Below are 57,671 nucleotides of genomic sequence, written 5' to 3'. Positions count from 1 at the left end.
GCGAGGTCCTCACCCCCGCCGGACGCGCACGCCTCGCCGGGTACGTCGGCGCGGGCGGCGGCTTCGTCGGCGTGCACGCCGCGGCCTGCACCGAGTACGACTGGCCGTACTACGGCGAACTCCTCGGCGCCCGCTTCGACCGCCACCCCGCGTACCAGCCCGGCAAGGCGGTCATCGAGGACCACGACCACCCCGCCACCCGGCATCTGCCCACGGTCTGGGACTTCACCGACGAGTGGTACGACTTCCGCGCCAACCCCCGCGGCCGGGTCCGCGTCCTCGCCGGCGCCGACGAATCCTCGTACGAGGGCGGCGGGATGGGCGCCGACCACCCCCTCGTGTGGTGCCGCGACGAAGGCGCGGGCCGTGTCTTCTACACCGCCCTCGGACACGCCTCCGAGGCCTACCGCGACCCCGACTTCCTGGCCCATCTGCGGGGCGGCATCGCCTGGGCGGCCCGGGTGGGCCGCGACGCCCAGTGACGTTTCTGCGGTGAACCGCCTCCGCCATCGGGGTGAGTGAACCCCGCGCCGGGACGCTCCGGCCCGACGCCCCCGAGATCCTCCTGTCCGGTGGAGGGGTGAAGGAACGGTCAGGAGGAGCCGGACGTTGACTTACGGGACCAAGCTGCGCGAGCGGATCGCCGTGAACTCGCCGCCCTCGGCGTGGACGTCGCCGTCTACAGCACCCCCTGCCTGTTCGCCGCCCACGAGGCCGTGCACTCCGCCCTCGCCGAACTCCGCCGCACGGACGGCCGACTGCCCGAGCCGAGAAGCGGCGCCCAGGGGGTGGGCGTCGGGACGGCGACCCGGCTGCTGGAACGCAACATCGCCCGCAGCCGCGGCACGCGGGCGGACACGCCCACTCCGGGGCCGCGCGCCGGGACTCGGGAACCGGCCGAACTGGACGCGTGACCGGCCGCCGGCCGCAGGGATGCACCGCCCCAGCGGTCCCACCGGTCGGCCCGGTCGGCCGGCGCCGACGACCTCGATCCCCCTCGGGGAACAGCCCGGCGCCCGCCTAGGCTGACGGCGTGGCTGAACAGTACCTCTCGGCATACGCCGTCGACGCCGACGGATTCCTCGGCATGGTCGGCTCCCACGACGACGCCCTGGTCCGCGCCGCTCTGGGCGGAATCCCTGAACTGGGCGCGTCCGGCGCGCTGTTGCGGGCCCGCCAGGCGGCCGAGGTGGAGCCGGCGCTGCGGGAGATCGTCACCGGCCGGCCCGACCCCTCCCGCCCCGGCGGATACGGGTGGCTGCTGGAACTCCTCGGCCCCACCGCCGGGCATCGGATCGGATCGATCGTCCCGCCGGGCCGCGACCGGCGCCGGCTCGAGGACACGTTCCGCGCCTGGGACCTCACCGTCCTGTCCGCCCTCTGGGGCCGGTGCTGGACCTTCCCCTGGCACGGGCCGGGTCCCGACCACGATCCCTTGCCCTTCCCCATGCTCGCTCCGAGGGCCGAACTCGCCCGCCTCCGCGCCGAACTCGCCGCCTTCGACAGTGAACGGATCGACGCCGACCACGACCTCCTCCCCAACGGCGACGACGACATCGAGGAGGTCGCCTGGCTGCTCGACGACATCCTCCCGTCCTGGACCGACGCCGCCCTCGCCGAAGACCGCGACCTGCTCCTCGTACGCGACGGCGGCCGGTGAGCGTCCCCGGCGCCGGACCCCGGTCTCAGCGCCTCGGCGCAGCCGTGCTCGCCCGTTCCACCAGGCGGGTCGACAACTCCGTCCGGGTGCCCTCCGGGCGCTCGCCGTCCATCATCCGCACCAGCAGCCGCAGAGCCGTCGCCGCCATCTCGGCCAGCGGCTGGCGGACGGTGGTCAGGGCGGGGGTCGTCCAGCGGGACTCCGGCAGATCGTCGAAACCGACCACGCTGATGTCGTACGGGATCCTCAACCCCCGTTCCAGCGCCGCCCGGTAGACGCCGAGGGCCATCGCGTCGGAGCAGACGAAGACCGCCGTCGGCGGCTCGGGAAGGTCGAGGAGCTCGCGCATCCGCCGGTGCGCGGTGGACTCGTCGAAACCGCCGTTGCGCACATACTCCGCGCGATGCGGCAGCCCCGCCGCCGCCAGCGCCGAACGGTACCCCGCCACCCGCGCGCTGCTGCACATCTTCCGGCGCGGTCCGGCGATCACGGCGATCCGCTCATGCCCGAGCGCCAGCAAATGCTCGGTCGCGGTCACCCCGCCCTGCCAGTTCGCCGCCCCCACCGACACCACGTCCGGCGGCGGCTCCACCGCCGGATCGATCATCACGAACGGCGTACGGTGCTGCTCCAGCCACGCGTACTGAGAGTCCGTCAACTCGGCCAGGTTGAACAGCACTCCGGCCGAACCGCGCACGGTCAGTTTGTCCAGCCAGCCCCGCTGCGGCCGGCCGGCCCGGGTCCGCGACAGCGCCGCCGAGACCACCACGTCCAGCCCCGCGTCGTGCGCCGCCTCCTCCACCCCGTGCAGCACCGCGCCCGACCAGGAACTCTCCAGCGAGTGCACGACCAGATCGACCAGCCGGGGCGGCTTCGAGGCGTCGAACCGCGGCCTGCGCACATAACCGAGCCGGTCCAGCGCCTCCGTGACCCGGCGTCTGGTCTCCGGCGCGACGTCCTCCCGTCCGTTGACCACCTTGGACGCGGTGGGTACGGACACCCCCGCCTCGCGGGCCACGACGGCCAGCGTCGGCCCGGCCGTCTCGCTCGCACTCGCCGTGCGCACCATGGGGAACCACCTCTCCGGCCCGCCCGAGGGCCAGCGAAAGCTCGACCAGCGCCCTTTCGGAGCCGATCCGAACAAGGCGGCTCGCAGAAAGCGCTTGCTATCCTAGGGGCGGGGCGGCGAGAGGTGAAGACGCCGGGGCCTCACGGCGTCTCGGGCCGCGGAACTTTCGAAACCCCGGGCTCAGTCGGCCGCCGTGCACGTCAACCGGAAGTCCCGGAAGTCCGCCGTGAACGCCGCGTCGACCAGATCCCGTACGTGCACACCGGCCAGCGTGCCCGTGAAGCGCAGCCGGCCGCCGTGGTCGTCGGACAGCCGGGCGCAGTCCAGCGGCGGGCCGACGGGGGTGCGCACCGCCTCCTGCCCCTCCCGCGCCTCCTGCCCCTCCCGCGCCTCCTGCCCCTCCCGCGCTTCCTGCCCCTCCCGCGCTTCCCGCGCATACCAGAAACGCGCCTCCGCCCCCTCCACGGTCACCCCCAGCGTGACCGGCCCGCTCGCGTCGATCTCCACGACCGCCGCCTGCCGCGTCCCCGTCCCGTCCCGCTCCACCAGGCTCAGCACGGTCCGGCCCCCGCCCTCCCACTGCTGCCCCCGCTGCGGCTCCCCTAGGGGCTCCGCCCACGTCAGGTCCAGTGAGAGGTACGCCTCCGCGTCGTACCGCAGGATCAGTCCCGCGGCCTGCGTGAAGGTCAACGGCCGTGCTTCGACCGTGACTTGGGCGGTCGCCCGGTGTTCCGTCAGACGCTGGGCGAGCAGACTCTGCGCCCAGCGGGACTCCGGCCCCTGCCGGCCACGAAGCCGGATCCAGCCCGGACGGGAGACGACGTCCGCCCAAGAGGGGTCCGGGGGTTCACGCAGGGTGCTCCAGGGCCAGCCCAACGGGGTGTCGGGGGAGGGGGGTTGGTCCGCCGTGGCGGAGGCGGCCGACTCGGGGCGGCTCAACGGCCCTTCGGGGGGCGGGTGGTGGCCCGATGGCCCGGAGTCCGGCTGTTCGTTCCCTCCTGTGGCTCGCGGGACCGCGACCTCGACCGCCGGGTGCCAACCACCCTGCCGCAGTCGGGGCCTTCCCTCGGCGTCCCAGATCACCGCCTGGATCGCGGTCTCCCGGCCCAGGGTGCAGCGGGGGCCGTCCGGGGTGTGCAGCGGACGGGCCGTGAGATGGCTCAGGAACCACTCGCCCTCCGGCGTCCGGACCAACTCGCCGTGCCCCGCCTTCTGCAACGGCAGCTTCGGGTCGTCGCGGGACGTCAGCATCGGGCGGTCGTCGAGTTCGTACGGGCCGGTGAGCCGGCGGCTGCGGGCGGTGCGGACACCGTGCTCGAAACCGGTGCCGCCCTCGGCCAGGAGCAGGTGGTACCAGCCGTCGTGCCGGAGCAGCTTCGGCCCCTCGATCAGCCGCTCGTGCTGGAGCAGCAGGTGCGTGCCGCCGAGCGGGGCGAGGGTGTCGCGGTCCAGCTCGGTCAGGACGATCCCGGCGAAGCGCTGTCCGCCGGGGCGGTGGTCGTTCTGCAGATTGAGCAGCCAGAGCCGGCCGTCCTCGTGGAAGAGGGCGGGGTCGAAACCGTGCCCCGGGACACGGCGCGGCGGCGCCCACGGCCCGCTCACCCCGGTCGCCGTGCTCACGTACGTATCCTGGTCGAAGTACGGCGTGCCGACCGACCGCACGACGGAGTAGACCACCCAGAAGCGCTCGCCGTCCCAGCTCAGCGACGGCGCCCAGATGCCACCCGAATCGGGGACACCGGCCAGCGACCCACCGGGAGCCGCGCCGTCGACATGGCCCGCGTACTCCCAGTGCGCCAGATCGCGGGACCGGTGGATCGGGATGGTCGGGAACCACTCGAAGGAACTGGTCGCCACGTAGTACCAGTCGCCGGCCCGGATCAGGGAGGGGTCGGGGGCGAAGCCGCGCAGGACGGGGTTGCGGGCGACGGTCGACTGTGTACGGTCGGCGGTGGCCGGTGTGTGGTGGGCGGTGTCCGATGTACGGTCGGCGGTCGACTGCATACCGTCTCCACCATTTCGCCCACGGTCCATCGCCGTCACTTCAGCGCCCCCAGAGTCACTCCGGTCCGCCAGTACCGCCGCATCGCCACCATCACGACGGCCATCGGCACGATCGACAGCAGGGCCCCGGTCAGCACCAGCCCCGTCAGATCGACACCGGACTCCATACGCTTGCCGCTCCAGTTGTACAGGCCCAGGTTCAGGGTCCAGTTCTCCTCGCCGCGCAGGACGGTCAGCGGGAGGAAGAAGGCGTTCCAGGTGTTCACGAAGGCCAGCAGGAACACCGTGGCGCCGCCCGTGGTCATCATCCGCATCACGATGCTGCAGAAGATGCGCAGTTCGCCGGCGCCGTCGAGCCGGGCCGCCTCCAGGAGCTCGTAGGGGATCGTCGCCTCGGTGTAGACCTTGGCGAGATAGACGCTGAACGGGTTGATCAGACAGGGGACCAGCATCGCCCACGGGGTGTCGACCATGCCGATCGCCGAGAACAGCAGATAGAGCGGCAGCGTGAGCAGCGCGAGCGGGATCAGGAAGGAACCCACCACACACGCGAAGACCAGGTTGCGGCCCGGGAAGTCGAAGCGGGCGAGGCCGTAGCCGGTGGCGAGCGCGATGACCGTGCCGCCGAGGGAGCCGACACCGGCGTAGAGCAGGGAGTTGGCGGTCCAGCGCAGGAAGATGCCGTCCTCGTACGTGAACAGCTGATGCAGGTTGTCCCACAGGTGCCAGCCGGAGAACCACAGGCCGTTGCTCTGGTAGAGCCCGATGCGGTCCTTCGTCGCGGCGATGATCAGCCAGTAGACGGGAAACAGGCTGTAGACACTGGCCAGCACCAGGCCGATCAGGACGAACCGCTGGCCGCCCCTGCCGCGGGAGGCCGGGTCGGGACGGGTGAACCTGCGCACGGTACGCGTCCTCGGACGGTCTTCGGTGAGCGTCATCAGTCGGCCTCCCTCGAAGTGAGCCGGTAGAAGAGGAAGGAGGCGACGCCCAGGATCAGGGCCAGCAGGACGGACAGGGCGGCGGCGTAGTGGTAGTTGCTCGCGTTGAACGCCTGGTTGTAGATGATCATGATGGGGGTGAAGCTGTCGTTCACCGTCTGCGGGGTCACGTTCCGGAACAGCGCGGGCTCGTTGAAGATCTGCAGCATCTGGATGATGGAGAGCAGACCGGTCAGGACCAACGCCCCGCGCACATACGGCACCTTGACGCTGCGCGCGATGCGGACCTCGCTCGCGCCGTCCAGCCGGGCGGCCTCGAACAGCTCGCGGGGCACGGCCTGCAACGCGGAGTAGATGATCACCATGTTGTAGCCGATGCCGTGCCAGGTCAGCAGATTGCCGATCGACGGCCACACCATCGACGGGGCGAAGAAGTTCCAGTCGAACCCGAGCGCCCTGCCCAGCGCGGTCAGCGGGCCGACCTCGGGGCTGTAGAGGTTGATCCACACGATCGCGGCGACCACGCCGGGGATCATGTAGGGAACCAGCAGCATGATCCGGAAGCGGCTCGCCGCACGGGACGCGAGTGTGTCGAGCAGCAGCGCCAGCACCAGACTGATCAGCAGCATCAGCGGGATCTGCACGCAGGCGAACAGCACCACCCGCAGGATCGAGCCGAGGAACGCCGCATCGGTCAGCCCCTGCCGGTAGTTCGCCAGGCCGGCGAACTCGTCCGTGGAGCCGCCGAGGCCGAGCCCGGACTGCTGGGTCCGGTACAGCGACTGGTACACGGCGTAGCCGATCGGGACCAGATACAGGAACACGAAGCCGAGCTGGAAGGGCACCGTGAACGCGGCACCCTTCCAGCGCAGTGAGCGAATCATCGGTCGGCGCCTCAGCCCTTGACGCTGATGCCGCGGGACTTCAGGTCGTCGACCGTCCACTCCTGCATGTGCGCGAGCAGATCGGTGACCTTCTGCTGCTTGGCGACCACCTTGCCCCACTGCGCCTGCAGCTCGGTGAACATCGCGGTCCAGTCGGGGCCGAAGGTCCAGTCGGTGGTGACGGTGCCCAGGCTGTCCGTGACGATCTTCTTGGCGGGCTCGTAGTTGTCTCCGAGCAGCTTCTCGGAGATCGCCTTGTCGACGTAGCCGGCGCTGTCGGTCAGGCCCGGCATCACACCGCTGCCGGTCTCCGGGTTCGCCATGCTGTCCACCGCCCCCTTGTTCGTGGACAGCCACAGCGCCGCCTCGGCGGCCTGCTTCTTGTACTTGCACTGCGAGGTGACCAGGTTGATGTTGGCACTCTGGTTGGTGCCCGCGGGCGTCTTGGCCGCCTCGCCCTTGTACGTCGGCCACGGCGACAGCGCCCACTGGCCGAAGGACTTGGTGAAGCTGTTCACCATGCCGCCCATCTGCCAGGTGGAGATCTGCCGGGTGACGGTGCCGGCGTCGTCGTAGTTGCGCTGCAGGGCGGCGTAGTCGGCGAACGACAGCTTCGAGTTGAGGTCGTTGTCGATGACCTGCTGGATCACGTCGGCGGCCTTCAGGCTGCCCGCGTCCTGGAAGTCCACCTTCCAGGAGGTGCCGTCGATGGCGTACCAGTGCGCGCCGGCCTGCATGGCGAGCACCTCCAGGGTGCTCGGGTCCTCACCGGCGTAGTTGGTGATGTGGATGCCGTGCTTCTTCAGCACCTTGCCCGCGGCGACGAAGTCGTCCCAGGTGGCCGGCGGCTCCAGACCGTACTTCTTGAAGATGTCGGTGCGGTAGATGGTGAAGGCCGGCGCCGCGCTGGTGGGCACGCCGTAGACCTTGCCCTGCACCTGGGCGCCCGCCCAGGCCCCGGGCAGGAACTCGTCCTTGCTGGAGCCGACGTACTCGCTGATGTCGGCCAGTGCCCCCTGGGAGACCCAACTCGTCACGTACTCGGCGGTGTTCTGCAGCAGACAGGGCGCGTTCTTCGCCTTGACGGCGTTCGCGAGCTGCTTCTGCATGGTCAGCTGGTCGGTGACCTTCGTGTACTTCAGCTGGATGTCCTTGTGGGACGCGTTGAACATCTTGACGATCGTCTCCTGGCCGTTCGCCCAGCCCCAGAAGGGGAGGGTGACCGGGCCGGACGCCGAGGAGTCCCCGTCGCCGGAACCGCCGCAGGCGGTGAGCAGACCTGTCAGCGCGAGACCCGCGACGGCGGCGTGGGCGAACCTTCTCCGGGGGCTGGTGGAGTTCATCTGACCGTGATCCTTCGGGAAGTAGGCGTCTCGGAAGAGCCGAGAACGGCGGCTCGGGCGGCTCGGTACCGGCCGGGAACGGCGGCCGGCACATGGGCTGCGGCAGCGGCTCGCGCTCGTGGGGGTTCGGCCGAAGCGGGAGGGCGAGGAACGTAGAAACCGGTTGCTGAGGACCGTAGGGGCTACGGTCCGGGCTTATCAAGAGGCGTGCGGGAAAAAGTTGTCGAAAGGGGGAACGGGTGTGGCATCTATGCAGGTCATAGGGGGGAAATCGTTTACGGCTTCGGAGGCGTTCGCTGAGTTCCGCGCGAGGTGCGCCCGGCCTTGCGGGCATGGTTTACGAGACTGTCCTGACCGGTGCTGAGGCGTGCGGCCGTGACGCCGGGGGCGGGCGCTCTCGGGTGCTCGCCGAGGGCACCCCGCGGCCGCCGACCAGCCTTTGGCGACTGCGGGCACGCCCGCCCGCCCGGGCCGCTGCCAGGGGGCGTGCGTGCGCGCTCCCGTGCGGGTGCCGGTGCCGGTGCCGGTGCCGGTCCGTGCCGGGGTGGGGTGGGGTGGGAACGGGGGTGGGGTGGGGCGGGAGTAGGCGCGGACAGAGGTGCGGGCCCGGGTCAGGCCACCCGGGTCAGGTCCGCGTGGCGTACCTCGTGGGCCAGTGGCAGGTCGCCGGCCAGGCGCTCCAACTCTTCCACCACGATGAGCCCGAGCCGCTCCAGCTCATTGCCGAGGGAGCCCGCGATGTGGGGGGTGAGGAAGACGTTGGGCAGGCGGTACAGGGGCGAGTCGGCGGGCAGCGGCTCGGGGTCGGTGACGTCCAGGACCGCGTGCAGCCGGCCGGAGACCAGTTCGTCGGTGAGCGCCGCGTGGTCGACGAGGGCGCCGCGGGAGGTGTTGATCAGCACGCCGCCGTCGCGGACCAGGGCGAGGCGTGAGCGGTCCAGCATGTGATGCGTCTCGGGGATGTCGGGTGCGTGCAGGCTGACGATGTCGCTGTGCCGCAGCAGGTCCTCCAGGGAGACGAGCCGGGCGCCGAGCTCGGCGGCCTCGGCCACGTCCACGTACGGGTCGTGCAGGAGGATCTCGAGGTCGTACGGGCGCAGCAGTTCGAGCAGTCTGCGGCCCACCCGGGAGGCGCCGATGACGCCGATCCGGCGGCCGAGGTTGCCGGTGGCGGCCGTCTCGGCGGGGGTGGGCTGGGCGTGGGTGCGGCGGTAGCGCTCACGGTGGACGAAGGCGTCCTTCCCCGCGAGCAGGATCATCGCGAGCGTGTATTCGGCGACCGGTACGGCGTTCCCGGTGACCGCGCTGGAGACCGTCACCCCGCGCTTCCACAGGGCCTCGCCGACCAGTGAGCGCACGGAGCCCGCGGCGTGCAGGACCGAGCGCAGCCGGGGCACCGCGGTGAGTGCCTCCGCGTCGAGGTGGGGGCAGCCCCAGCCGGTGATCAGCACATCGGCACCGGCCAGCGCCGACGCGGCGGCCGGGTCGGCGAAGTCCCGTACGACGAGGGCCGGGTCGATCTCGGCCGTCCGCTGCAGCCGGGCCAGGAGCGGGGCGGGGAACAGCAGGGGGAGATGCACCGGATCCATGGCGAACACGGCCCTGGGCAGCTGGGCGCTGGGCATGACTCTCCTGAGGTGCGTAGGAAACGTTTTCTGGAAGCGCTTCTACCGTAGGTCCGTCCTGGAGGCATGGTCAATCGGTCTGACTGATCACTCTGCCGGAAATCTTTCGGGCTGTTTCTGCAGTAAGGGGCGCTTTCGGAGCGGTTGTTGACGGTCGGGGAAGGACGTCTGCGCCGCTTGTGTGCGGGCGTGGAGAAGCTGTTTCCGGTGCTCGGCGGACCGGAGCTGAGGGGGTGCGGACGGCGGGGGGTGGTCGCCGGGGGGGTGAGCCGTGCGGCCGTGACCCGATCGCGGCGACACCTTCGAAAGTGGTGCCGGTCCGATACGGGCGTGGCGGGCCGGCTGAAGGGTGTCGGCCGAGGGTCTCGATCCGCCTCGATCTCCGAGTGTGCGCAGTTCAGGGGCTTGTGCGGTGAGGGGGCCGGGTGCATGAAGAGCAAGGTGGGGTCGTCGGCGCGCCGTGCACAGGGTTTTCGAAAGTCTGTGAGGACTCTTGACGCCTCTCGGAGAGCGGAACAAGCTCTGGCCATTCGCTCATGGCAACCGGTTGCCATCCGTTGTCCCTGTGCATCGTCCCAACGAGTGTCGGCGGTTCGGACGAGACCGTCGCCCCGACGTACGCCGTGCCGATCCCGCCGATCCTTCCCTTTGCCGGGTGGTCGACAACCCGGCTCCAGCAGCCCCTCTGCCCAACCGGGTAACCGTTTCCTGCCGTTCGTTCGGGACCAGCCCTCCCCCTGCCCCGCCGCAAGGAGTCACGCATGAACACGCCCCTGTCCCGCCGTACCGCCCTTCAGGCCGCCGGCGCCACCGCGCTCGCCGCCGGACTGTCCGGCGGCCTGACGGCCACGGCGGCGCACGCGGACGACGACCACTCCGCCCCGAAGCTGCTCACCTACCCCCGCCCCGCCGCCGTGCCCACCAACACCAGCTTCAAGGTCCGCGTCCGCACCGCTCCCGACGGCGCGTGGCAGACCCTCGACGTCTACCGGCCGCAGCTCGAGGAGATCAATCCGACCACCGGCTCGGGCAAGGTCTACACCTCCTCGATGGTGTACTTCGACTTCCAGGGCTCCGTGGAGATCGAGGTGACGTACCTCAAGGGCGGCACCACCAAGGCGCGGGTGAGACCGGACTCGTACGGCATCACGCCCGAACTCGGCGGCGACACCCTGGTGTTCACCCTCGACGAGCCGAAGGACCTGGTCGTCCAGATCAACGACGAGATCTTCGACTGTCTGCACCTCATCACCAACCACGTCGAACACCACCCGTGCGCCGCCGACGACCCGGACGTCATCTACTTCGGCCCCGGCGTGCAGACCGTCCCCGGCGGCACCCTCACCGTCCCCAGCGGCAAGACCGTCTATCTCGCCGGCGGCGCCGTCCTCAAGGCGACGGTCCTCTTCAAGGACGTGGAGAAGGCCGCGCTCAAGGGGCACGGCATGATCTGGGCGAGCCCCGGTCAGGGCGTGCTGTGCGAGGGCAGCCGCAACATCCGGGTCGAGGACGTCATCATCATGAACCCGGGCAACTACATCACCACCCTCGGCGAGGCCCGGAACGTCCGGATGAAGAAGGTCCGCGGCTTCAGTTCCAAGGGCAACGGCGACGGCATCGACATCTTCTCCTCCAGCGACGTCGTCCTCGACGGCTGCTTCCTGCGCAACTCCGACGACTGCATCGCCATCTACGGCCACCGCTGGGACTACTACGGCGACACCCGCGACATCACCGTCCAGAACTGCACCCTGTGGGCCGACGTCGCCCACCCGGTCAACATCGGCACCCACGGCAACACCGACGCCCCCGAGGTGATCGAGAACCTGCTCATCAAGAACATCGACATCCTCGACCACCGCGAACCCCAGATGAACTACCAGGGCTGCATCGCCCTCAACCCCGGCGACTCCAACCTGATCAGGAACGTCCGCATCGAGGACGTACGGATCGAGGACTTCCGCTGGGGCCAGGTCATCTACATGAAGGTCATGTACAACACGAAGTACAACACCTCGGTCGGCCGCGGTATCGAGGACGTCTACATCAAGAACCTCACCTACACCGGCACCCACGCCAACCCATCGCTCTTCCTCGGCTACGACGCCGACCACGCCATCAAGAACGTCACCTTCGAGAACCTGGTGATCAACGGCGTCGTCATCGCCGACTCGATGAGGAAACCCAGCTGGTACTACACCACCGACTCCATCCAGTGGTTCTCCAACGAGCATGTGACGAACCTGAGGTTCCTCACGACCGCCGAGGCCGAGGCGGCCGCACTGTGAGCCCGATCAGCCGTCGCGGCCTGCTGAAGTCCTCCACGGCGCTGCTGCTCGCCGGGGGCGCCGGCACCTTGTTCGTGCCCGCGGCCCGGGCGGCGGAGGACGGGACGGGGGAGGACGGGACGGGGGAGGGGGTGGGAGATGGGCTGGACGGTGGGGCGGCGTTCGCCTTCGCCCACCCTGGGCTGTTGCACAGTGCCGCCGATCTGGCGCGGATGAAGTCGGCGGTCGACGGTGGACAGTCGCCCGTCTACGACGGCTTCCTCGCGCTGACCGCACACAGTCGCTCGAAGACTGCATACACCATCCAGAACACCGGCCAGATCACCTCCTGGGGCCGCGGACCCGCCAACTACCAGAACCAGGCCGTCGCCGACTGTGCCGCCGCCTACCAGAACGCCCTCGTCTGGGCCCTCACCAGGGAACGCGCCCACGCCGACAAGGCCCGCGACATCCTCAACGCCTGGTCCGCCTCCCTCACCGTGGTCACCGGCGCCGACGGCCCGCTCGGCGCCGGCCTGCAGGCCTTCAAGCTCGCCAACGCCGCCGAACTCCTGCGTCACACCGGCTACGACGGCTGGAGCGACTCCGACATCGCCCGCTGCGTACGCTCCTTCCTCGACGTCTGGTATCCGGCGATCTCCGGCTACATGCTGTACGCCAACGGCAACTGGGACCTCACGGCCATCCAGTCCATCCTCGCCATCGCCGTCTTCTGCGAGGAACGCACCCTCTTCGAGGACGCCCTGCGCTACGCCGCCGCCGGCACCGGGAACGGCAGCGTCCTCCACCGCGTCGTCACCCCCGGCGGCCAGGGCCAGGAATCCGGCCGCGACCAGGGCCACGAACAACTCGCCGTCGGCCTCATGGGCGACGCCGCCCAGGTCGCCTGGAACCAGGGCGTCGACCTGTGGGGCTTCGACGGCAACCGCATCCTCGCGGGCGCGGAGTACGCAGCCCGCTACAACCTCGGCGGCGACGTCGGCTTCACCCCCGACCTGGACCGCACCGGCAAGTACATCAAGACCACCGTCTCCGCGACCGCCCGCGGCACCCTCCCCCCGATCTACGAGATGTACTACGCCCACTACGCCGGAGTCCGCGGCCTCGACACCCCGTACACCGAGGCCGCCGTCTTCCGTGGCACCGGCGGGACCCGAGTCATCGAGGGCAGCAACGACGACATGCCCGGCTTCGGCACCCTCACCTGCGCCGGGGCCACGGCCCCCGCGCCCACCGCCCCGACCGCGCCGGCGGGCGTGACCGCGGTGGGGGAGGGGAAAGCGGTTGCTGTGGCGTGGCTGCCGTCCGCCTGGGCCACCGCATACACCCTTCTGCGTTCCGACGACCCGGCCGGCCCCTACAAGGAACTCGCCACCGGGATCACGGATCCCGCATACACCGACACCCACGTCCGCGCGGGACGGACGTACCACTACACGGTCACTGCCTCCAACTCCCTTGGCCAGAGCGCGACGTCGGCGATCGCCTCGGCGGTCGCCGGGCTGCCCTCGCCCTGGGCGACCGCCGACACCGGCGCGGTGCGCATCCCCGGAGCGGCCGCTTTCGACGGCGAGCGGTTCGTGCTGGAGGCATCCGGTACGGCCGACACCTACCGCCTCGCCCACCTGCCCCTGCGCGGCGACGGCACGGTCACCGCCCGGATCGTCTGGCCGCTCGGCTCCCAGTACTCCAAAATCGGCGTCACCCTCCGCGCCTCCCTCGACGCCGACGCCCCCCACGCCTCGATGCTCATCCAGGGGCTGCCCCTGCACACCTGGAGCGGCGTGTGGACCGTACGCCCGTCGGCCGGCGCGCAGACCTCGGCCACCGGCAGCACACCCGTGCCCCCGTCCCAGCAGGAGGCGATCACCACCAGGGCCTCGTTCCCGATCTCGAATCTCGGCGCGCTGCCCGAGTCGGCGACACCGCTCGAAGCGCCGTACGTCGAGGGCGCCGGGGACGGGTACCGGCTGCGGGCCCCGTACTGGGTGCGGGTGACCCGGAAGGGGCGACGGTTCACCGGATCGATCTCGGCAGACGGTATACGGTGGACTGTCGTCGGTACGACCGAGGTCGACGGTATGCCGCACATCGCATACGCCGGTCTCGCCCTCACCTCCTCCCTCGGCATCGACCAGGACTACGCCGAGACCGGCACCGGCGCCTTCGACAACGTCAGCGTGACCGGCCCCGCCGGAGACATCTGGCGCACCCCTCGCCCCACCCGCACCGCCACCGACCTGCGCGCCGCACCCGACACCGACGGCGTCCGCCTGACCTGGACCGACCCCGACCTCTCCGCCCGCTACACCGTCCTGCGCGCCTCCCACCCCCACGGCCCGTACCGCACCCTCGCCACCGCCGTCGGCCCGGTCGGCTTCGGCACCCGCGTCCGGTACACCGACCCGACCGGCACACCCGGCACGACGTACCGCTACACCGTGGCCAAGACCAACTGCGGTGGGCGAGGGCCGTGTTCGGAAGCGGTGGAGGCCGTCGCCCCGACCGTGGCCGGCCCCTCGGACACGTCGACGGCCGACGAGAACCGCGCACACGCCCTCCCCGAGCCGTGGACGAACGGCGACCTCGGCGACCTCGTCCTCGACCGCCGCGACTACGGCACCCTCGGCGTCGTCGCCGTCCTCACCCCCGGCAGCGCCACCTACGACGACGGCACCTTCGTCGTCAACGGCGCGGGTGTCGACCTCAACGTCAACTCCCAAGGCATGACGGGCCAGTTCGTCCACCGGACCGTCACCGGCGACAGTGAGATCACCGCCCGGCTGCTCTCCCGTGAAGGCGCCAGCGCCGACCGGATCGGGCTGCTGATGACCAAGTCCCCGTCGCCGTTCGACCAGGCGGCCGGAGTGATCGTCACCGGCGGCGGCAGCGCGCAGCTCATGCTGCGGCCGACGGTGGCCGGCGCCTCGGTCTTCTCCGGGACGACCACCGTCCAACTCCCCCTCCTCCTGCGGCTGAAGCGCACCGGGACCGCCTTCGCCGCCTCCGTCTCCACCGACGACGGCGTCACCTGGACCCCCCTCGCCGAGGGAACGGTCCCCACCTTCGGTGACGCCCCCTACCACGTGGGCCTGGTGGTCTGCTCCCGCAACCAGACGGCCCTCGGCACCGCACGGTTCGGCGAGGTGATCGTCACCTCGCCCTAGAACGGGATCCCCCACGGATCCCCCCACGACGGGAGCCCACACCCATGAGCCGCACCTCCCCCCACCACCCGCACCACGATCCGGGCGATGTGAGCCGCCGCGGTCTGCTGAAGACCGCCGGCGGTCTCACCGCGGCCCTCGCCCTCGGCGCGGGGGCCGCCTCGGCGGCCGGCACCGCCGACGCCGCGCCGGCCGCCTTCACCCACCCGGGCATGCTGCACAACGCGGGCGACATCAACCGGGCCAAGGTCAGGGTCGCCGCCGGCACCGACCCCTGGCTGTCCGGCTGGAACAGACTGACCGCCAACTCCCACTCCCAGTCCACCTGGACGCCCCGCGCCACGGCCACCATCGTCCGCGGCGGCACCGGCGAGAACTACGGACTCCTCTACAACGACATCGCCGCCGCCCACCAGAACGCCCTGCGCTGGCGTGTCGGCGGCACCGAGGCCAACGCGCGCTGCGCCGCGAACATCCTCAACGCCTGGGCGACGACGCTGACTTCGGTCACCGGAAACGCCGACCGGTTCCTCGCCGCCGGCATCTACGGCTGGCAGTTCGCCAACGCCGCCGAACTCATGCGGGACTACGACGACTTCGACCTCGGCGCGTTCCAGAGCATGATGGAATCCGTCTTCTACCCGCTCAACACCAGCTTCCTGAACAACCACAACGACGCCTGCATCACCAACTACTGGGCCAACTGGGACCTGTGCAACACGGCCTCGATCCTGGCCATCGGCATCCTCAACGAGGACTCCGCCAAGTACGACCAGGCCGTCACCTACGTCAAGTCGGGCGCCGGCAACGGTTCGTTCGCGCACGCCGTGCCGTACCTGTACACCGACGACGCCGGCTACGCGCTCGGCCAGTGGCAGGAGTCCGGCCGCGACCAGGGACACACCGTCATGGGCATGGGGCAGATGGGCGCGATCTGCGAGATGGCCTGGAACCAGGGCGACGACCTGTACTCCTACGACAGCCGGCGCTTCATGAAGGCCGCCCAGTACGTCGCCAAGTACAACCTCGGCGGTGACGTACCCTTCACGACCTACACCTGGGGCAGCGGACAGAACTGCGCCCAGCAGTCCCAGACCGCGATCTCCGCCACCTCCCGAGGCCAGACCCGCCCCGTCTGGGCGATGCTCCACTACCACTACAACCGGCGCCTCCACCTGGACGACAAGTACATCTCCGAGATGTGCTTCTCCGTCGCCCCCGAGGGCGGCGGCGGGGACTACGGGTCCACCAGCGGTGGTTACGACCAGCTCGGTTTCGGCACCCTCATGTACGCCAAATAGCCCTGTCACAGGCTCGTGCACCGGAATACCCCGCACGGGTGTGGTGCTCTGGTACTACCGGTGCACGAGCGTGGCGAAGGGGCTGGTGGGCAGATGGCGGCAGACCGGACGAACCCCGCGGCCGAGGACCGGCAGGACCCCGACCCGGTCGTCGGAACCCCCTACGGGGCCGTCCGCGGACGCCGCGAGCAGGGCATCTCAGTGTTCCGGGGCATCCCCTACGCGGCACCCCCGTTCGGGCCCCGCCGCTTCCGGCCGCCCGAGCCGCCCGAGCCCTGGGACGGGATCCGCGACGCGGGCGCCTTCGGCCCGACACCGCCGAAACCGCCGTACTCGGAAGCCTTCGCGCAGTACCTGTCCGACCCGGTCGTGCCCGGCGACGACTGCCTCAACCTCAACGTCTGGACCCCCGACCCGGGCCCCGGCGCCCGCCTCCCCGTCCTGGTGTGGCTGCACGGCGGCGCGCTGACCAGGGGGTCCTCCGCCGTGCCGGTGTACGACGGGCAGCACTTCGCCCGCGACGGCATCGTCTTCGTCTCCATCAACTACCGGCTCGGCGTCGAGGGCTACGGACTGTTCCCGGACGCCCCCGCCAACCCCGGTCTGCGCGACCAGCTCGCCGCCCTGCAGTGGGTCCACCGGTCCATCAGGGCCTTCGGCGGCGACCCCGACAGGGTCACCCTGGCCGGACAGTCCGCCGGCGCCATCAGCATCGGCGCGCTCATCGCCACCCCGCAGGCCCGGGGACTGTTCCGGCGGGCCGTCCTGCAGAGCGGACCGCCGGAAGCCTCCGAACGCGACAAGGTACGCCGTATGGTGCGCCGGATGGCCACCCGGCTGAAGATCCCCGCCACCGCCGAGGCCTTCGCCGCCGTCGACCGCGACCTGCTGCTGCGCACCCAGGCCGACGTCGGCAAGCTCAGCAGCCCCGTCCTCGGCGGCCCCGCCTTCGGCATCGTCGTCGACGGTGACCTCGTCCCGCGCGACCCGCTCCAGGCCCTCGTCGACGGCGAAGCGGCCCCCGGAGCCGACCTCCTCCTCGGCTGGACCCGCGACGAGTACCGGCTCTGGCTCGTCCCCGGCGGCCTCCTGGAACGCGTCGACCGGCTCGGCGCCGTCGCCCTCGCCGGAGCCATGGCCCGCTGCCACTGCGGCCACGAGGTGCCGCGCGGCTACCGCACCCTGCACCCCGAGACCGGCACCGCCGAGATCGTCGGCCAGATGGTCACCGACCACCTGCTGCGCCGGCCCCTGCACCGCCTGGCCGACGCCCGCCCCGGAACGTCGTACGTCTACGAGTTCGCCTGGCCCTCCCTCCGCCCCGGCCTCGGCGCCTGCCACGCCCTCGAACTCGGCTTCGTCTTCGACACCGGCCACACACCCGAGTCCGCGAAACTCGCCGGGGAGGACGCCCCCCAGGAACTGGCCGACGCGATGCACTCGGCGTGGGTGCGGTTCGTGGCGACGGGCGATCCCGGGTGGGAGGCGTGGGACGAACGGCATCCGGTGCGGGTGTTCGGGGAGGGGGCGGGCGCGCGTGCGGGGGCGGCGTCGGGTGTGCTGTATCCGGGCGACCGCGTGCAGTGGACCCGCGACCGTGTGCAGCCGACAGGCGACGACATCTCGTATGCAGGCGACTGCGGATCGTATACCGCCTACGGTCTCCGGGACCGCGAGCTCGCTCTGTGGACCGCCCCCGCCGACCCCACCCCGCCCCAGCCCCCCACCCGCACCCCCACCCCCGCCACCCCCGCGACCACGCCCCCGGCCCCCCTCCCCGGCGGCCGGATCATCCGCGCCACGGAACTCAAGTCGGCCGTACGCCGACTGCGCCGGGCCGGCGGGGCCCAGCGCGACTGACCCCGCCGGGCGCGTCCCGTCCTCACCGCCGCGCGAGCGACCCCCTGCCCACTCCGGCCACCGAGTCCCGTACCACCACATGGGTCCCCAGCAGCAGGTGCTCGCCGGGTGCGTCGGGGGCGCGGCCCAGGACCGTGCGGACGGCGAGGCGGCCGAGTTCCTCGTAGGGGACGTGGACCGTGGTCAGCGCGGGGTGCAGGTCGCGGGCGAAGGGGATGTCGTCGTAGCCGGCCAGGGAGACGTCGCCGGGGACGTCGAGGCCGGCCTCGTGGAGGGCGGTCAGGGCGCCGGCCGCGACCATGTCGGTCGCCGCGACGACCGCCGTGAAGTCCAGCCGCCGGTCGAGGGCCTGGCGCAGCAGGCGGTGGCCGGTGTCGCGGGTGAAGTCGCCGTGCAGGATCAGCGCCGGGTCCACGTCGATGCCACGCGCCCGGTGGGCCTGGAGGTAGCCGCGTTCGCGGCCGAGTGCTGTGGTGTGGTCCGGTTTGCCGCCGAGGAACAGCACCCGGCGGTGGCCCCGCGTCAGGACGTGCGCGACCAGGGCGAAGGCGCCGCCCTCGTTGTCGTACTCGACGACCGTCACCGGTGCGCCCGGCCCCAGCGGCGGGCGCCCGCACAGCACGAGCCGGGATCCCGCCGACGCCAGCGAGTCGGCCATACGGCGGGTGCGTTCGCGGTACTCGGAGGTGTCGGCGGTGCCGCCGACGAGGATCACGGCGGTGGCCCGCTGGGCCCGCATCGTCTCGACGAAGTCGCGCTCATGGCGTACGTCGCCCTCCGTGCTGCACACCAGGCACAGATGGCCGAGCCGGTGCGCCTCGCGTTCCACGCCGTGCGCCATGTGCGCGAACGACGGCCCCGTGATGTCCTCCAGCACGAATGCCAGGGTGGGCGTCCCGGCGCCCGCGACGGCCTTGGCGCGCGCGTCGGCGACGTAGTCCAGTTCGCCGACGACCTGCAGCACCCGGGTGCGGGTCTCGGCGCTCACCGGGTAGACCCCGCCGAGCACCCGCGACACGGTCGACGCGGACACGCCCGCCCGGGCCGCCACGTCACGGATGGTGCTGCGTGCCGCGTCCGCATTTTTTCTCGTCATCGCGCCCCTCCCCTTCGGAAACACCGGCAGCAACCGGTTTCCACGAGCGGAGGCTAGCAGCGCCGGCCGACGCGGGCGGGAGAAACTACGCCGTTGCCAGGGTCCGCGCGATCGACGCCACCGCCTCGGGGCCGACCCGGCAGCAGCCGCCGATCAGCCGCGCGCCCGACTCCCGCCAGCCGAGCACCTGCTCGGGGGCGAAGGAGGAGCGGCCGTTCCAGGCACGGGCCTGCGCGTCCCACGCCTCTCCGCTGTTGGGGTAGACGACGACCGGCTTGCCCGTGACCCGGGCGGCCGTCGCCACGGCGGCGTCGACGTCCTCGGGGGCGCAGCAGTTCACGCCGACCGCGATCACCTCGTCGACCTCGGCGGCCAGGGCGAACGCCTCCTCCAGCGGCTGGTCGGCACGCGTCCGTACACCGTCGACGGTATACGAAAGCCAGGCCGGCACCCCCAGCCCCCGCACCGCCCGCAACAGCGCCTCGGCCTCGTCGGCGTCGGGAACGGTCTCCAGGGCCAGCACATCGGGCGCGGCGGCGGCGAGGACCTCCAGCCGGGGCCGGTGGAAACGTTCCAGCTCCGCCACGCTCAGCCCGTAGCGGCCCCGGTACTCGGAGCCGTCCGCGAGCATCGCGCCGTACGGCCCCACCGACGCGGCCACCCACAGCGGCTGGCCGATCCCCTTGTCCCGGGCCTGACGGGCGGCCTCCCGGGCCAGCTCCACGCTCAGTCCCAGCAGCCGGGCGGACTCCTCGTGCGAGATGCCGCGCTTGGCGAAGCCCTCGAACGTGGCCTGGTAGCTGGACGTGATCGCCACGTTCGCGCCCGCCTCGAAATAGGCGAGGTGCGCCTCGGTGATCGCCTCGGGCCGTTCGGCCAGCAGCCGCGCGGACCACAGCTCGTCGCTGAGGTCGTGTCCGGCGGACTCCAGCTGGTTGGACATGCCGCCGTCGAGGACGACGGTTCCTGCGGCGAGCGCGTCGGCGAGCGGAGCGCCGTACGGGGAAGGGGTGTCGCTGGTCATGACATGACGCTAGTCGAAGGCGCTGCGGAAAGCCCCTCCCGTCCACCTCGTGAACGGAACGCCCACCATGCGGGACGGTCCCCGCTAGCCTTGGCGGATGCCGTCCGACACCGACCTCGCCCACGCCGAAGCCGGGGAACTGCTCGGCGCCCCCGCCGGATCCGCCCGGCTCACCCCTCTCACGCACAACCCGGTCAACGGTGTCACCGGCGGCGTCTGGACCGTCTCGGCCGGGGAGCGTTCGGCCGTGCTCAAGGTGCTCACCCGCGCCCGGCGGACGGACGGGGCCTGGGCCGCCTCGGACGACCCCCGGCACTGGAACTACTGGCGCCGCGAGGCCGAGGTCTACACCTCCGGGCTCGCCGCGCACTGGCAGCCGTACGGCATCCGCGCCCCCCGGCTGCTGGCCTGCGTCGAGCGACCGGGCGGAGACCTGGCGCTGTGGCTGGAACACGTGCCGGGCGAACCCGCCACGGCCTGGCCCGTCGCCCGGCACCTCGAACACCTCCGCCGCCTGGGCCGGGCCCAGGGAGCGGCCCCGCCCGTCGACGAGCCCTGGCTGACCCGGCGCTTCCTGCGGCAGTACGTCGGGCACAACACCCTCGGCCAGGAACTCCTCGACGACGACGAGGCCTGGCGGCAGCCCCTGGTCCGCGACCGCTTCCCGCCCGGCCTGCGCGCGGACATGGTGCGGCTGCACCACGACCGGGACTGGTTCCTCGACATCATGGAGAGCCTCCCGCGCGCCTTCAGCCATCTCGACATGTGGCCGGCGAACGTCCGCTCGTCGGACGGGGCGGAAGCGTCGGGTGGACCGGATGCGTCTGGCGGGCCGGAAGCGTCGGGCGGGAGGCAGGCACCAGGCGGGAGGCAGGCACCAGGCGGGAGGCAGGCACCAGGCGAGAGGGAAGCGTCGTACGGGGCCGTGGCGTCGTACGGGACGGAGTCCGTGGTGTTCGACTGGGCGTTCGCGGGCGACGGCGCGCTCGGCGAGGACCTCGGCAACTACCTCCCGGACACCGTCTTCGACCTCTTCCTGCCGGCGGCCCGCCTCCCCGAGTACGCGGCGGCGGCCTACGACGCGTACCTGCACGGCCTGCGGGAGAGCGGCTGGCGCGGCGACGAGCGTCTCGTACGTCTCGCGGTGTGCGCGTCGGCCGTGAAGTACGACTGGCTCACGGCCCGCATGCTCGCCCGCGCCGGCGAGCAGCAGTGGGACTACGGCGGCGAACGCACCGTGTCGCCGGAACTCCGTTACCACGAGCGGGGGTTGACGCTCGCCTTCCTTGGGCGATGGGCGGCGGAGGCGCGGGCCCTCGCCCCGCAGCTCGGTTTCCCCGAGGCGCCCAGCGGACGTTAGCCGCGGCTGGGCGCCCCGGTGTGCCGCGTGTGCCGGTGCTCAGGGTGGGTCGGCACTCGCGGCACACGCCTTCTACGCGGCGTGCCGCCCGCCCTCGCGCCGGGGTCGGGCCCGCCTGCGCAGGGTCATCGGCATCCCGAGCCCCGCGAGCAGCCCCGCGCCCAGCACGTACGGCCACCATCCCATCCCGCCGCTCATCCCGGTGTCGGCGCTGCGGGTCTGCACCGCCACCCCGCTGGAGTGGGCCGACTTGCCGGCCGCCGAGGGGGAGGGGCTCGTGGTGTCGGCGGTGAGGACCACGTCGTTGCCGTCGCCGCCCCGATAGCCGATCCGGTAGACGGTGTCGCCGAGTCGCACCTCGGTGCCCTCCCGCAGCCCGTCGAAGGTGCCGGAGACCGGGCCGCGCCCGGTGTGGTCGAGGACGGTGATCTGCTCGGCCCTGCTCGCCCGCCCCGCCGCCCCGCTTCCCGCACCCGCCGCCTGCGAAAGATCGAGCCCCCCGCCCAGCCGCACCCGACCGCCCACCTTCAACGGCTTCGGCCCCAGCACGAGTTGACCCTCGGCGCCCTGGAGGTAGTCGCCGCTGACCGTCAACCCGCCTGCGACCACACCCTCGTTGGAGACGGACCCCTTCACCGTTCCCTTGCCGTCGAGGGTGCTCATCACCCGCAGTGCCGAGCCGCCCGTGTCCAGCCGGGAGCGGGCCGAAGTGAGGTGCACCGCACGGCTGTTGGCGAGGCTCGCCCCGTCCCGCAGGGCGAGGGTTCCGGTGCGGACCGTCGTCGTGCCGGTGTACGTCACGGAGGGCCCGGTGAGCGTCGTGGTCGCCGCCCCGGACTGGACGAGCGCGCCGCCGCCGCCGATCCTCGACAGGGAGACGGGGGTGGTGGTGTTCCGCACGACGAGCGTCCCGTCGTTCACGATCCGCCGCCGGGCCGTGCCGGTGAGCAGCGAACCGTCGCCGCCCGCCGTCCCCGAGCCCAGCCGCAGCACCGCCCCCTTCCGCACGGTCGTGGAGCCGTCGTAGTGCTGGGCGGCCGCGAAGGTGACGTCGTTGCCCCGGGTGCCGGCGATGACGACGTCCCCGGCGCCGGGCGCGGCGAGCGTGTCGTGGTACTGGCCGCCGCCGATCGGGGCGCCGAGCGTCACGGGCCCGTTGTAGTCGAACGTCAGCAGGGACCGCCGTCCGCTGCGCTCGTGCAGGTTGATGTAGACGGTGTCCTTGGTGCCCGGCATGAAGATCCGGTGTGTGGTGCCGTCGCCCCACTGGACGTCCGCGCCCTCGATGTTGGTGCCCCGCTTGTTCAACTGATGGGGTATCGAACGCCAGTTGAGGCCGGGGTCGCTCAACGACGGGTTCGTGTCCCCGCCGCGGTCGCTGTAGCTGTACTGCCCGGTGAGGACGACCTTGCTGCCGGGCCGGCTGTGGACGTTGACGTCACTGCCGTACTCCCGCTGGTAGAAGTCCTGGCGCAGGGTGATCGTCTGGTCCAGCGGGGTGTCGATGATCCAGGAACCCTGGTTGAGGATCGCGCGGGCGCCGGGCAGCGCCACGGGGTACTCGGGGCGGCCGACGGCCATGCCGGTGCCGTTGTCGATGACCCCGGAGAAGGGGTGGGTGCCGGCCAGGTCGAGGGTGCCCCACATGTTGCGGGGCTGGGTGACCAGGCCGGATCCGCTGATGGTGCCGATGTTGAAGGTGCGGGTGAGTGACAGGCGCAGGGTGCCGTCGACGCGGATGTTGAGCTGGTTGAGCCGATAGCCGGGGGTGTTGTACGGGAAGTGGCCGATCAGTCCGGTGCCGCCGCCGGTGCCGTACTGCAGGGTGGTGCCGCGGTCGACCGTGATCGCGGGCGGGTCGGGGCGGGTGACCGTCGTGTACGGGTGGTTGCCGCCCTGGGTGCGGACGATCTGCCGCTGCCGGGCCTTCGGCAGGGTGAAGTCGCTGTCCTTGGCGAGGACCAGCGTCCCGCCGCCGCGGACGGTGAGCGTTCCCTCGCCGCGCAGGACGCCGTCGTACGTCGTCGTCCCGGAGGGCACGCTGATCACCGTGTCGCCGGTGAGGGTGACGTCCCGGTTCGCGAGCACGTCGGCGGTGACGTCCCGGACGCCGGCGGCCACGGCCGGGGGAGCGGTGGCCAGGAGGGCGGCGACGGCGGCGAGGGCGCCGACGGCCGCGCTGGAGGGGTGGAGGGGGGTGCGCACGGGTCGGAGACGGTCCGGGGCCACCGCCGATAACAGAAATTCGCGGCCCCGCCGAAATCCTCCGGGTTCCGCCCGACCTCCTCCGGAAAAGGCTTTCTATCAAGTCCCGTCAGACCCGTTGACCTGCTGGTAACACACCCTTACCTTTTCGGCGTTCGTCATTCCACATGTTGTTCGCAGTCTCGAACGTTTCCGCAGCCCCGAACACACCTGTAGTCCCGTGAAGGTGGTCGTTCCCCGAGAGGTATCCCCATGAGACGTGTGTACGCCACCCTGCTCGCCCTCTGTCTGGCGCTGATCGGCGCCCTCGCCACCGCCGGTCCCGCCCAGGCCGCGGCCGTGACCGTCCCCAACGGCGTCCAGTTCACCGACACTTCCGGCGCCGTCGTGCACGCGCACGGCGGCGGAGTCATCAAGGTCGGCAGCTACTACTACTGGTTCGGTGAGGACCGCAACGCGGACAACACCTTCCGGTACGTGGACGCCTACCGTTCCACCGACCTGAAGAACTGGGAGTTCAGGAACCACGTCCTGACCCAGTCCAGCGCCTCCGAGCTCGGCACCGCCTACATCGAGCGGCCGAAGGTCGTCTACAACGCCTCCACCGGCAAGTTCGTGATGTGGATGCACAAGGAGAACGGCACCGACTACAGCGAGGCCCGTGCGGCCGTCGCCGTCTCCGACACCGTCGACGGCACCTACACCTACCAGGGCAGCTTCCGCCCCCTCGGCTCCTACATGTCCCGTGACATCACCACGTTCGTCGACACCGACGGCACCGGGTACATGATCTCCGCCGCCAACGAGAACTACGACCTGCACATCTACAAGCTCACCGCCGACTACACGGCCATCGACAGCCTGGTCGCCAACCCCTGGGCGGGCGGCCACCGTGAGGCGCCGGCCCTGTTCAAGCGGGGCGGCGTCTACTTCATGCTCACTTCGGGCGCGACCGGCTGGAACCCCAACCAGCAGCAGTACGCCACCGCGACCAGCCTGTCCGGCCCCTGGACGTCGATGACGAACGTCGGCGACTCCACCGCCTACGGCTCGCAGACCGCCTACGTCCTCCCGATCCAGGGCACTTCGGGGACGTCGTACCTCTACATGGGCGACCGCTGGGGCAACTCCTTCAGCGGCACCGTCAACGACTCCCGTTATGTGTGGCTGCCGTTGACCTTCCCGACCTCGACGACCCTGTCCATGTCCTGGTACCCGGAGGTCACCGTGGACACGTCCGCCGGGACGGTGACCGGCACCAGCGCCACCTACAACACCCTGATCGCCCGGCACTCCGCCAAGTGCGCCGACGTGACCAGCCAGTCGCTGTGGCAGGGCACCCAGATCAAGCAGTACACCTGCAACGGCGGCAACAACCAGAAGTACTGGTTCAAGTCGGTCGGCAGCGGCTACTACCAGCTGGTCGCCCGCCACAGCTCCCTGTGCGTGCAGGAGAACGCGAGCACCGTCAGCCAGGAGAACTGCGACTCCTCCGCCACCACCCAGCAGTGGTCCGTCACCGCCAGCGGCAGCTATGTGAACATCAAGTCCCGGGCGAGCGGCAAGTGCCTCGACGTGAGCGGCGCGTCCACCGCCAACTCGGCCGCCGTCATCACGTACACCTGCAACAGCGGCACGAACCAGCAGTGGACGCAGGGCTCATGACGTGACGTCAGGCGAGCAGGTCGATCGCGTCGATCGATGTGCCCGCGCTGAGGAACGACGTCGTCCCCGAACCGCTCGCCACGTAGATCTTCAGCTGGTTGTAGGCGCCGGTGTCCGTCAGCCAGGCGGACGCCGGCACGCTGTACGTGAAGGTGTAGTTGTTGCCCCGGTAGGAGCCCACGGTCAGCGACCGGGTGCTCGGCTGGGTGGGCGGGGAGGGGACGGCCGAGGTCCAGGTGTCGTTGACGACGATCTGGGGTCGGCCGTTGGCGTAGGCCGTCGTCACGCCGATGCGCAGGGTGTGCGCGGCGGCGGCCTGGGCGGCGGTCAGCCGGAAGTGGACGATGAGGCCGCTGTTGACGTCCTTCCACAGATAGCAGGGGAAGGCGGAGGTCTCGGTGCCGCTGCCGATGACGACGTTTCCGGTCCAGGAGGCGGCCCGTACGTCGGAGGGGTGCGCGTACGTCATCAGGTCGGCGTTCTTGAAGCCGCCGGGCGTGCCGTTCCAGTCGCCGATCCGCCAGATCGCGCTCGCGTTGCTCGGGTCGTTCGAGGACGGGATGGCGATGGTGTTGAGGGTGGTCGTCCCGCCGGCGGATACGGTCACCTGTGTACTGTATACAGCCAACTCGCCTTTGTAGACGGTCAGCGTGTACGTCCCCGGCAGCGCCCCGCCGATGGAGAAGTAGCCGTCCGAGGCCCGCGCCGACCCCCAGTACTGGGCGGCCGAGTTGGCGAGCCCGACCGTGTACGGATACGCCGTGTTCCTGCCGCTGATGCCGACGCCCGCCACCCGGCCCCGGCCGCTCGCGGAGACGTATCCGGAGATGCCGAGGGAGTCCGCCCAGGACGTGGTCAGGGTGCCCGGGTAGAGGGACGAGGAGGGGGCGCCGCCGTCCGTGAACGCGATGACGTACGGTCCCTGGAGGCCGAAGCGCTGGGCCTCGGTCTGGTTCTCGCCGTAGTAGAGGATCTCGTACAGGCCGCCGCCGTCCGCGCTCTGGTGGCGCAGCAGGGAGCGGTAGAACGGGCCGCCGGAGGCCTTCTCGTGGTTGCTGCGGACGATCCACAGTCCGACGGATCCTGTAGACCATCCGATGTAGCTGTAGTCGATCGCGCGCAGCTTGGAGTAGTGCTTGGAGCGGGTCTGGCCGTCGGACTTCGCGAACACGTCCGAGGCCTCGATGGTGGAGGACGTGTACGTGTAGGAGTCGGGCTCGTCGTTGAGGAACAGGCCCTTCTTCACACGCACGATGTAGCGGGTGGCCGAGACCGAGGTGTCGGCCTTGTTGGTCCAGAGGTAGACGTTGTTCTCGCCGCTGCGGGCCGCGTAGTAGTGCTTGAGCGTGCCGTAGGCGACCGAGACCAGGATCGTCGAGCCGGACTGGGCGATCGTCACCGTCGAGGTGCCGAGGCCGGATTCGATGTGCGAGTTCTTGCCGTCGTAGCCCTGGTACTCGGTGCCCTTGTAGACCAGCGAGGTCAGGTCGCCGTTGGTCTTGCTGACCTTGAAGACGAGGCTCGCGCCGGTGTCGACGACGTAGTTCGAGCCGTCGTCGCTCCAGCCGAACGCGGCCGCGGCGGCGGGGGAGGCGAGCGGGCCGGCGAGGGCGGCGGTACCGGCGGCGGCAGCGGCGGAGAGGACGAAGGTGCGGCGTCGGACCGGGTGGCTGTCGGATCCGGACATGGGGGGAGCCTCCTTCGGGAGGTGTGGGGTGTGCGGGTGTGGGAGAGAGTGACAGTTGAATCGATTTCGCGAAAGGGCTTTCACCGGTGGGAGGTTGGCAATCTCGTGAAATCGGTCCAAGGTCTAGAAAGCGCTTGCCAATGGCGGTACGGTCCAGCCGCCAGGACTGCCGCCGTGACGGAGGAGCCCCAGTGAGACGTTTCACCATCGCCGTGCCGACGGCACTGGCCCTGACCGCCGTCCTCACGGCCCTGCCCGCCACCGCGCAGGCGCACGAGCACCGCCCCGCGCCTCTCGGCATCGACCACTGCACCGCCGACGCCTGCCATTTCGACGTCCCGTCCGGCACCTACGACGTCCGGGTCGTCCTCGGCGGCGACGCCGACTCCAGCACCTCGGTCAGCGGGGAGACCCGGCGGGCGCTGCTCGCCGAGACCGCCGTCCCGGCCGGCGCACGCGTCGTCCGCAGCTTCACGGTGAACGTCCGTACGCCGGAGGGCGAACCGACCGGCGCCGAGGGAACTCCGGGGCTGGATCTGGCACTCGGCGGCACCGCACCCGCCCTCGCCGACATCCGGGTCACTCCCGCCCGGCACGCCCGGCAGATCTTCCTCGTCGGCGACTCCACCGTCTGCGACCAGCCCGGCGACCCCTACACCGGCTGGGGCCAGGAGCTGCCGCAGTATCTGCGCCGGGGCGTCTCGGTCGCCAACTACGCGGACTCCGGCGAGAGCACGGTCACCTACCTGCAGAACCCCCAGCTGTGGGGCACCGTCCAGCCCCTGATCCGCCCCGGCGACCTGGTCCTGATCCAGCTCGCGCACAACGACAAGACGACCGACGAGGTGACGTACCGCGCCAATCTGGAGACACTGGTGGCGGGTGTGCGGGAGAAGGGCGGCAGGCCGGTTCTCGTCACCCCCATCGTGCGCCGCTGGTTCAACGCCGACGGCACACTGAACAACGGAACGGCCCTGCTGGTCAACGGACTCGGCGTCGACCACCCGGCGGTGATCCGCTCGGTCGCCGCCGACCGGGACGTACCGCTGATCGACCTCACCGCCCGGACCAAGGCGCTGGTGGAGTCCCTCGGCGTCGAGGGCTCCAAGGCGCTCTACCTGTACAACGAGAAACGCGACAACACGCACACCTCCGTGCACGGAGCCACGGTCTACGCGGGCCTGGTCCGCGACGAACTCGTCGCCCAGCACCTGGTGCCCCGGGGCACCGTACGGGTGGGATGAACTCCTGGGGGCGCCCCGACCGGAACCGGGACGCCCCCAGGGCCTGACCCCCACGGGACCAGAAACCGCACCGCTCCGGACCGGCCCGGACCAGGACCCGCCCACCCCCGACCCACCGCGCGCCGAGAGAGAAACCGCCGATGCACCTGCCGCCGCCCGACCCCGCCCTGAGCCCCCGCACCGGTTACGGCCGCGCCCACTGGGAGGCCGCCGCCGACGCCCTGCTGGCCGCGGTGGAGCCGTACGCCACCGAGGACCGGGCCCTCTACCACTTCCCCGGCGACCGGCAGAGCTGGTCGGGCCGCCTCTCCGACGGACTGGAGGGCTACGCCCGCACCCTGCTCCTCGCCGCGTTCCGCCGCGACGAGACGGCCCTGCAGCGGTACGCGGACGGACTCGCGGCCGGCGTCTCGGGCGTCTGGCCCCGCATCGAGGACCGCAGCCAGCCGCTCGTCGAGGCCGCGTCGATCGCCCTCGCGCTGCGGCTGACCCGCCCCCTCCTGTGGGACCGCCTGGACGACGCCGTACGGCAGCGGGCCGCGGACTGGCTCGGCGACGCGCTGACCGCCGAACCCTGGCCCTGCAACTGGGAGTTGTTCCCCGTCACGGTCGGCGGCTTCCTCCAGGAGATCGGCCACGAGGCCGAGGCGTCCGGCAAGGCGGTCGACCGCGGTCTGGAGCGGATCGAGCAGTGGTACGTCGGCGGCGGCTGGTACACGGACGGCGACGGCCGGAAGTACGACTACTACAACGGCTGGGCGATGCACCTGTATCCGGTGCTGCACGCATGGCTCGCGGACGACAGTCGACTGCTGACTGTATACGGCGGCCGGTTGGCCACCCACCTCACCGACTACGCCCGCCTCTTCGGCGGCGACGGCGCCCCGATGCACCAGGGCCGCTCCCTCACCTACCGCTTCGCGACCACCGCCCCCCTGTGGCTGGGAGCCCTCACCGGCCACACCCCGCTGTCGCCCGGCGAGACCCGCCGACTGGCCTCGGGCGCGCTGAAGTACTTCCTGGAGCGGGACGCCGTGGACGAAAGCGGGCTGCTCACCCTCGGCTGGCACGGCCCCGACCCCGCCGTCCTCCAGGGCTACTCGGGCCCCGCCTCCCCCTACTGGGCGAGCAAGGGGTTCCTCGGCCTGCTGCTGCCCCCGGACCACGAGGTGTGGACGGCCGCCGAGGAGCCGGGCCCCGCGGAACGCGAGGACGCGGTGACAGCGGTCGCCGCGCCCAACTGGCTGGTGCAGTCGACGTCCGCGGACGGTGTGGTCCGGCTGCACAATCACGGCAGTGAGGACGTCCGCTACGACCCGTACTACACCCGGCTGGCGTACTCGACGGTGACGGCGCCCTCGCCCGCCTCCGACCACTCGTCGGCGTACGACAACAGTGTGATCGTCGGGGGAGACCCGAGTCGTACGGGTATCGAGCCGCTGGGCGCCGGGGACGGCTGGGTGGCCTCGCGGCACACCGTGGGGGGTGGGGTACGGGTGACCAGCGTCGTGCTCGCGCACGGGGCGACGGAGGTGCGGGCCCATCTGGTGACGGGGGCGGAGCCGGGCACGCCGGTGCGGGTCACGGGATGGACTGCCGGGGACGGGCTACGGGCGGAACTCGTCCCGGTCCACGGCCTGGAGGTCCCCGCCGGGGAGGCCTCCACCGGCACCCCCGCCGACTCCCTCGCAGGTACTACGGGTACGACGGGAGACGGCGCCACCCTCTTCGTCGCGCTGGCCCGGCTCACCGCCGCGCCGGACACCGTCCCCCTGGAGGAGACGGTGTCCGTGCGGGCGGAGGAGCCGGACGGGATCCGGGTGCGCTGGAGCGGTGGCCCGGAGGTCCGGGTGACCCTGTCGGGGGACGCCGTACGGGTCAGGGCTTGAGGCGGGCGATCCGCAGGGTCGTCGTGGTCGGCGAAGCCCCCGTGAGCGGCTTGGCGTAGGTCGGGGTCACCGGGGCGTACGCCCAGGTCAGCGTCCCGTCCTTGAGGACCGCGAGGTCGCCGCTGATCCGGGTGCTCACCACCTTGTCCGCGCTCTGGAACTTGCCGTTCCAGTCGATGAGACGCAGATGGGTGCCGGTGAACGTGCCCGTGCAGGTGCCCGAGGCGCACTTGGCGTTCTTCAGGGACTCCCAGGACACCAGGAGCCGGTCCTTGCCGTACGGGGCGACGTGGACGTTGACGTTCTCGGTGCCGGCCGCGCTGGTGAGGTAGACCGCCTTGCCGGGGCCGGAGTTGCGGTTCTTCATGAAGGCGACGGCGACCTGGTGGGTGCTGGTCTTCGGCTTGACCGTCCAGCCGCGCCCGCTGGAGTCGTCCGGGTTCTTCTTCGCGGAGGCGGCCCCGCGGGAGGCGAACGCGGTGGCGTACCGGCCGGTGGAGGACTTCACGAGGTCACCCGTACGGCTTGGGAACGTGCCGCCGCAGTAGCCGGCCCAGCACTGCTCGCGCTGCACGACCGGAGCGACGTCCGGAGCGCCGATCTTCGTGGAGACGAACAGCCCTGAACGCCAGTCGTCGAAGCACAAAGACGTGAACGCGCCGGTGGTCTCGGCGTGCAGCGCGATGCCTTCGTTGTGGCTGCAGCCCCAGCCCCAGCCGCCGCTGAGCTTGGCGCCCTTGGCGCTGACGTACTGCAGCTTGTCGCCGAAGTGCCCGTCGGCGAAGCCGCCCGCGCCGTGCACGACGAAGTAGGCGCCGTACTTGGTGCCGTTCCAGGTCAGCTGGCCGTCGAGCCCCGGGGACGTGTCGTTCGACGCGGTGCCGGTGAGCTTGGTGCGGAAGGTCTGCTTGCCGTTCGTGTACCGGATGATCGCGGCCGCCGTCTCCTTCCACTTGTTGCTGTCGGAGACCCGGGTGAGCAGCGCGAAGCCGTTGTTGTGCGCGACCAGGCCGCCGACCTCCTTGGCCCCCTTGACGACCGTGTCCGCGCCCGAGCGCTTCCCTGCGGCGGTCAGCGGGGTGACGTGGATGCCGTCGGCGGCGGGCCAGGCGACCCGCAGCGTGCCGTTCGGGGCCACCGCGGTCGTCGTCCGCGTCCACTCGCGCGTGTTGTTGTACCCGGCCGACAGGTAGGGGAACTTGGCGGTGAGGGCCACGGCGGTGGTGGTGGGGGTGAGGTTCGGGGCGGTGGTCGTGGCGGCCCCGGCGGTGGCGTACCACGCGCCGGCGAGCACCCCGGCGGCCGCCAGCGCGCCGATCGCGGGCTTGCGGGCCGCGCGGATGCGGCGATGGCGCGTTGTGCGTCGAGCAGATGTCATGGCCTGTTGTTGCCACCGGGGCGGGAAAGGGTTGCCGGGGCGGAAGAGGATTCCTGCGTCTGCCGCGGACGACTTTGTAGGGGGCTGATTTTGCGTTGCCGCGGGTCACGGCGTGCACCACAATCCCCGCATGACTTCCGCCATCCGCCATGTGACGATCGACTGTTCCGACGCCTACGCCGTCGCCGTGTTCTGGTCCGAGGTGCTCGGTCTGCCCCTCCACGAGGACGACAAGCCCGGCGACGAGGAGGTGTTGATCGAGGGCGCGGGCCTGCTCTTCGTCACCGTGCCCGAGGCCAAGACGATCAAGAATCGCGTTCACCTCGACATCGAGCCGCAGGACCGCACCCGGGAGGAGGAGGTCGAGCGGCTGCTCACCCTCGGCGCCACACTGGTCGCCGACCGGCGCAGGCCCGACGGCACCGGGTGGGCCCTTCTCGCGGATCCGGAGGGCAACGAGTTCTGCGTGGAGCGCAGCACGGCGGAGCGGGCGGCCGCCGCGGCGGGCTGACCGGCGGTCTCCGTATCGGGCCACCGACGGCCACGCTTCGGCCGGCGCCGAAGAATCGGGTCCCTAGCCTGCCCGTATGACCCCCTTCGCCGCACTCCATCACGCCGGCCCCCCGCTCCTGCTGCCCAACGCCTGGGACCACGCCTCCGCGCTGGCCCTGGCCGGACTGGGTTTCCCGGCGATCGGAACGACGAGTCTGGCCGTCGCCGCGGCCGCCGGTCTGCCCGACGGGGAGTCGGCGACCCGTGACGAGACCCTCCGCCTCGCCCTCGTCCTCGGCTCGCAGCCGTTCCTTCTCTCCGTGGACGCGGAGGACGGATTCAGCGAAGACCCGGACGAGGTGGGGGAGTTCGCGCGGCGGCTCGCCGCCGTGGGAGCGGTCGGCGTCAACCTGGAGGACGCGCTCGGGCCCGCCGACCGGCACGCCGCGAAGATCTCCGCCGTGAAGCGGGCCGCACCCGGCCTTTTCGTGAACGCCCGTACGGACACGTACTGGTTGGGCCGGAAAGCGGACGAAGGTGAGAGGTGGCGCGAGACCCTCACCCGCCTCGACGTCTACCAACAGGCGGGCGCGGACGGTGTGTTCGTCCCGGGGCTGACCGATCCGGCGCGGATCGCCGACCTCGCAGCCCGCCTCGACGCGCCCCTGAACGTCCTCTTCTCACCGGCCGGCCCGACCGTCCCGCGACTCGCCGGGCTCGGGGTGCGCCGGGTCAGTCTGGGCTCGCTGCTGTACCGGCGGGCGCTCGGCGCCGCGCTGGAGGCGGTGACCGAGATCCGCGCCGGCCGCGCGCCCGAGGGGAGGACACCGTCGTACGGCGAGGTCCAGACCCTCGGCACCCCCGACCCGCCGGAGTGACTCCCCGGCGCTCAGGCCTCCCCGGCGGCCTCCCTCGGCCAGTGCGTCAGGGCCGTGTGCAGCGCCTCGATCGCCTTCTCCCACGACCGCTGTACGTCCCGGGGCGCGCCGAACGATCCACCGGCCTCCAGCGCGCAGTAGCCGTGGAAGGTGCTGCGCAGCAGCCGGACGGCGTCGGTGAGGTCGGGTTCGGTGAGGCCGTAGGCGCGGAGCATGCCGTGGGTGATCTCGGCGGTGCGGCGCATCGCGGCGGAGTCGACGGCGACGTCCTGGTCGATACGGATCTGCGCGGCCGCGTACCGCCCGGGGTGCTGGAGGGCGTACTCGCGGTAGGCCCCGGCGAACGCGGCGAGCGCGTCCTTGCCGGCGAGCCCGGCGACGGCCGGCGCGATCCGGTCGATCATCTCGCCGCCGACGAACAGGGCGAGCCGGGTCCGCAGGTCCTTGAGGTTCCTGACGTGGGAGTACAGGCTCGCGTCCTTGACGCCGAAGCGCCGGGCCAGCGCCGAGAGGGTGACGGCGTCGGAGCCGGCCTCGTCGGCCAGTTCGGCGGCGGCCGCGACCAGACGGTCGGCGGTGAGGCCGGCTCGGGGCATGGGGTCCGCCTTGGGTGCTCGGGCCTGGACAGGTCGGGAGCGATCCTAGAGGAGGCCGGTCCCCGTCACCCGAAGGCCGACGGCCGACCGCTCAAGCTCCTTTTCCCGTGGGCGAGTTGACTCCCGGGCATTGTGAGACGACACTCTCACGTCATGGATGCGGGCAACCGTCTGGGCGATGTCGAGGTCACCGATCCCAAGGCCATGCGGGCGCTCGCGCACCCGGTGCGGCTGGCCGTCCTGGAGCGGCTGCAGCGGCACGGGCCCGCCACGGCCACCCAGCTCTCCCCGCACGTCGGCGCGACCCCCTCCGTGACCAGCTGGCATCTGCGCCACCTCGCCGGCTTCGGGCTGGTCCGGGACGCCGAGGCCGGGACGGACCGGCGGGAGCGGCGCTGGGAGTCGGTGGGCCCGGGCTTCCGGTTCCGGGCGCCCGAGGACGAGGAGGGCCGCTCGGCCGCACGGGTCCTGGCCGCGGAGATGTTCGCGCGGACCGCCGAACTCCCGCTGCGCTGGCTCACCGGGACAGAACCGGACCTGGAGCCGGAATGGGCGGCCTTGGCGGGCGGGCTGAACAGCCGGATCGTCGTCACCGCCGAGGAACTGGCCGGGCTGCAGGAAGCCGTCGAGGAACTCCTCGCGCCGTACGTCGCCCGCAAGGGGGAGCGGTGGCCGCCCGGGAGCCGGGGCGTGCGGGTCATCACGTACACACTCCCCGAGGGCGCCGCGGAGTGAGGGCGGGCCGGGGCTCGTTGTGGCGTGACCGCCGGTTCCTGCGGTTCTGGGCCGGTCAGACCGTCTCCCAGTGCGGCGACCGGGTCTCCGACCTGGCGCTGCCGCTGATCGCGGTGGGCGCGCTGCACGCCTCCGCCGCCGAGGTGGCCTGGCTGACGGCGCTCGTCTGGGTGCCGAACCTGTTCGGGCTGTTCCTGGGCGCCTGGGTCGACCGGCGTCCCGGCAAACGCCGGCTCATGATCGGCACCGATCTGGTGCGCGCCGCGCTGCTGCTCACCCTGCCGGTCGCGGCGCTCCTGGACGTGCTCACCCTGGGCCACCTGTACGCGGTGGCGGCACTGAGCGGGGCCGCGGCGGTGGTGTTCGGGGCGGCGTACCAGAGCTTCTTCGCCCACCTCGTGCCGCAGACCTCGTACCTCGACGCCAACAGCAAGCTCGCCGCGAGCCGTTCGGTGTCCTTCGTGGCCGGTCCCGCCCTGGGCGGCGGCCTCGTCCAGCTGCTGACCGCGCCCGTCGCCGTCGCGGCCGACTGTCTGTCCTTCCTGGCGTCGGCGCTGCTGCTGCGGCCGGTCCGCGTCGACGAACCGGCGCCCGCCGACCCCGACGGGCCGTCCCTGCCGCGGCTCGCCCGGGAGGGGTTCGCCTTCGTCCTGCGTCAGCCGGTGCTGCGGGCGAGCCTCGGCTGTTCGGCGACCGTCAACTTCTTCACCTTCCTGACCGGCACCGGCCTGCTGGTGCTGTTCGCCGACCGTGAGCTGGGGCTGTCGCCGGCCGCGACCGGACTGGCCTTCGGGGCGGGGGCGCTCGGGGCGCTCCTCGGGGCGGTGACCGCGCCCGCGCTGTCCCGGCGGATCGGCCTAGGCCGCAGCATCGCGGTGGGCGCCGTCCTGTTCCCGGCGCCCCTCGCGCTGCTCTGGGCCGCCCAGGGGCCGCTCCTCGCCCGCGCCGCGGTGCTGGCGGCCTCCTGGTTCCTCGCCTCGTTCGGCGTCATGATCTTCGACGTCAACCTCAACTCGCTGGACACGGCGGTGACTCCGGACGGCCTCAGGGGCCGGGTCATCGGCGCGTACAGCACGGTCAACTACGGGGTGCGGCCCGTGGGCGCCCTGGTCGGCGGCGGACTCGCCACCGCCGTGGGCCTGCGGGCGGCCTTCACCGTGGCCGCCGTCGGCGGCGCGCTGTCGGTGCTGTGGCTCCTGCGCTCACCGATCCCGGGCATCCGCGACCTGGACGACCTCCCGCAGCCCGAGCGGGCGGCCGGTGTCACCCTGCCGGAGCCCGCGCCGGTCACGCGTTCGGATTGAGACCGTTCGACAGCCCCGTGTACGCCGGCTTCGCCGCGTAGCTCTCGTTGTACGGCAGGGCCGCCCCGTATCCGCTGAACGTGCCCGGCACCCACGAGTACTTGTCGGTGACGCCCCACAGCGTGACCCCGGCGCACCGCGCCACACCGAGGCAGTTCTCGCTCGCCGTCTTGTAGTCGGTGGACTGCTGGGCGAGTTCGGCGGAGGAGGCGGGCAGCGGGATACGGATGTCGAGTTCGGTGACCGACACTTCCAGGCCGAGGTCGGAGAACCGCTTCAGGTTCGCCTTCATCGACGACGGCAGCTTGCCCACCTCGAAGTGCGACTGGAAACCGACGCCGTGCAACGGCACGCCCTGCGCGAGGAGTTGCTTCGCCAGCGCGTACAGGGCGTCGCTCTTGGCGTTGTCCGCCTCGATGTTGTAGTCGTTGATGTACAGCTTCGCGGCGGGATCGGCGGCGTGCGCCCACTTCAGCGCGTTGGCGATGTAACCGGTGCCGAGCTTGTCCTGCCACAGCGAACCACGCATCGAACCGTCCTCGTTGAACGCCTCGTTGACCACGTCCCAGGCGTACACCTTGCCCTTGTAGCGGCCGGCCTCGGTGTCGATGTGGCTCTTGAGGATGGAGTTCAGCTCGGTCGCGGAGAAGTTGCCGTTCTTCAGCCAGGACGGCAACTGCGCGTACCAGACGAGTGTGTGGCCCCGTACGCCCTGGTTGTGCGCGGCGGCGTGCGCCACCAGCCGGTCGGCGGCGGCCCAGTTGAAGCTGCCCCGGCTCGGCTCGACCGCGTCCCACTTCATCGCGTTCTCCGCCGTCACCGAGTTGAACTCCCGGTCCAGGACGGCGGTGTACGACGCGTCGGACGTCAGCGGCGTGTCCCCGACCGCCGCGCCGATCCTCACGCCGCGCCCGTCGGCGTACCCGCGCAGGGTGGTGGCGGCCGAGGCCTCGGGCGTCAGATGCGGCAGCGCGACGGCCGCGGCGGCGACGAGCGCGCCCGCGACGGTGAGCGGGACGGGACGCAGGATGCGGCGCCGGCGGCGGTGGTTCACCGGGGTGTGGGGCACGGTGCCTCCTCGGGGTGGGGGGAGCGGCGATGGGGGTGCTTCCCCTCCTGGTCGCCGCCGACGGCCGTAAGGTTGCCGGGGAACCGGCGGGCGGAGGGGGACGGGTGGCGTACCGGGCGCGCAGCGGCCGCACACGGCGGACCGCTCCGAACGGTGGCGAGCGACCCCTGTGGCGGCAGCGCGACTTCGGGATCTTCTGGGCCGCGCAGACCCTGTCCTTCCTCGGGGACTCCTTCGCGCTGGTCGCCCTGCCCCTGCTGGTCCTGCAGGCCACCGGCTCGCTCGCCCGGATGGGCCTGCTCACGGCGGTCGGCGGCGCCGCCTCGGTCCTCGCGGCCGTGTTCGCGGGCACGGTCGTGGACCGGGTCGACCGGCGGCGTCTGCTCATCGTCTGCGACCTGGTCCGGATGGTGCTCTACGGGCTGATCCCGCTGGTGTGGCTCGCCGGACCGCGGATCTGGCTGCTGTACACCGTGCTGCCCGTGTGCGAGGCCGTGGGCATGCTGTTCGCGGTCGGCTATGTCACGGTGGTCCGCGGTCTGGTCGGCACCGCGCAGCTCACCGAGGCCAACGGCCGCCTGAACGCGACCGCCGCCACGGCCGGCATCCTCGGGCCCCTGTGCGCCGGTCTGCTCGCCGGCCGGGCCGGGCCGGCCGCCGCGGTCGGCGTGGACGCGGCCAGCTTCGGCGTCTCGGCCGCCTGCCTGGCCGCCGTACGGATCCGGCGGCGGCCCGCGGACGAGGAGCCGGCGGAACGGGCCGGGCTGTGGCGGGATCTGCGGGCCGGGGTGGCGTTCCTGTACGGCCATCCGGTGCTGCGGGCGCTGACCGGCCTCCTCTTCGTCTTCAGCTTCCTCACCCTCGGCCTCAACGACCTGGTCGTCTACCACCTCAAGTACGACCTCGGCCACGACGACGGCACGGTCGGCACCGTCATGGCGGTCGGCGCTCTCGGCACCGTCGCGGGGTCCCTGCTCGTCGCCCGGGTCCGCCGCAGGCTGGGCTTCGGACCGACCTGGACGGCGGCGGTCGCCGTGAGCGGCCTCGCCGTCGCGGGCCTCGGCCGGGCCCGGGACGTGCCCGTCGTCGGCGCCCTCGCCGCCGTCTTCCTGGCCTGCGTGGCCGTGGCCGGCACCTGCTCGTTGTCGCTGCGCCAGGAGGTCACCCCCGAACCCCTGCTGGGCCGGGTCACCTCCGCGTTCTGGACCCTCCAGTACGCGGCGGCGCCCGTCGGCGCGGCCGTGCTGACCTGGACGGCGGAACACCACGGCACGGCCCCCGTGGCCCTGGCGGCGGGCGCGGCCTGCGTCCTGCTCGCCGGGGTCGCCCTGCTGACGCCGGTGCGCCGGGCCGGGCGGCGGTGACCGGTCACCGCCGCGCCGGGACCGTTCACCCCGTCCGTCTCCGCGCGGGCAGCCCCGTCGCGGGGAGAAGCGCCAGCGCGAGCAGGGCGGCGGCCACCAGACAGGCGGTGCGGAAACCCGCCGGATCCAGGCCCGCCGAGCCCAGGACCACGGACACGAGGGCCGTGCCGGCCGACGCGCTCACCTGCGCGTTGATGCTCAGCGCCGTGGACGCCGCGGCCAGCCGCTCCTTCGGCAGGTCGCGGCTCGCCGTCGTCATCGTCGGCATCAGCACCATCCCGGCGCCCACCCCCAGCATCACCGTGGCGGCGACCGGCCGCCAGGCGGGCACGTCCTCCAGTCCGAACTGCAGGCCCGTCAGCGCCATCCCGAGGGCGCCCACGGCGATCCCGGCCCGGATCAGCCGCCGCGGCGACACCTTGTCGACGCTCCGCGCCGCGACCTGCATGGTCGTACCGACCGCGAGCCCGACCGGCACCCCCAGCAGCCCCGTCCCCGTCGGGCTCCAGCCGCGCACCTGCTGCCAGTACACCGGCCCGAGCAGCATCGACCCGAAGTAGCCGCAGCTGAACAGCGCCAGGACGGCGACACTCACGCCGAACGTGCGGTCGGCCAGCAGCCGCAGATCCAGCAGCGGGTGCCGTACCGACAGCGCCCGCCCCGTGAAACCGGTGATCAGGGCCGCTCCCGCCACCGCGGGCACCAGGGCGGCCGGTGCGGTGAAGTCGCCCCGCTCACCGCCGTGCGCCAGCCCGAACAGCAGCAGCGCGAGGCCCGGGGAGAGCATCAGCAGACCGGGCACGTCGAGCCGGGGCGCGGGCGCGGCGCCACGGGGCGGGTCCGGGCGCAGCAGCTTCGCCGCGAGCACCGACGCCACCGCTCCGACGGGCAGGTTGACCAGGAAGATCCAGCGCCAGGACAGCGCGTCGAGCAGCCAGCCGCCGAGCACCGGGCCGGCCACCGGGCCGACCAGGACCGGCAGCCCGAGCAGGGCCATCGTGCGGCCGTAGCGCTCCCGGTCGGCGACCCCCATCGCCATCGCCATGCCGACGGGCATCAACAGGCCGCCGCCGAGCCCCTGCACGGCCCGGAACACGATCAGGCTCACCATGTCCCAGGCGCAGGCGGCGAGCAGCGACCCGAGGGTGAACAGAACGAGCGCGAGGAGATACGTGCGTCTCGCGCCGAGGCGTGCCATCGCCCAGGCGGCGGTCGGAACGACGGCGGCCAGCGCCAGCGTGTACGCCGTGACCGTCCACTGGGTCGTCTCCAGCGGGGCGTGGAACGCCTCCGACAGGCTGCGCAGCGCGACGTTGACGATCGTGGTGTCGAGCACCGACATCACCGAGCCGATCACGACGACGAGGAGCGTGCGGTTCAGGACGGCTGCGGAATCGGTTCCCGGTGCGGTGTCCACGGCCCGTGCCGTTGTCATGCCGTCCGCCCCTCAGCCCTGGTAGGGATGGACTCGTCGGGCCGCCCGCAAAGCCCGGCCCCACCAGGTGAGTTGGCCGAGCATGCCCTTGGCCGCGCCCTCGCAGACGGCGGCGTCCCGGGGGCGGCCGTCCTCGCCGAGCCCGGACCACGGACCGTGCAGACTGACCGCGTCGCGTACGGTCGTGGCGTGCAACTCGGCGAAGACCAGCCGGAGTTGCTCCACCGCCCGCACTCCGCCGGCGAGTCCGCCGTACGAGACGAAACCGACCGGCTTGGCCTGCCACTGTGCGTGGTGCCAGTCGATGAAGTTCTTCAGCGCGGCCGGGAAGCTGTGGTTGTACTCGGGTGTGACGATCACGAAGGCGTCGGCGGCCGTCAGCCGCGGTGACACGTCCGCGAGCGCGGCCGCGGCCCCGGGGCTCGGCGCCGCGCCCCAGCCCGGCATGACCAGGGGCAGGTCGACGTCCGCGAGGTCGATGACGTCGAGGTCCAGGCCGTCGTGGGCGGCCGCGGCGCCGAGGAACCACTCGGCCACCCCACGGCCCTGACGGCCCTCGCGGACACTGCCGACGACGACGGCGACCCGTAAGGGGGTCTCGTCCTGGGTGGCGGCACTGGCGGCGGTGTTGACGGGCATACGTGTCCCCCTTGTTCTCCCGGTGACCCCTCAGGGGGCGGGACGGCCGTTCCGTACGGCCTCACGTCCTGAAAACTACAACGAGCGTTGTAGAAATTACAACGCTCGTTGTTATTCGCCGCCGGGTGCGTGAGGATGGGGGGCAGGTGAGGACGGGAGGAGACGCGGTGGGCGGCACCAACGACGCGTGGATGGACGCGGCGCGACGGGACTACTCGCCCCGGAAACTGGAGAAGTGGGTCGCGATGGCGGGCGCGGCCTGCACGGTCTTCGGGCGGGAGGGGTACGCGCGTGCCTCGGTCGACGCGCTCGCCGCCGAGGCCGGAGTCTCGACGCGCACCCTCTACAACCACTTCCCCGGCGGCAAGGCGCAACTGTTCCGCACGGTCGTCACCTGGACGTCCGGCGAGGTCAAGGACGCCCAGATCGCCCGGCTGCACGCCGTACTCGCCCCCGGGCGACCGCCCCGCCCCGAGGACCTGGAACGCGATCTCGTCGCCCTCGCCCGGAGTTTCGTCGACCTCATGGAGGACTACCCGAACCACTTCGCGCTGGTCCGGCACATCCACGCCGAGGCCGACCATGTGCCGCCGGAAGTGCTCGAGGCCTGGCGGGACGCCGGCCCGGGCCCGGCCGGCCAGGCCCTCGCCGAGGCGCTGGCGGGCCTGGCCGAGGCCGGGCTGCTCGACCTGCGCGGCGACGCCCCCCTCGCCGCCGCGCACTTCATGGCCCTGGTCTCGCACACCCTCACCCAACGGTCCCACTACGGGGTGCTGCCGCTGCCCAAGGAGGAGACGGAACGCCTGGTCACCGGGGGTGTCGCGGCGTTCGTCCGGGCCTATCGGATGCCGTGGGGCCCTCCGTCAGCCGTTCACCCCGGTGTACTTCCCGAGGCTCCACCGCCACAGCAGCCGTGAGCCCAGATACGCCAGGACGCCCAGCAGGGGGGAGGCCGCGGCCAGCCAGTAGGGGACGCCGGTGTCGTGGCCGTGGCCGGTGAGGACGGCGGCCGGGAAGTAGGCGACGAACGCGAGCGGAAGGCCGTAGGTCAGCAGACCGCCGACCGCCCGCGGCAGCACGTTCAGCGGGTAGCTGCCGAAGGTGCCGAGGAGTTCCTCCAGCCAGCCGCTCCAGTAGTCGGCGGCCGGGAAGCGCAGCGCGGCGCAGGCCACCGCCGTGAACAGCGCCGCCTCCAGCAGCATGCCGCCCACCACCGCCGCGACCAGATACGAGATCCGGCCCGCCGACCAGTCCAGATGACTGCGGCTGAGCGCACCCGCCATCAGGCCCGTGGCCACGGTCAGATCCCCGATGGCGTTGGTCGGGAAGTAGGCGAGCTGGACCTGCCGGTGCACCGGCATGGGGCGCAGCAGATAGATGTCGATCTTCCCTTCCTGGATCTGCCGGCCGATGAAGTGCACCCGCCCCAGCAGCAGCACCATCAGACCGTGCGCGACCATCCGGATTGCCGGGATCAGCAGCACCTCCGAGCTGTCCCAGCCGCCCATCCCGGTGAACCGGGACAGCAGCACGGTCGCGAACACGATCACCGACACCTGCCAGATCGCGCCGATCGCGATGTTCAGCAGGAACTCGGTGCGGTACTCCATCGAGGAACGGATGTTGAGCAGCGTGATGCGCCACACGATGCGCAGGGCCTTCACCGACACCTCAGCCTCCCTGCGAGATCACACGCCGCGCGGCCTGCCGCCACACCCACCGGGTGAACAGCGCCAGCACGACCACCCAGCCGGCCTGCAGGGCCAACTGGGCCGGGGCATCGGACAGTTCGATCCGTCCGATGTAGATCGACAGCGGCACGCTCAGCGTCGCCTGGAACGGCAGGAAGCCGCTCAGCCTGATGAACCAGTCCGGGAAGAACCACAGCGGCGCGTACACCCCGGACAACAGGTTCTGCGCGAAGATCAGGATCAGCATCGCGGAGTTGTTGCGGATGGTGAAGAAGCACAGCTGGTCCAGGATCAGCATCACGTAGTACAGCACCAGCTGGCCGAGCAGCAGACTGACCGCGAACACCCCCGCCACGGCCGCCGACCCGGGCGGGTCGATCACCCCGGCCGCCAGACACACCGCGTATCCGGCGAGCGCCCACGCGAAGCCGTACAACTGCTCGCCGAACGCGCGCAGCGCGTAGTACCGCTGGGGCGGCAGCGGGCGCAGATACCAGTAGACGATGGTGCCGTAGTGCATGTGCTGGATCACGCTGTCCCGGCCGGCGAACTGGTCCAACTGCCGGATACGGGAGGCGAGTACGGCCAGGACGGCGTACGTGACCGCCTGCCCCTCGTCGAGTCCGGCGGTGGTGCCGCTGCGGGAGTACAGGCCGTGCCACAGGGAGGCCACCAGCACCACCTGCACGGTCAGCCGGAGCAGGACGGCCGTCATCCGGGGCGGGGCGTACAGCTCTCCCAGCGGGGTGACGCGCGCCGTGCGCCAGGCGGGCACGGCCGCCATCACACCGCCTCCGCATGACTGTAGGCGGCCCGCATCACGTCCTCCAGATCGGCCTCGTCCAGCGCGATGTCGGTCACCTCGTACCGCTCGATGACCGCCTTCAGCGCCTGGTGCACGGTCGGCGCGGCGGACCCGTCCGGCCCGAACACCACCCGCGCGCCCTCGCGCCGGACCACCGCGATCCCCGGCAGCGCCCCGACCTGGGCCTGCGGGTCGGTGAGCGTGGCCCGCACCTGCCAGGTGGAGCCGAACGTACGGCGGATCTCGTCGAGGGTGCCGTCCAGCACCAGCCGGCCGTGGTTGACCAGCACCACCCGCTCCGCGAGCCGCTCGACCTCCGTCATGTCGTGCGTGGTCAACAGGACGGTACGGCCCCGCTGTTCGACCTGGTACCGCAGGAACTCACGGACCTGCTCCTTGACCACCACGTCCATGCCGATGGTGGGTTCGTCGAGGAACACGACCGGCGGATCGTGCAGCAGCGCCGCCGCCAGATCGCAGCGCACCCGCTGACCGAGGGAGAGATGCCGGACCCGGGTGTCCCAGAAGGAGGACAGCGCGAGGAGGTCGTCGAACTCCGCGAGCCGCGCGCTGTGTTCGGCCTTCGGCACCTCGTAGATGTCCCGGAGGATCGTGAACGACTCACGGACCGGCAGGTCCCACCACAGCTGGGTGCGCTGCCCGAACACCGCCCCGATGTTGCGGGCGTTGCGCTCCCGGTCCTCGTACGGCACCACCCCCGCGACCCGGGCCTCGCCGGAACTGGGGGTGAGGATGCCGGTGAGCATCTTGATGGTGGTCGACTTGCCGGCGCCGTTCGGGCCGAGCAGGGCGAGGAGTTCGCCCGAGTCCACGTCGAAGGTGATGTCGCTGACCGCGTGTTTGGCCACCCGTTCCGGGTCGACCAGGGACCGCAGGGCTCCGGCGAAGCCCGGGCGGCGGACGGTGGTGTGGAAGGTGCGGGACAGACCGCGCACCTGGATGGTGCCGCTCACTTGTTCAACCTCCAGTGAAGCGCGGCCGGCCGACGGGAGGCCGGCACGGCCGCGGGAGAGGTCCTCACATTCTCGGAATGTCGATCAAATGGTCAATCGATTAATCGATCGCGGACTGTCGATCGCGGACTGTCGACCGCAGACCGTCGACCGCGGACTGTCGACCGACGGTCACCCGGTGGTCGTGAACACGAACGAGAACTCGGCCGGCGCCGCGTTCAGGAAGTACTGCGGCAGGGGGCCAGGTCCGCACGACTGGGAGCCGAGACCGTGCTGGCCGTGGTCGAGGTTGACCCAGACGGTGTCGCCCGGCGTGAGATCGGTGCGGTGCCGGGCGGCGTCCAGTTGTTCGCTCGTCCAGCGGCGGGCGGTGAACCAGAACTCCGGCGCGCCCTCGATGCGCAGCCCGCCGAGCTCCGCCCAGCGGACGTCGGCGCGGGCGCCGTTCTCCTGCGGACGGACGTAGGGGGTCTGCATACGATCCACCGTCGACTGCCAACGGCCTACCGTCGACGCCATCCTGCTGTCCGGATACGCCTCACCGGGACCGCCGCCGTACCAGGTCACGGCGTCCGCCTCGGCCAGTCCGAAGCGCACGCCGAGCCGGGGCAGGGGCACGGTCCAGTCGCCCTCGGGGGTGACGGCGACGGTCAGCTGTAGGCGGTCGCCGTCCGACTGCCAGGTGTATACCGTCGACAGCCCCACCTCGCGGGCCGCCGGCGCCACCCGCGTCCGCACCCTCAGCGTGTCCTCGCCGATCTCCACCGCGTCCAGCCGGTGCCGCATCCGGTGCAGCCCCAGCTCGCGCCAGAGCGTGCTGAAGCGGACCTTGGACTGCCAGTCCGTGCCGTCGTCGTTGTCGGTGGTCGCCCGCCACACGTCCAGGCGCAGACCGGTCACCGCCACCGGGCCGATGGCGCGCAGGTCGCCCGTGCGGGCGTCGAAGACGGCCGGGCCCAGGGTGACGGTCCGTCCCTCCATCACCGGGCCGACGGTCGCGGCGACGGACGGCGCGAGACGGGCCGCGACGGGCAGCCGGCCCCGGGCCACCTCATGGCCGGCGGCCGCCCAGGTGCTGTCCTCGGCCAGTACGGCAAGGACCGTCCAGCCGGTCTCCGCGTCGGCCGGGACGCCCGCCGGGGGCTGCGGCAGCTTCATGTCCGCCGACTCGCCCGCCGCGAGCGCGGGCACCGCCAGCGTCCCCGACGCGACGGTCTCGCCCTCGGCCTCGAAGGACCAGGTGAAGGCCAGCGCCGACAGATCGGCGAAGTCCTGCTTGTTGGTCACGCGGACCGTGCCGTCGCCGGAGCCCTCGATGCCGACCGGCTCGATCACCTTCTTGAACTCGGCGAGGCCGGGGGAGGGGGTCCGGTCGGGCAGGACCAGGCCGTCGCAGACGAAGTTCCCGTCGTGCAGTTCCTCGCCGAAGTCGCCGCCGTAGGCGTAGCCGAGTGCGGGGTGCTCGATGCCGTGGTCGATCCACTCCCAGACGAAGCCGCCCTGGACCCGGTCGTGCGCCTCGAAGATCCGCTGGTAGTCGGCGAGTCCGCCCGGCCCGTTGCCCATGGCGTGGGCGTACTCGCACAGGATGAAGGGCAGGCCGCGCCGTTTGAGGGTGCCGCCGTCCCGTTCGCGGCCGATGCGCTCGACCTCCTCGTGGGAGGCGTACATCCGGGAGTACATGTCGGTGTCGCGGCAGTTCCAGTCGCCCTCGTAGTGCACGAGACGGGAGGTGTCGCGGGCGTGGATCCACTCGGCCATCGCGGTCAGTCCGCGGCCGGTGCCGGCCTCGTTGCCGAGGGACCAGATCACCACCGACGGATGGTTCTTGTCGCGTTCGACCATACGGGCGGCGCGGTCCAGGAGGGCCGGGGTCCAGCGGTCGTCGTCGACGGGGTTGTCCCGCCAGTCCTGCTCGACGAAGCCGTGGGTCTCCAGATCGCACTCGTCGATCACCCACAGCCCGTACTCGTCGCACAGGTCGAGGAAGGCGGGATGGGGCGGGTAGTGGGAGGTGCGGACGGCGTTGACGTTGTGCCGCTTCATCAGCAGCACGTCCTCGCGCATGGTCCGAAGGTCCAGGGCGCGGCCCCGCCGCGGGTGCCACTCGTGCCGGTTGACGCCCTTGAAGAGGACGGGCCTGCCGTTGACCTTGATCAGTCCGTCGGCCAGTTCCACCGTGCGGAAGCCGATCCGCAGCGGCACCCGCTCGCCCTCGGTCGTGAGGACGCCGTCGTACAGCCGGGGCGTCTCCGCCGTCCAGGGCCGGACCGGGACGGTGACCGGCTCTCCGGTCGCGACATCGATGTCGAGGGCGGGCACGGTCACCCGCCCGTCGACGTCGGAGTCGACGCGCAGGGTGCCCTCGCCCGTGACATGGTCGTAGGAGGCGTGCACGAAGAAGTCGCGCGCGGCGCCCGCCGGCCGGTGCAGCAGGGTCACGTCACGGAAGATGCCCGGGAGCCACCACTGGTCCTGGTCCTCCAGGTAGGAGCCAGACGACCACTGGTGGACGCGCACCGCCAGTACATTGCCGACAGTCTTCAGCAGACGGCCGACCGCGAACTCGTGCGCCAGCCGCGACCCCTTGAACTCGCCGAGCTCGGTCCCGTTCAGCCACACCCGGGCGCAGGACTCGACCCCGTCGAACCGGAGGACCGCGTCGCCCTCCGACAGTCCGGGCCAGTCCGCCGGCAGGTCGAAGACCCGCAGATGGTCGCCGGTCGGGTTCTCGGTCGGCACCCGGGGCGGGTCGACCGGGAACGGGTAGAGGTGGTTGGTGTAGATCGGCGAACCGAAGGCGCCCTCACCCTGAAGGACCCAGTGGCCGGGGACCGTGACCTCGGCCCAGTCCCCGGCGTCGTACCCCTCCTCGGCGAACGCGTCGTCCTCGGCGTCCGCCGTCGGCGACAGACGGAAGCGCCAACTTCCGTTGAGGGAGAGGGACTTCGCGTCCGAGGACGTGTACCAGGCGCGGGGCGCGAGCGCCCCGCTGCCCGGCGACACGTCCTCGACGTAGTCGACGGCCGTCGCACTGCCGGTAGTACCGGTAGTACCGGTGGTGCTGGTGGTGCCGGTGGTGCGGAAGGACATCTGTCTCCTAGATCAGCCCTTGATGCCGGTCTGTGCGATCCCCTGCACCAGCCAGCGCTGGAGGAAGAGGAACACGAGCAGCAGGGGCAGGATGGAAATGGCGGTGGCCATGAAGATCAGGTGGTAGTTGACGGTCTGGTTCGTCATGTACGACGACAGCGCGACCTGCACCGTCCACGCGCTCGGGTCCTGGCCGATCACCAGGGGCCACAGGAAGGAGTTCCATCCGTTGATGAAGGTGATCGTCGCGATCGCGGCGAAGAAGTTCAGCGAGTTCGGTACGACGACGCGCCAGTACGCGCCCCAGTAACCGAGCCCGTCCACCCGTGCCGCCTCCTCCAGCTCCTTGGGGAACCCCAGGAAGTACTGCCGGAAGAGGAAGCAGGTGAAACCACTGAAGAGGCCCGGGACGATGAGACCTTGGTAACTGTCCACCCAGCCGAGGGACGACACCAGCACGAAGTTCGGCACGAAGGTCACGGCCGTCGGCACCATCAGGGTGACCAGCACGGCGTAGAAGACCTTGTTGGCGTGCCGGTACGGGATGCGGGCGAGCCCGTAGCCGGCGAGCGAGCACACCAGGAGGATGCCCGAGGTGTGCAGGACGGCGACGACCACGGAGTTCCACATGGCGTGGGCGAAGTCCACCGTGGCGTCGTCGAACGGCTCGGTGATGTTGCCCCACTGGATGTCGGTGGGGAGCCACTTCCAGTTCTCGCCCGTGATCTCCTGGTCCGTCATCAGCGCGTTGCGGGTGATCAGATAGAAGGGGATCAGGAAGAGCAGCGCGGCGATGCCGGTCGCGACGTACAGGCCGGTGTTGCCGATGACCCCGCCGCCACGCCTGGCCTTGGCCGGTGTGGTGGCGGCCTTCTTGATGTCGGGTGCTGTGGTGGTCACTTGGACTCCTCACCCCTTCCGAAGCCCATGATCTTGCCTTGCAGCAGCGTGACGAGGCAGATGAGCAGGGTCAGCACGACCGCGCCCGCGCTGCCCGCGCCGTAGTTCTGGTTCTCGCCCAGCGCCATCTTGTACAGCTCGACCAGCGGCGGCTGGCCCCAGGTGGTCTTGGAGAGCAGGTTGTAGAACTCGTCGAAGGCCTGGTAGGCGGCGACGAGCAGCAGCAGGATCACCGCGGTGGAGGTGGCCCGCAGCTGGGGCAGCGTGATGTACCGGAAGGTCTGCCAGCCCGGCTTGGCGCCGTCGATGGCGGCGGCCTCGTACAGCTCCTGCGGGATGTTCTGCAGCGCCGCCAGGAACAGGATCATGTAGAAGCCGGACTGGAGCCACAGCCGGACGGTCACGATGACCAGCCAGTACCAGGGCGGATCGGGGTTGGCCAGCCAGGCGATGTTCTCGACGCCGAACCAGCCGAGGATGGTGTTGGCCAGGCCGAAGCGGACGCCGTTGAAGATCGACATCTTCCAGATCAGCGCGGCGGCGACATAGCTGCACGCGGTCGGCAGGAAGAACACCGACCGGAAGAACGCCCGCATGAACCGCAGCCGGTTCACCAGCAGCGCCAGGCCCAGCGAGAGGGCCCAGGTGGCGGGGACGATGAACGCGGCGAACACGGTGAAGGTGACGAGGGAGTTGCGGAAGTCCGTGTCCGTGAGGATCTGCTTGTAGTTGGCGAAGCCGACGAACTCGCTCGGCGTGACCGTGAAGCGTGCCTCGAAGAAGCTGAGGTACATGCTCCAGACGATCGGCACGAAGACGAAGATCACCAGGCCGATCAGGAACGGCCCGGTGAAGAGCCAGAAGTTGAAGGTGCTGCTCGCCCGCAGGCCCCGCCGGGGCCGGGTCGTTGCGACCTCGGCCGGGGCGGGCTGGGCGACCTTGCGTGGGGTGGCGGTCGACATGGCGTGATCCGTCCGGCGGCTTAACCGAACAGCTTCTTGAGCTCGGCGTCGACCTTCTTCTCGGCGGCGGCGAGCTGGGCCTTCGGGTCGCCGTCCTTACGGACGGAGTTGGCCATCACGTCGTTGATCGAGGAGATCATGGCCTGGGTCCAGCCGATGTTGTCGAAGTGGCCGAACTCGTTGAAGAGCTTCACGCCCTCGGCCGGCAGGCCGGACTTCAGCTTGGTCGCGGACTGGGCGATCGAGGTGCGCGGCGGGATGTGGAAGCCGTAGGAGGTGGCGAAGTCCTCCTGGTACTGCTTCTGCTCGATCCACAGCCACTTGACGTACTCCTTGGCCGCCTCGACGTTGTCGCCCTTGGCGTTGACGAACATCGACCAACCGCCGTTGGTGACCGACTGCTTGCCGGCGGAACCGACCTTCGGGAAGGGGAAGATGCCGATGTCGTCGCCGAGCGCCTGCTGCATGGTCGGCATGGCCCACATGCCGCACCACTGGATCGCGGTCAGGCCCTGGGTGAAGGCCGACGGGTCCCACCAGTCGGCGGGGGCGTCGAGGAGCAGGTTGCCGCTGGTGAACAGGGACCGCAGCTGCTTGAGACCCTCCGCGACCGCGTCGGTGTTGAAGGCGACCTTGTTGTCGTCGGTGAGGGTGTCCGCGCCGGCCGACCAGATCAGCGGGCTCTGCACCGGCGTGATGTCGTTGCCGAGGAAGGCGCCCTTGACCTTGCTGGTCTTGAGCTTGGCGGCGGCCTCGATCAGCTCCTCCAGGGTCTGCGGCACCTCGATCTTCGCCTTCTCGAACAGCGAGGGCCGGTAGAAGAAGAACTGCGGGTCGTCGATCATCCGGACGCCGTAGATCTTCCCGTCGACCGTGTGCGACTTGATGTCGGCCGGGTTGAAGTCGTCCTTGACCGGCTCGATGATGTCGGTCAGGTCCGCCACCTGACCGCTCTTGACGAGCTGGATCTGCGGGTGGAACTCGAAGACGTCCGGCGCGTTCTTGGTGAGCAGCGCGGGGAAGAGCTTCTGCTCGAACTGGGAACCGGTGATCCACTGGGTGGTCACGTTGGCGCCCTTGTAGGCCTTGGCGTACCGCTTGACGGCCTGCTCGACGCCCGCCTCGCCGTACGCGTGGAAGTACTGCACGAGGTTCTTGCCCGAGCCGCTGCTCCCGCCGCGACCGTTGTTGCCGCCGCAGGCGGCCAGCGTGCCGGCGGCGGCCATGCCCGCGGCGGCCCGGAAGAGAGAACGACGGGACCAGTTGTTGCTCATTGCCGACATGCTGACGTCCTTGTCTCGAAGTACGGCTACGGCTCGGTGGATCGGCGTCAGGTGGCTCAATTCCTGTCGCGGAGCGGGACGTTAACCTTCGGCTAAGGCTTCGGCAAGGGGTTGGACGAAGTCTGTTCGAAGCGTTGTGATCGGTTCGGGATGGCGAACGGGCAGCGTCCCGGGCGGGCCGTCGGACGGGGGTGTAGAGCGCCCGTGAATGGGTAACGCGTGCGCGGAAAGGGGGGTTGAGGGCCGCCGGTGTCAGGGGCCGGCGGCCCTCGGCTCAGGAGGCGGGTGCGGTGCGGCTGCGGACCGGGTGGGCGCGCTTGGTGCTGCGCTGTCCGACGCTCTGCAGCGCCCCTTCCAGCGCGAACGTCGCCGCCCCCAGGCAGACGGGGTCGGTGGGGATCGTGGACAGGACGATCCGGCTGGCGGCCAGCGGCCGTTTCAGCGCGTGCCGGGCGACGGCCTCGCGCACCTCCTCCAGGAGGGGTTCGCCGAGCCGGGCCGCGACCCAGCTGCTCAGCACGACCACCTCGGGATTGAGCACGTTGACCAGGACGGCGACAGCGGCGCCCAGGTAACGGGCCGTGTCCCGGACGACCTTGACGGCCACCTGCTCCCTCGCCGCGACCCCGGCGGCCAGCGCGTCGATGGTGGCGGTCTGGTCGCCCGGATGCAGCAGGGGGCTCTGCGGGCTGAGTTCGCGCAGATTCTGCATGATCCCGAGCGCGCCGACGTATGTCTCCACACAGCCGTGATTGCCGCAGCGGCACAGCCGGCCGTCGAGCACGAGCGTGGTGTGCCCCCACTCGCCCGCGCTGTTGCTGACGCCCCGGTGCAGCCCGCCGCCCAGGACGAGACCGGCGCCCACGCCCGTGCCGAGGTTCACCACGACCGCGTCGCCGTGGCCGCGCGCCGCCCCGAACCACAGCTCGGCGACCGCGCTGGCCCGCAGCGGATTGTCCAAGTACAGGGGATACGCGATGTGTTCGGAGAGCAGCTCGAGCAACGGCACGTCGTGCCAGTCCCAGTTGGGCGCGTACTCGGCGATGCCGGTGTCCCGGTCCACCTGCCCCGGCACGCTCACCCCGACCCCGAGCACCCGTGCCGCGTCCACCCCGGCCTGCGCGACGACCGAGCCGACGGCCGCCGTGACATGGCCGACCACCTGCTCGGGGCGGCTCTCGCCGGGGCGGATGTTCTCCTCGGCGCGGGCCAGCACGTTCAGCGCCAGGTCGAACAGCTCGACATGGACGTACGTCTCCGCGATGTCGACGCCGATCAACGCGCCCCCCGACGCGTTGACGGCCACGAGGCCCCGGGGGCGGCCGCCCGCCGAGTCCTCGAACCCGACCTCCGTGATCATGCGGAGGTCGAGCAGCTCACCGACGAGTGTGGCGACCGTGGCGAGGGACAGTCCGGTCGCGGCCGCCAGCTCCTGCCGGGAGGTGGGCGAGGAGGCGATGATCTGACGCAGCACCTCGTAGCGGTTCGCGGTGCGGATGTCCCGTGACGTGCCGCGCTTCATCGAGCTCCCTTCGCCACCGGCACCGAGGCCGGTAGCGGCGACGGCACCGGCGCGGCGACAGGCTATGGCGTGCCAGGACGTTCGACAAGGGGTTAGGAAAGGGGCTTTATAAAGTCCGGCGCGCCTTGGTGCGTGGGTGGCGCGTTCAGGTCCCCAGGACGTCCCGCACGAAGGCGTTGGCGAACTTCCCGGCGGGGTCCAGGTCCCGCGCGAGGGCGGCGAACTCCTCGACCCGGGGATAGCGTTCGCGCAGGGCGGCGGCCGGGATCTCGAACACCTTTCCCCAGTGCGGTCGAGGGGAGAAGGGTTCCAGCGCGGCCTCCACCTCCCGCACCACCGGCAGGACGGCCGGCGTGTCGGCGATCCAGGTGAAGTGCACGGCGACCGTGTCCCGGCCGTACGCCGGGCTCAGCCACTGGTCGTCGGCGGACACCGTCCGCACTTCGCAGGTCTGCAGGACACGGGCGACCGTCTGCCGGATACCGTCGATCGCATACAGTATTCCGTCGGCCGCCGACCGCGGCAGCAGATACTCGCTCTGCAGCTCCTCCCCGCTGCTCGGCGTGAACTCCGCCCGGAAGTGCGGCAGCCGCTCGTGCCACGGCCCCGGCACCCCGAACTGCTCGGTGCAGTTGACCGCGGGCATCCCCGGCACCGGATGCAGCGCCTCGGTGGCGGGCGCGGCCCACGGGAACGCGGCGAGGGGTTCGTCGCTGCGCCGCTTCAGCCACACCTGCCTGAAGCCCGGCGCACCCCAGTCGGTGAACAGGCTCACGCTGTACGCCGCCCCCGCCACCGCCTCGAAGTCCAGTCCGTCCAGGGGGAGTTCGGTGAACAGGTGCTGCTCGACCCGGTAGCCGGGCTCCAGGTCCAGGGTGAGGGCGGTGACCACGCCGAGCGCGCCCAGGGAGGTCACGGCCCCGCCGAAGCGTGCGTCGTCGCGGCCGATCACGACGGTCGAGCCGTCCGCCGTGACGATCTCCACCTCGCGTACCGCCGAGGCGAGGGAGCCGTTGCGGACCCCCGACCCATGGGTGCCGGTGGCCACCGAACCGGCCACCGAGATGTGCGGCAGGGAGGCCATGTTCGGCAGGGCGAGCCCGTGCTCGTGGACCCGCCGGGCCAGGGCCGCGTACCGCACGCCGCCGCCGACCCGCACGGTGCGGCCCGCCGTGTCCACGTCGATCTCGGCCGGCAGGGCGTCCAGCGACAGCAGCACCCCGTCGGCGCCCGGCTCGGCGATCCGGTTGAAGGAGTGCCCGCTGCCCAGCGCCCGCACCCGCCCGCTGCCCGCCACGAGCGCGCGCAGCGCGTCGAGCGAGTCCGGCCGGTGCAGCTCACCGGCGGCGAAGACGATGTTGCCCGCCCAGTTCCGCCACGGCGGACTCCCCGCCGATGCGACGCGCGCGGCCTCTGGGCGCCCGGCCCCGGAGCGCCCGTCCCCACCGTCCTCCGGCGCGTCCTGTCCCGCCCCGTCCTGTCCCGCGTTCTGTCCCGCCCCGTCCGTCACGGTTCCGCCCATGCGACTGCCCGCCCTTTCGAGGTGATCGAGAACCCGGAAATACCCAGGTCGAACCTACCTTGCCCGCAACACGAGACCCCCCGCCCCCGCCCCCGCGTCGCCATGGGCATACCGTGAGGAGTCGTACGCCTGAGCCGGGAGGAGAGACGGATGGGCAGCCGTACCGCGCTGGTCGAGGATCTGATGGAGCGGTTTCCGCATGTGCCGCGGGAGGCCGTCTTCAAGGAGGACCTGCTGCGCGGGGGAGTGGCCTTCGACCCCTCCGCCCTCAGCGACAACGAGTCGGGCGAGGTCAAGCCGAAGTCGTACTTCATCTTCTCCTTCGACCACGGCACCCTGCCCGAGCTCGGCGAGGCCGCGCTGCGCAGGCCGCCCGAGGAGATCATCCTGACCGGTGGGCCGTACGACCTGAGGCGCACGGTCGTGTCCGTCCGGGTGAACCCGGCCTCGCCCTACCGGGTCGCGGCCGACGACGAGGGCCTGCTCGGGCTCTACCTCGACGGCAAGCGCATCGCGGACGTCGGTGTGCCGCCCATGCCGGAGTACTACCGGCACAAGCTGTCCAACGGGAAGTCGGTGATGGAGGTCGCCCCCACCATCCAGTGGGGTTATCTCATCTATCTGACGGTCTTCCGGGTGTGCCAGTACTTCGGCGCCAAGGAGGAGTGCCAGTACTGCGACATCAACCACAACTGGCGACAGCACAAGGCCGCCGGCCGACCGTATACCGGCGTCAAGGACGTCGAGGAGGTGCTGGAGGCCCTCGAGATCATCGACAAGTACGACACCGCGAAGGCGTCCACCGCCTACACCCTCACCGGCGGCGCCATCACCAAGACGGTCTCCGGGCGCGACGAGGCCGACTTCTACGGCCACTACGCCAAGGCCATCGAGGAGCGCTTCCCGGGCCGCTGGATCGGCAAGGTCGTCGCCCAGGCGCTGCCGCGCGACGACGTGCAGCGGTTCAAGGACTACGGCGTGCAGATCTACCACCCCAACTACGAGGTGTGGGACGAGTACCTCTTCAAGATGTACTGCCCGGGCAAGGAGCGTTACGTCGGCCGCGACGAGTGGCACAGGCGGATCCTCGACTCCGCCGAGGTGTTCGGCGCGCGCAACGTCATCCCCAACTTCGTGGCGGGCGTGGAGATGGCCGAGCCGTTCGGCTTCACCACCGTCGACGAGGCGATCGCGTCGACCACCGAGGGCCTGCGCTTCTTCATGTCACAGGGCATCACCCCGCGCTTCACCACCTGGTGCCCGGAGCCGACCACCCCGCTCGGCAAGGCCAACCCGCACGGCGCGCCGCTGGAGTACCACATCCGTCTTCTGGAGGCCTACCGGTCCACGATGGACGAGTTCGGGCTGTCCTCGCCCCCCGGCTACGGCCCGCCCGGACCGGGGCGCGCGGTGTTCTCCGTGAGTTCCTTCATGGACAGTCTTCCGGCGCGGGAGGCGACGGCCGTATAGTCCCGGCACCGCAGTCGGGTGAAGAGTTCGAAACGGCATTGAGCACAGAGGGGCCCGCGTCCGTACTCCAGGGCGGAGAAGGGGCGCGGTCGCCTGTCAGGACGTCCTTACATGACATCTGAACAGGGCGCTTGTCAGTTGTGTGAGAAACGTGAAATCCTCGGTGCCTGCCGCGAGGTTCCCCCCAACTCCTTTGCCGTCATGGTGAGTTGACCTCGCATTTGGATGCAGGAGACAAATGCCCGACCTGCCGACCCCGAAGGACGCCACGGAGGCCGCGCTGTTCTCCGAGTGCTGGGACGCCGTCCTGTCGTACGCGGACCTGTGCACGTCCGGCTCGACCGCGGCCAACCAGCTGGCCCGCGAGGCGTTCGCGCTCGGCATACACGAGGCCCGCGCCGCCGAGGACGGTACCGCACGAGGTGCCGGCCGCCGCTCGTCCCGGCTGCCCCGGATCCCCCTGCTGCTGACCGCCGTACGCAACACCGCGGCCGCCTGGGAGGCCGAGGGCCAGGGCCACAAACTCGACCCCGATCTGCGGCTCTGGCTCAACTCGGACAAGGCCTGGCGCTACACCGGCCCGCCGCTGAGCCGCCCCATCGCCCTGCGCGGACTGCGCGACATGGGCGAGTCGGACGCCACCCTGCTGTGGCTGGCGGAGGTGGAGGCGCTTCCGCTGCGCTCCGTCGTCCGCCGCCAGGGCCTCGACCCGGACGCCTCCGTCGAGGAACTGAACGCGGTCCGCGGCCTGTTCCGCGACCGCTGCCACCGCAATCACCTCGACACGCCGATGAGCGCGGAGTGCCGCTCCTACGTCCGGCTGCTCGACGCCGTCACCCGCTCGCCCGGCGCCGACACCCCCGACGACCTCTCCCGGCACCTCGCCACCTGCGTGGAGTGCGCCGAGGCCGCCGCCTGTCTGCGGCTGCACGGCGGCGGGCTGCCCGCCGCGCTCGCCGGCGGTGTCGTCGGCTGGGGCGGCCTCGCCTACCTGGAGCGCAGGCGCCGCGCCGCCGAGGTGCGCCTCGGCGCCGGACGCCTCGACGCGCCGGACACCGAGGGCCAGGCGGAGCGGGCCGCCGCCCACAAGGCGCGCCTGAGGCGCCATGGGCTGCTCGCCGCCGCCGTCCTGGTCTCGGGGCTGGCGCTCGCCGCGTCGCTGATGCCGTTCGGCGGCGACAACGGCACCGACGCCGGCGCGCAGAACTCCCCCACGGACACCACCCCGGTGGCCGGCCCCGGCTCCACCGTGCCGTCCGTCGGCACGCCCGCGACCTCCGCCGTGCCGAAGTCGGCGTCCCCGTCGCCGTCCGGCGGCGACACCCCGGACGCCGGCGCGAAGGGCGACGAGAAGCCCGACCCCGAACCCCAGGGCACCTCCTCGGCCACCGCCGGCACCGGCGGCGGCGAGACCGGCGGCGCCGCCGTCTGCGAGGTCCGCTACGACCTCGTCAACCAGTGGCCCGACGGCTTCCAGGCCAGCGTCACCTTCACCTCGCCCACCGCCCTGGACTCCTGGCGGGTCGCCTGGTCCTTCACGGACGGGCAGCACGTCGACCAGATGTGGGACGCGAGCGTCGCCCAGCAGGGCTCCCGGGTCACCGCGACCGCCGCCGACTACAACCGCTCCGTCACCGCGGGCTCCACCGTCACCTTCGGTTTCCTCGCCTCCTGGCAGGACACCAACACGGCGCCGTCCGGCTTCACGCTCAACGGCCAGGAGTGCACGGACTCCTGAGCGCCCGTCCACCGGAGAAGCGCAGGAGAAAACAAGTGGCGTTCTCCGTCGGGCGCCCCTAGCCTGACGGAGTCGTACGGGAGCCGTACGGGACGTACGGAAACAGAGGAACGGGGAGGTGCGACCGATGACTGTCACCGGCACCGGGGCCGCTCGACGCGGCCAGACGATCGTCCACCTCACCCCCGCGGTCTCCGGCTGACCAACCGACCTCTTCGCGCGCCCGTGCGCGCCGCCGGGGCCGCCCTGTGAAGGGTTTCCCTTGCCTCTTTCCCTTTCCTCCGACGCTGCGTCTTTCTCCGACGCTGCGTCTTCCTGCGACGCTGCGTCCGCTTCATCCGCCTCGGCGCACCCTCTCGCCGCCCTCGGCTGGGACGAGGGCTGGGCGGACGCGTTCGCGCCCCACGCCGAGCGCGGGCTGCTGCCCGGCCGCGTCGTCCGGGTCGACCGCGGCCTGTGCGACGTCGTCACGGCGGACGGCACGGTCCGTGCCGACACCGAGTTCGTCGTCCCCCACGACCCCATGAAGGTCGTCTGCACCGGCGACTGGGTCGCCCTCGACCCCGAGGGCGCCGATCCGCGGTACGTGCGCACCCTGCTGCCCCGCCGTACCGCCTTCGTCCGCTCCACCTCCTCCAAGCGGTCCGAGGGACAGATCCTCGCCGCCAACGTCGACCACGCCGTAGTGGCGATCTCCCTGGCCGTCGACCTCGACCTCGGCCGCATCGAACGGTTCCTGGCGCTGGCCTGGGAGTCCGGCGCCCAACCCGTCGTCGTGCTCACCAAGGCCGACCTGGTGCCCGACCCGGTCGTGCTGGCGCATCTCGTCCAGGACGTGGAGACCAGTGCCCCCGGGGTGCCGGTGCTGCCCGTCCGCGCCCGCGACGGCGAGGGCGTCGAGGAGCTCGCCGCACTCCTCGGGCGGGGCACGGCCGTGCTGCTCGGGGCGTCCGGCGCCGGCAAGTCCACCCTCGCGAACGCGCTCGCCGGCGCCGATGTGATGGCCGTCCAGGCCACCCGTGACCTCGACGGCAAGGGCCGGCACACCACGACCACCCGCAATCTGCTGCCCCTGCCCGGCGGCGGCGTGCTCATCGACACGCCCGGACTGCGGGGGGTCGGCCTGTGGGACGCCGGCGGCGGCGTCGGACAGGTCTTCGCGGAGATCGAGGAACTCGCCCGCGGCTGCCGGTTCCACGACTGCGCGCACGACGCGGAACCGGGATGCGCGGTGCGCGCCGCCGTCGACGACGGGGAGCTCGCCCCGCGCCGCCTGGACAGCTACCGCAAGCTCGTCCGGGAGAACCAGTGGATCATCGCCAAGTCCGACGCCCGGGTCCGCGCGGACGTCCGCCAGGACTGGAAGCGCAAGAAGGCGGAGGGCCGCGCGGCCGGGGACGCCAAGCGGGGCCGCGGCCCCTGGCAGCCCGCGCCGCCCCGGTGATCCGGCGCCCGGTGCCCCGTACCCGCCCGGCAGCGCCGTGTCCGATTTCCGCTGGCATCCGCCCT

Annotated in this window: 43 protein-coding genes and 1 pseudogene (1 of these 44 running past the window's edge); 20 read left to right on the top strand and 24 right to left on the bottom strand. The window is 71.4% G+C overall.

Annotation, left to right across the window (positions count from 1 at the left end; genetic code table 11):
• The 3 genes and pseudogenes from ABZ464_RS26070 to ABZ464_RS26060 form a co-directional block, all read left to right on the top strand.
• Positions 1–482, top strand: partial view of a ThuA domain-containing protein gene (locus ABZ464_RS26070; protein ID WP_359280243.1) — the 3' portion only. The gene continues 178 nt to the left of window position 1, outside the view; only the last 482 of its 660 coding nucleotides appear in the window; the start codon falls outside the window, past its left edge; the stop codon is at positions 480–482.
• 165 nt (positions 483–647) lie between these two features.
• Positions 648–914 (top strand): annotated as a pseudogene (locus ABZ464_RS26065) (carboxyvinyl-carboxyphosphonate phosphorylmutase); the annotation flags it as partial.
• A gap of 119 nt (positions 915–1,033) precedes the next feature.
• Positions 1,034–1,660, top strand: a complete 627-nt coding sequence (locus ABZ464_RS26060; RefSeq protein WP_359280241.1) for a hypothetical protein — start codon at positions 1,034–1,036, stop codon at positions 1,658–1,660.
• Positions 1,661–1,685: 25 nt separating this feature from the next.
• Here the strand turns inward: ABZ464_RS26060 and ABZ464_RS26055 are convergent, their stop codons facing one another.
• The 6 genes from ABZ464_RS26055 to ABZ464_RS26030 form a co-directional block, all read right to left on the bottom strand.
• Complete coding sequence (locus ABZ464_RS26055) at positions 1,686–2,729, bottom strand: LacI family DNA-binding transcriptional regulator (protein WP_359280239.1); 1,044 nt, start codon at positions 2,727–2,729, stop codon at positions 1,686–1,688.
• Between the two features lie 180 nt (positions 2,730–2,909).
• The gene (locus ABZ464_RS26050) at positions 2,910–4,733 is read right to left on the bottom strand and encodes a family 43 glycosylhydrolase (RefSeq protein ID WP_359280238.1); all 1,824 of its coding nucleotides are present in this window, start codon (positions 4,731–4,733) and stop codon (positions 2,910–2,912) included.
• 35 nt (positions 4,734–4,768) lie between these two features.
• Positions 4,769–5,674 (bottom strand): carbohydrate ABC transporter permease, encoded by a 906-nt coding sequence (locus tag ABZ464_RS26045; RefSeq protein WP_359280236.1) that lies wholly within the window; start codon positions 5,672–5,674, stop codon positions 4,769–4,771.
• Entirely contained in the window at positions 5,674–6,558 is an 885-nt protein-coding gene (locus ABZ464_RS26040) for a sugar ABC transporter permease (protein WP_359280235.1), read from the bottom strand. Before ABZ464_RS26040 ends, ABZ464_RS26045 begins: the two co-directional genes overlap by 1 nt.
• 11 nt (positions 6,559–6,569) lie before the next feature.
• Entirely contained in the window at positions 6,570–7,901 is a 1,332-nt protein-coding gene (locus tag ABZ464_RS26035) for an extracellular solute-binding protein (RefSeq protein ID WP_359280233.1), read from the bottom strand.
• Positions 7,902–8,512: 611 nt separating this feature from the next.
• Complete coding sequence (locus ABZ464_RS26030) at positions 8,513–9,526, bottom strand: hydroxyacid dehydrogenase (protein WP_359280231.1); 1,014 nt, start codon at positions 9,524–9,526, stop codon at positions 8,513–8,515.
• A 761-nt stretch (positions 9,527–10,287) separates the two neighbouring features.
• Between ABZ464_RS26030 and ABZ464_RS26025 the strand changes: the two genes are divergently transcribed.
• The 4 genes from ABZ464_RS26025 to ABZ464_RS26010 all read left to right on the top strand — a co-directional run bounded on the left by ABZ464_RS26025 (position 10,288) and on the right by ABZ464_RS26010 (position 18,142).
• On the top strand, positions 10,288–11,814 hold the full coding sequence (locus tag ABZ464_RS26025) for a glycosyl hydrolase family 28 protein (protein WP_359280230.1): 1,527 nt from the start codon (positions 10,288–10,290) through the stop codon (positions 11,812–11,814).
• On the top strand, positions 11,811–14,981 hold the full coding sequence (locus ABZ464_RS26020) for an alginate lyase family protein (RefSeq protein ID WP_359280228.1): 3,171 nt from the start codon (positions 11,811–11,813) through the stop codon (positions 14,979–14,981). Before ABZ464_RS26025 ends, ABZ464_RS26020 begins: the two co-directional genes overlap by 4 nt.
• A gap of 44 nt (positions 14,982–15,025) precedes the next feature.
• The gene (locus ABZ464_RS26015; protein ID WP_359280226.1) at positions 15,026–16,282 is read left to right on the top strand and encodes an alginate lyase family protein; all 1,257 of its coding nucleotides are present in this window, start codon (positions 15,026–15,028) and stop codon (positions 16,280–16,282) included.
• 93 nt (positions 16,283–16,375) lie between these two features.
• On the top strand, positions 16,376–18,142 hold the full coding sequence (locus ABZ464_RS26010) for a carboxylesterase family protein (protein WP_359280224.1): 1,767 nt from the start codon (positions 16,376–16,378) through the stop codon (positions 18,140–18,142).
• 22 nt (positions 18,143–18,164) lie between these two features.
• Here the strand turns inward: ABZ464_RS26010 and ABZ464_RS26005 are convergent, their stop codons facing one another.
• Together ABZ464_RS26005 and mmuM are read right to left on the bottom strand one after the other, a co-directional pair.
• Positions 18,165–19,238: a LacI family DNA-binding transcriptional regulator gene (locus ABZ464_RS26005; protein ID WP_359280222.1), complete on the bottom strand. Its 1,074-nt coding sequence runs from the start codon at positions 19,236–19,238 to the stop codon at positions 18,165–18,167.
• A gap of 85 nt (positions 19,239–19,323) precedes the next feature.
• On the bottom strand, positions 19,324–20,262 hold the full coding sequence (mmuM, locus tag ABZ464_RS26000; protein ID WP_359280221.1) for a homocysteine S-methyltransferase: 939 nt from the start codon (positions 20,260–20,262) through the stop codon (positions 19,324–19,326).
• A 97-nt stretch (positions 20,263–20,359) separates the two neighbouring features.
• On the opposite strand from mmuM, the gene ABZ464_RS25995 reads away from it, so the two are divergent.
• Positions 20,360–21,622 (top strand): aminoglycoside phosphotransferase, encoded by a 1,263-nt coding sequence (locus tag ABZ464_RS25995; RefSeq protein ID WP_359280220.1) that lies wholly within the window; start codon positions 20,360–20,362, stop codon positions 21,620–21,622.
• 72 nt (positions 21,623–21,694) lie between these two features.
• On the opposite strand, the gene ABZ464_RS25990 is transcribed toward ABZ464_RS25995, so the two are convergent.
• Positions 21,695–23,827: an autotransporter gene (locus ABZ464_RS25990; protein ID WP_359280219.1), complete on the bottom strand. Its 2,133-nt coding sequence runs from the start codon at positions 23,825–23,827 to the stop codon at positions 21,695–21,697.
• A 252-nt stretch (positions 23,828–24,079) separates the two neighbouring features.
• Here ABZ464_RS25990 and ABZ464_RS25985 point away from each other — a divergent pair, with 252 nt between their 5' ends.
• The gene (locus ABZ464_RS25985; protein ID WP_359280217.1) at positions 24,080–25,492 is read left to right on the top strand and encodes an RICIN domain-containing protein; all 1,413 of its coding nucleotides are present in this window, start codon (positions 24,080–24,082) and stop codon (positions 25,490–25,492) included.
• A 7-nt stretch (positions 25,493–25,499) separates the two neighbouring features.
• Here ABZ464_RS25985 and ABZ464_RS25980 read toward each other — a convergent pair whose 3' ends face one another.
• A complete protein-coding gene (locus tag ABZ464_RS25980; protein ID WP_359280216.1) occupies positions 25,500–27,179 on the bottom strand; it encodes a rhamnogalacturonan lyase B N-terminal domain-containing protein in 1,680 nt (559 codons plus the stop codon).
• A 191-nt stretch (positions 27,180–27,370) separates the two neighbouring features.
• Between ABZ464_RS25980 and ABZ464_RS25975 the strand changes: the two genes are divergently transcribed.
• Positions 27,371–28,423, top strand: coding sequence for a rhamnogalacturonan acetylesterase (locus ABZ464_RS25975; RefSeq protein ID WP_359280214.1), 1,053 nt, complete (start codon positions 27,371–27,373; stop codon positions 28,421–28,423).
• A gap of 140 nt (positions 28,424–28,563) precedes the next feature.
• Positions 28,564–30,312: a DUF2264 domain-containing protein gene (locus tag ABZ464_RS25970; RefSeq protein WP_359280213.1), complete on the top strand. Its 1,749-nt coding sequence runs from the start codon at positions 28,564–28,566 to the stop codon at positions 30,310–30,312.
• Here ABZ464_RS25970 and ABZ464_RS25965 read toward each other — a convergent pair.
• Entirely contained in the window at positions 30,302–31,690 is a 1,389-nt protein-coding gene (locus ABZ464_RS25965; RefSeq protein WP_359280211.1) for a hypothetical protein, read from the bottom strand. The genes ABZ464_RS25970 and ABZ464_RS25965 overlap by 11 nt on opposite strands.
• Before the next feature lie 130 nt (positions 31,691–31,820).
• On the opposite strand from ABZ464_RS25965, the gene ABZ464_RS25960 reads away from it, so the two are divergent.
• Entirely contained in the window at positions 31,821–32,201 is a 381-nt protein-coding gene (locus ABZ464_RS25960) for a VOC family protein (RefSeq protein ID WP_359280210.1), read from the top strand.
• A gap of 76 nt (positions 32,202–32,277) precedes the next feature.
• Positions 32,278–33,060, top strand: a complete 783-nt coding sequence (locus ABZ464_RS25955) for an isocitrate lyase/phosphoenolpyruvate mutase family protein (protein ID WP_359280208.1) — start codon at positions 32,278–32,280, stop codon at positions 33,058–33,060.
• An 11-nt stretch (positions 33,061–33,071) separates the two neighbouring features.
• Here the strand turns inward: ABZ464_RS25955 and ABZ464_RS25950 are convergent, their stop codons facing one another.
• The gene (locus ABZ464_RS25950; protein ID WP_359280207.1) at positions 33,072–33,656 is read right to left on the bottom strand and encodes a TetR-like C-terminal domain-containing protein; all 585 of its coding nucleotides are present in this window, start codon (positions 33,654–33,656) and stop codon (positions 33,072–33,074) included.
• Between the two features lie 153 nt (positions 33,657–33,809).
• On the opposite strand from ABZ464_RS25950, the gene ABZ464_RS25945 reads away from it, so the two are divergent.
• The gene (locus tag ABZ464_RS25945) at positions 33,810–34,391 is read left to right on the top strand and encodes a helix-turn-helix domain-containing protein (RefSeq protein ID WP_359280206.1); all 582 of its coding nucleotides are present in this window, start codon (positions 33,810–33,812) and stop codon (positions 34,389–34,391) included.
• Positions 34,388–35,695: an MFS transporter gene (locus tag ABZ464_RS25940; protein WP_359280204.1), complete on the top strand. Its 1,308-nt coding sequence runs from the start codon at positions 34,388–34,390 to the stop codon at positions 35,693–35,695. Before ABZ464_RS25945 ends, ABZ464_RS25940 begins: the two co-directional genes overlap by 4 nt.
• Here the strand turns inward: ABZ464_RS25940 and ABZ464_RS25935 are convergent.
• On the bottom strand, positions 35,679–36,764 hold the full coding sequence (locus ABZ464_RS25935; RefSeq protein WP_359280203.1) for an endo-1,4-beta-xylanase: 1,086 nt from the start codon (positions 36,762–36,764) through the stop codon (positions 35,679–35,681). The two genes, ABZ464_RS25940 and ABZ464_RS25935, sit on opposite strands and share 17 nt — an antisense overlap.
• A 29-nt stretch (positions 36,765–36,793) precedes the next feature.
• Here ABZ464_RS25935 and ABZ464_RS25930 point away from each other — a divergent pair, with 29 nt between their 5' ends.
• The gene (locus ABZ464_RS25930) at positions 36,794–38,128 is read left to right on the top strand and encodes an MFS transporter (RefSeq protein ID WP_359280201.1); all 1,335 of its coding nucleotides are present in this window, start codon (positions 36,794–36,796) and stop codon (positions 38,126–38,128) included.
• A gap of 25 nt (positions 38,129–38,153) precedes the next feature.
• On the opposite strand, the gene ABZ464_RS25925 is transcribed toward ABZ464_RS25930, so the two are convergent.
• Positions 38,154–39,563 carry a DHA2 family efflux MFS transporter permease subunit gene (locus tag ABZ464_RS25925; protein ID WP_359280199.1) on the bottom strand — a complete coding sequence of 470 codons (1,410 nt, stop codon included), beginning with the start codon at positions 39,561–39,563 and terminating at the stop codon, positions 38,154–38,156.
• A gap of 12 nt (positions 39,564–39,575) precedes the next feature.
• A complete protein-coding gene (locus ABZ464_RS25920) occupies positions 39,576–40,202 on the bottom strand; it encodes an NAD(P)H-dependent oxidoreductase (RefSeq protein ID WP_359280198.1) in 627 nt (208 codons plus the stop codon).
• Positions 40,203–40,348: 146 nt separating this feature from the next.
• On the opposite strand from ABZ464_RS25920, the gene ABZ464_RS25915 reads away from it, so the two are divergent.
• Positions 40,349–41,119, top strand: coding sequence for a TetR/AcrR family transcriptional regulator (locus ABZ464_RS25915; RefSeq protein WP_359280197.1), 771 nt, complete (start codon positions 40,349–40,351; stop codon positions 41,117–41,119).
• Here ABZ464_RS25915 and ABZ464_RS25910 read toward each other — a convergent pair.
• The 9 genes from ABZ464_RS25910 to ABZ464_RS25870 form a co-directional block, all read right to left on the bottom strand.
• Positions 41,066–41,866: an ABC-2 family transporter protein gene (locus ABZ464_RS25910; protein ID WP_359280275.1), complete on the bottom strand. Its 801-nt coding sequence runs from the start codon at positions 41,864–41,866 to the stop codon at positions 41,066–41,068. The genes ABZ464_RS25915 and ABZ464_RS25910 overlap by 54 nt on opposite strands.
• 7 nt (positions 41,867–41,873) lie before the next feature.
• Complete coding sequence (locus ABZ464_RS25905) at positions 41,874–42,677, bottom strand: ABC-2 family transporter protein (RefSeq protein ID WP_359280196.1); 804 nt, start codon at positions 42,675–42,677, stop codon at positions 41,874–41,876.
• Positions 42,677–43,672, bottom strand: coding sequence for an ATP-binding cassette domain-containing protein (locus ABZ464_RS25900; RefSeq protein WP_359280194.1), 996 nt, complete (start codon positions 43,670–43,672; stop codon positions 42,677–42,679). Before ABZ464_RS25900 ends, ABZ464_RS25905 begins: the two co-directional genes overlap by 1 nt.
• Before the next feature lie 171 nt (positions 43,673–43,843).
• Positions 43,844–46,765: a glycoside hydrolase family 2 TIM barrel-domain containing protein gene (locus ABZ464_RS25895; RefSeq protein ID WP_359280192.1), complete on the bottom strand. Its 2,922-nt coding sequence runs from the start codon at positions 46,763–46,765 to the stop codon at positions 43,844–43,846.
• A gap of 12 nt (positions 46,766–46,777) precedes the next feature.
• Complete coding sequence (locus ABZ464_RS25890; RefSeq protein ID WP_359280190.1) at positions 46,778–47,665, bottom strand: carbohydrate ABC transporter permease; 888 nt, start codon at positions 47,663–47,665, stop codon at positions 46,778–46,780.
• Positions 47,662–48,627, bottom strand: coding sequence for a sugar ABC transporter permease (locus tag ABZ464_RS25885; RefSeq protein ID WP_359280188.1), 966 nt, complete (start codon positions 48,625–48,627; stop codon positions 47,662–47,664). Before ABZ464_RS25885 ends, ABZ464_RS25890 begins: the two co-directional genes overlap by 4 nt.
• Positions 48,628–48,647: 20 nt before the next feature.
• A complete protein-coding gene (locus tag ABZ464_RS25880; RefSeq protein WP_359280186.1) occupies positions 48,648–49,910 on the bottom strand; it encodes a sugar ABC transporter substrate-binding protein in 1,263 nt (420 codons plus the stop codon).
• A 274-nt stretch (positions 49,911–50,184) separates the two neighbouring features.
• Positions 50,185–51,432: an ROK family protein gene (locus tag ABZ464_RS25875; RefSeq protein WP_359280184.1), complete on the bottom strand. Its 1,248-nt coding sequence runs from the start codon at positions 51,430–51,432 to the stop codon at positions 50,185–50,187.
• A gap of 145 nt (positions 51,433–51,577) precedes the next feature.
• The gene (locus ABZ464_RS25870; RefSeq protein WP_359280182.1) at positions 51,578–52,954 is read right to left on the bottom strand and encodes an FAD-binding protein; all 1,377 of its coding nucleotides are present in this window, start codon (positions 52,952–52,954) and stop codon (positions 51,578–51,580) included.
• A gap of 150 nt (positions 52,955–53,104) precedes the next feature.
• Between ABZ464_RS25870 and ABZ464_RS25865 the strand changes: the two genes are divergently transcribed.
• The 3 genes from ABZ464_RS25865 to rsgA all read left to right on the top strand — a co-directional run bounded on the left by ABZ464_RS25865 (position 53,105) and on the right by rsgA (position 57,606).
• Positions 53,105–54,424, top strand: a complete 1,320-nt coding sequence (locus ABZ464_RS25865) for a radical SAM protein (protein WP_359280180.1) — start codon at positions 53,105–53,107, stop codon at positions 54,422–54,424.
• 238 nt (positions 54,425–54,662) lie between these two features.
• Positions 54,663–56,162, top strand: a complete 1,500-nt coding sequence (locus ABZ464_RS25860; protein ID WP_359280178.1) for a cellulose-binding domain-containing protein — start codon at positions 54,663–54,665, stop codon at positions 56,160–56,162.
• 262 nt (positions 56,163–56,424) lie between these two features.
• Complete coding sequence (rsgA, locus tag ABZ464_RS25855) at positions 56,425–57,606, top strand: ribosome small subunit-dependent GTPase A (RefSeq protein ID WP_359280176.1); 1,182 nt, start codon at positions 56,425–56,427, stop codon at positions 57,604–57,606.
• Positions 57,607–57,671: the final 65 nt, after the last annotated feature.

The organism is Streptomyces sp. NPDC005820 (assembly GCF_040630255.1).
Lineage (GTDB): Bacteria > Actinomycetota > Actinomycetes > Streptomycetales > Streptomycetaceae > Streptomyces.
Note: the sequence above shows the minus strand (reverse complement) of the source record. Positions and strands in the feature narration are given on the sequence as shown.

What these genes read in the sequence shown, in the direction of transcription:
- ABZ464_RS25895 (WP_359280192.1), bottom strand. Translation starts at nt 46,765, where the DNA reads ATGTCCTTCCGCACCACCGGCACCACCAGCACCACCGGTACTACCGGT.
- ABZ464_RS25860 (WP_359280178.1), top strand. Translation starts at nt 54,663, where the DNA reads ATGCCCGACCTGCCGACCCCGAAGGACGCCACGGAGGCCGCGCTGTTC.
- ABZ464_RS26010 (WP_359280224.1), top strand. Translation starts at nt 16,376, where the DNA reads ATGGCGGCAGACCGGACGAACCCCGCGGCCGAGGACCGGCAGGACCCC.
- ABZ464_RS25950 (WP_359280207.1), bottom strand. Translation starts at nt 33,656, where the DNA reads ATGCCCCGAGCCGGCCTCACCGCCGACCGTCTGGTCGCGGCCGCCGCC.
- ABZ464_RS26015 (WP_359280226.1), top strand. Translation starts at nt 15,026, where the DNA reads ATGAGCCGCACCTCCCCCCACCACCCGCACCACGATCCGGGCGATGTG.
- ABZ464_RS26050 (WP_359280238.1), bottom strand. Translation starts at nt 4,733, where the DNA reads ATGCAGTCGACCGCCGACCGTACATCGGACACCGCCCACCACACACCG.
- ABZ464_RS25865 (WP_359280180.1), top strand. Translation starts at nt 53,105, where the DNA reads ATGGGCAGCCGTACCGCGCTGGTCGAGGATCTGATGGAGCGGTTTCCG.
- ABZ464_RS25960 (WP_359280210.1), top strand. Translation starts at nt 31,821, where the DNA reads ATGACTTCCGCCATCCGCCATGTGACGATCGACTGTTCCGACGCCTAC.
- ABZ464_RS25970 (WP_359280213.1), top strand. Translation starts at nt 28,564, where the DNA reads ATGCACCTGCCGCCGCCCGACCCCGCCCTGAGCCCCCGCACCGGTTAC.
- ABZ464_RS25945 (WP_359280206.1), top strand. Translation starts at nt 33,810, where the DNA reads ATGGATGCGGGCAACCGTCTGGGCGATGTCGAGGTCACCGATCCCAAG.
- ABZ464_RS25995 (WP_359280220.1), top strand. Translation starts at nt 20,360, where the DNA reads ATGCCGTCCGACACCGACCTCGCCCACGCCGAAGCCGGGGAACTGCTC.
- ABZ464_RS25880 (WP_359280186.1), bottom strand. Translation starts at nt 49,910, where the DNA reads ATGTCGGCAATGAGCAACAACTGGTCCCGTCGTTCTCTCTTCCGGGCC.
- ABZ464_RS25925 (WP_359280199.1), bottom strand. Translation starts at nt 39,563, where the DNA reads ATGACAACGGCACGGGCCGTGGACACCGCACCGGGAACCGATTCCGCA.
- ABZ464_RS26040 (WP_359280235.1), bottom strand. Translation starts at nt 6,558, where the DNA reads ATGATTCGCTCACTGCGCTGGAAGGGTGCCGCGTTCACGGTGCCCTTC.
- ABZ464_RS26035 (WP_359280233.1), bottom strand. Translation starts at nt 7,901, where the DNA reads ATGAACTCCACCAGCCCCCGGAGAAGGTTCGCCCACGCCGCCGTCGCG.
- ABZ464_RS25955 (WP_359280208.1), top strand. Translation starts at nt 32,278, where the DNA reads ATGACCCCCTTCGCCGCACTCCATCACGCCGGCCCCCCGCTCCTGCTG.
- ABZ464_RS26030 (WP_359280231.1), bottom strand. Translation starts at nt 9,526, where the DNA reads ATGCCCAGCGCCCAGCTGCCCAGGGCCGTGTTCGCCATGGATCCGGTG.
- ABZ464_RS25920 (WP_359280198.1), bottom strand. Translation starts at nt 40,202, where the DNA reads ATGCCCGTCAACACCGCCGCCAGTGCCGCCACCCAGGACGAGACCCCC.
- ABZ464_RS26025 (WP_359280230.1), top strand. Translation starts at nt 10,288, where the DNA reads ATGAACACGCCCCTGTCCCGCCGTACCGCCCTTCAGGCCGCCGGCGCC.
- ABZ464_RS26045 (WP_359280236.1), bottom strand. Translation starts at nt 5,674, where the DNA reads ATGACGCTCACCGAAGACCGTCCGAGGACGCGTACCGTGCGCAGGTTC.
- ABZ464_RS25930 (WP_359280201.1), top strand. Translation starts at nt 36,794, where the DNA reads ATGGGGGTGCTTCCCCTCCTGGTCGCCGCCGACGGCCGTAAGGTTGCC.
- ABZ464_RS25870 (WP_359280182.1), bottom strand. Translation starts at nt 52,954, where the DNA reads ATGGGCGGAACCGTGACGGACGGGGCGGGACAGAACGCGGGACAGGAC.
- ABZ464_RS25905 (WP_359280196.1), bottom strand. Translation starts at nt 42,677, where the DNA reads ATGGCGGCCGTGCCCGCCTGGCGCACGGCGCGCGTCACCCCGCTGGGA.
- ABZ464_RS25980 (WP_359280216.1), bottom strand. Translation starts at nt 27,179, where the DNA reads ATGTCCGGATCCGACAGCCACCCGGTCCGACGCCGCACCTTCGTCCTC.
- ABZ464_RS26005 (WP_359280222.1), bottom strand. Translation starts at nt 19,238, where the DNA reads ATGACGAGAAAAAATGCGGACGCGGCACGCAGCACCATCCGTGACGTG.
- ABZ464_RS25875 (WP_359280184.1), bottom strand. Translation starts at nt 51,432, where the DNA reads ATGAAGCGCGGCACGTCACGGGACATCCGCACCGCGAACCGCTACGAG.
- ABZ464_RS25985 (WP_359280217.1), top strand. Translation starts at nt 24,080, where the DNA reads ATGAGACGTGTGTACGCCACCCTGCTCGCCCTCTGTCTGGCGCTGATC.
- ABZ464_RS25885 (WP_359280188.1), bottom strand. Translation starts at nt 48,627, where the DNA reads ATGTCGACCGCCACCCCACGCAAGGTCGCCCAGCCCGCCCCGGCCGAG.
- ABZ464_RS26055 (WP_359280239.1), bottom strand. Translation starts at nt 2,729, where the DNA reads ATGGTGCGCACGGCGAGTGCGAGCGAGACGGCCGGGCCGACGCTGGCC.
- mmuM (WP_359280221.1), bottom strand. Translation starts at nt 20,262, where the DNA reads ATGACCAGCGACACCCCTTCCCCGTACGGCGCTCCGCTCGCCGACGCG.
- ABZ464_RS25965 (WP_359280211.1), bottom strand. Translation starts at nt 31,690, where the DNA reads ATGACATCTGCTCGACGCACAACGCGCCATCGCCGCATCCGCGCGGCC.